The 46,027-nt window shown below is 54.9% G+C and carries 39 protein-coding genes, 2 tRNA genes and 1 rRNA gene; 14 read left to right on the plus strand and 28 right to left on the minus strand.

Annotated elements, in window-relative coordinates; all coding sequences use genetic code 11:
* Window positions 1–527 (minus strand): 16S ribosomal RNA (locus tag RDQ42_RS08205); the annotation flags it as partial.
* A 664-nt stretch (window positions 528–1,191) separates the two neighbouring features.
* Between RDQ42_RS08205 and sleB the strand changes: the two genes are divergently transcribed.
* Window positions 1,192–1,890 carry a spore cortex-lytic enzyme gene (sleB, locus tag RDQ42_RS08210; RefSeq protein ID WP_054331947.1) on the plus strand — a complete coding sequence of 233 codons (699 nt, stop codon included), beginning with the start codon at window positions 1,192–1,194 and terminating at the stop codon, window positions 1,888–1,890.
* A gap of 65 nt (window positions 1,891–1,955) precedes the next feature.
* Here sleB and RDQ42_RS08215 read toward each other — a convergent pair whose 3' ends face one another.
* The 5 genes from RDQ42_RS08215 to RDQ42_RS08235 form a co-directional block, all read right to left on the minus strand.
* A complete protein-coding gene (locus RDQ42_RS08215; RefSeq protein WP_231357906.1) occupies window positions 1,956–3,215 on the minus strand; it encodes an MFS transporter in 1,260 nt (419 codons plus the stop codon).
* Window positions 3,216–3,363: 148 nt separating this feature from the next.
* The gene (locus RDQ42_RS08220; protein ID WP_231357907.1) at window positions 3,364–4,608 is read right to left on the minus strand and encodes an MFS transporter; all 1,245 of its coding nucleotides are present in this window, start codon (window positions 4,606–4,608) and stop codon (window positions 3,364–3,366) included.
* Window positions 4,609–4,771: 163 nt separating this feature from the next.
* Entirely contained in the window at window positions 4,772–6,019 is a 1,248-nt protein-coding gene (locus tag RDQ42_RS08225) for an MFS transporter (protein WP_231357908.1), read from the minus strand.
* 300 nt (window positions 6,020–6,319) lie between these two features.
* Entirely contained in the window at window positions 6,320–7,507 is a 1,188-nt protein-coding gene (locus RDQ42_RS08230; RefSeq protein WP_162273114.1) for an MFS transporter, read from the minus strand.
* A gap of 188 nt (window positions 7,508–7,695) precedes the next feature.
* The gene (locus RDQ42_RS08235; RefSeq protein ID WP_231357909.1) at window positions 7,696–8,550 is read right to left on the minus strand and encodes an HAD family hydrolase; all 855 of its coding nucleotides are present in this window, start codon (window positions 8,548–8,550) and stop codon (window positions 7,696–7,698) included.
* Between the two features lie 273 nt (window positions 8,551–8,823).
* Between RDQ42_RS08235 and RDQ42_RS08240 the strand changes: the two genes are divergently transcribed.
* Entirely contained in the window at window positions 8,824–10,980 is a 2,157-nt protein-coding gene (locus tag RDQ42_RS08240) for a Tex family protein (RefSeq protein WP_308588539.1), read from the plus strand.
* Between the two features lie 69 nt (window positions 10,981–11,049).
* Here RDQ42_RS08240 and RDQ42_RS08245 read toward each other — a convergent pair whose 3' ends face one another.
* Window positions 11,050–12,213: an iron-containing alcohol dehydrogenase gene (locus RDQ42_RS08245; protein ID WP_054331939.1), complete on the minus strand. Its 1,164-nt coding sequence runs from the start codon at window positions 12,211–12,213 to the stop codon at window positions 11,050–11,052.
* Window positions 12,214–12,771: 558 nt separating this feature from the next.
* On the opposite strand from RDQ42_RS08245, the gene RDQ42_RS08250 reads away from it, so the two are divergent.
* The gene (locus RDQ42_RS08250) at window positions 12,772–13,215 is read left to right on the plus strand and encodes a PH domain-containing protein (protein ID WP_054331938.1); all 444 of its coding nucleotides are present in this window, start codon (window positions 12,772–12,774) and stop codon (window positions 13,213–13,215) included.
* A 37-nt stretch (window positions 13,216–13,252) separates the two neighbouring features.
* Window positions 13,253–14,692 carry a PH domain-containing protein gene (locus RDQ42_RS08255; RefSeq protein ID WP_071427490.1) on the plus strand — a complete coding sequence of 480 codons (1,440 nt, stop codon included), beginning with the start codon at window positions 13,253–13,255 and terminating at the stop codon, window positions 14,690–14,692.
* Window positions 14,693–14,742: 50 nt separating this feature from the next.
* On the opposite strand, the gene RDQ42_RS08260 is transcribed toward RDQ42_RS08255, so the two are convergent.
* The 7 genes from RDQ42_RS08260 to RDQ42_RS08290 all read right to left on the minus strand — a co-directional run bounded on the left by RDQ42_RS08260 (window position 14,743) and on the right by RDQ42_RS08290 (window position 19,375).
* Window positions 14,743–15,729, minus strand: coding sequence for a hypothetical protein (locus RDQ42_RS08260; RefSeq protein WP_054331936.1), 987 nt, complete (start codon window positions 15,727–15,729; stop codon window positions 14,743–14,745).
* Window positions 15,730–15,748: 19 nt separating this feature from the next.
* Window positions 15,749–15,961, minus strand: a complete 213-nt coding sequence (locus RDQ42_RS08265) for a hypothetical protein (RefSeq protein WP_054331935.1) — start codon at window positions 15,959–15,961, stop codon at window positions 15,749–15,751.
* Window positions 15,962–15,964: 3 nt separating this feature from the next.
* Window positions 15,965–16,606, minus strand: coding sequence for a DUF1700 domain-containing protein (locus RDQ42_RS08270; RefSeq protein ID WP_231357912.1), 642 nt, complete (start codon window positions 16,604–16,606; stop codon window positions 15,965–15,967).
* Window positions 16,607–16,610: 4 nt separating this feature from the next.
* Complete coding sequence (locus tag RDQ42_RS08275) at window positions 16,611–16,922, minus strand: PadR family transcriptional regulator (RefSeq protein ID WP_054331933.1); 312 nt, start codon at window positions 16,920–16,922, stop codon at window positions 16,611–16,613.
* A gap of 392 nt (window positions 16,923–17,314) precedes the next feature.
* Window positions 17,315–18,730, minus strand: coding sequence for a potassium/proton antiporter (locus tag RDQ42_RS08280; protein WP_231357913.1), 1,416 nt, complete (start codon window positions 18,728–18,730; stop codon window positions 17,315–17,317).
* A 453-nt stretch (window positions 18,731–19,183) separates the two neighbouring features.
* Window positions 19,184–19,258 (minus strand) — tRNA-Glu (locus RDQ42_RS08285).
* A 40-nt stretch (window positions 19,259–19,298) separates the two neighbouring features.
* Window positions 19,299–19,375, minus strand: a tRNA-Met gene (locus RDQ42_RS08290).
* A gap of 314 nt (window positions 19,376–19,689) precedes the next feature.
* On the opposite strand from RDQ42_RS08290, the gene RDQ42_RS08295 reads away from it, so the two are divergent.
* The gene (locus RDQ42_RS08295) at window positions 19,690–20,622 is read left to right on the plus strand and encodes a M28 family peptidase (protein WP_231357914.1); all 933 of its coding nucleotides are present in this window, start codon (window positions 19,690–19,692) and stop codon (window positions 20,620–20,622) included.
* 164 nt (window positions 20,623–20,786) lie between these two features.
* Here RDQ42_RS08295 and guaB read toward each other — a convergent pair whose 3' ends face one another.
* The 14 genes from guaB to RDQ42_RS08365 form a co-directional block, all read right to left on the minus strand.
* Window positions 20,787–22,262 carry an IMP dehydrogenase gene (gene guaB, locus RDQ42_RS08300; RefSeq protein ID WP_195254481.1) on the minus strand — a complete coding sequence of 492 codons (1,476 nt, stop codon included), beginning with the start codon at window positions 22,260–22,262 and terminating at the stop codon, window positions 20,787–20,789.
* A 178-nt stretch (window positions 22,263–22,440) separates the two neighbouring features.
* On the minus strand, window positions 22,441–23,223 hold the full coding sequence (locus RDQ42_RS08305; RefSeq protein WP_054331930.1) for an acyl-[acyl-carrier-protein] thioesterase: 783 nt from the start codon (window positions 23,221–23,223) through the stop codon (window positions 22,441–22,443).
* 68 nt (window positions 23,224–23,291) lie between these two features.
* Window positions 23,292–24,188, minus strand: a complete 897-nt coding sequence (locus RDQ42_RS08310; RefSeq protein WP_231357915.1) for a ParB/RepB/Spo0J family partition protein — start codon at window positions 24,186–24,188, stop codon at window positions 23,292–23,294.
* 13 nt (window positions 24,189–24,201) lie between these two features.
* A complete protein-coding gene (locus tag RDQ42_RS08315) occupies window positions 24,202–24,966 on the minus strand; it encodes a ParA family protein (RefSeq protein WP_054331928.1) in 765 nt (254 codons plus the stop codon).
* A 217-nt stretch (window positions 24,967–25,183) separates the two neighbouring features.
* The gene (locus RDQ42_RS08320; RefSeq protein ID WP_071427495.1) at window positions 25,184–26,017 is read right to left on the minus strand and encodes a ParB/RepB/Spo0J family partition protein; all 834 of its coding nucleotides are present in this window, start codon (window positions 26,015–26,017) and stop codon (window positions 25,184–25,186) included.
* A gap of 155 nt (window positions 26,018–26,172) precedes the next feature.
* Window positions 26,173–26,886, minus strand: coding sequence for a 16S rRNA (guanine(527)-N(7))-methyltransferase RsmG (gene rsmG, locus RDQ42_RS08325; protein ID WP_071427496.1), 714 nt, complete (start codon window positions 26,884–26,886; stop codon window positions 26,173–26,175).
* The gene (gene mnmG, locus RDQ42_RS08330) at window positions 26,870–28,771 is read right to left on the minus strand and encodes a tRNA uridine-5-carboxymethylaminomethyl(34) synthesis enzyme MnmG (protein ID WP_231357916.1); all 1,902 of its coding nucleotides are present in this window, start codon (window positions 28,769–28,771) and stop codon (window positions 26,870–26,872) included. Before mnmG ends, rsmG begins: the two co-directional genes overlap by 17 nt.
* A 412-nt stretch (window positions 28,772–29,183) precedes the next feature.
* Window positions 29,184–30,545 (minus strand): tRNA uridine-5-carboxymethylaminomethyl(34) synthesis GTPase MnmE, encoded by a 1,362-nt coding sequence (gene mnmE, locus RDQ42_RS08335; protein WP_054331926.1) that lies wholly within the window; start codon window positions 30,543–30,545, stop codon window positions 29,184–29,186.
* Window positions 30,546–30,620: 75 nt separating this feature from the next.
* A complete protein-coding gene (gene jag, locus RDQ42_RS08340) occupies window positions 30,621–31,496 on the minus strand; it encodes an RNA-binding cell elongation regulator Jag/EloR (RefSeq protein ID WP_071427498.1) in 876 nt (291 codons plus the stop codon).
* 29 nt (window positions 31,497–31,525) lie between these two features.
* A complete protein-coding gene (gene yidC, locus RDQ42_RS08345) occupies window positions 31,526–32,593 on the minus strand; it encodes a YidC/Oxa1 family membrane protein insertase (protein ID WP_054331925.1) in 1,068 nt (355 codons plus the stop codon).
* Window positions 32,594–32,655: 62 nt separating this feature from the next.
* Window positions 32,656–32,877 carry a membrane protein insertion efficiency factor YidD gene (gene yidD, locus RDQ42_RS08350; RefSeq protein ID WP_074026315.1) on the minus strand — a complete coding sequence of 74 codons (222 nt, stop codon included), beginning with the start codon at window positions 32,875–32,877 and terminating at the stop codon, window positions 32,656–32,658.
* A 46-nt stretch (window positions 32,878–32,923) separates the two neighbouring features.
* Window positions 32,924–33,301 (minus strand): ribonuclease P protein component, encoded by a 378-nt coding sequence (rnpA, locus tag RDQ42_RS08355; RefSeq protein ID WP_054331924.1) that lies wholly within the window; start codon window positions 33,299–33,301, stop codon window positions 32,924–32,926.
* 121 nt (window positions 33,302–33,422) lie between these two features.
* Window positions 33,423–33,557 (minus strand): 50S ribosomal protein L34, encoded by a 135-nt coding sequence (gene rpmH, locus RDQ42_RS08360; protein ID WP_054331923.1) that lies wholly within the window; start codon window positions 33,555–33,557, stop codon window positions 33,423–33,425.
* Window positions 33,550–33,777 (minus strand): hypothetical protein, encoded by a 228-nt coding sequence (locus RDQ42_RS08365; protein WP_054331922.1) that lies wholly within the window; start codon window positions 33,775–33,777, stop codon window positions 33,550–33,552. Before RDQ42_RS08365 ends, rpmH begins: the two co-directional genes overlap by 8 nt.
* Before the next feature lie 286 nt (window positions 33,778–34,063).
* Between RDQ42_RS08365 and dnaA the strand changes: the two genes are divergently transcribed.
* The 9 genes from dnaA to RDQ42_RS08410 all read left to right on the plus strand — a co-directional run bounded on the left by dnaA (window position 34,064) and on the right by RDQ42_RS08410 (window position 45,850).
* Window positions 34,064–35,410: a chromosomal replication initiator protein DnaA gene (gene dnaA / locus RDQ42_RS08370; RefSeq protein ID WP_054331921.1), complete on the plus strand. Its 1,347-nt coding sequence runs from the start codon at window positions 34,064–34,066 to the stop codon at window positions 35,408–35,410.
* A 655-nt stretch (window positions 35,411–36,065) separates the two neighbouring features.
* On the plus strand, window positions 36,066–37,169 hold the full coding sequence (dnaN, locus tag RDQ42_RS08375) for a DNA polymerase III subunit beta (protein WP_308588540.1): 1,104 nt from the start codon (window positions 36,066–36,068) through the stop codon (window positions 37,167–37,169).
* 22 nt (window positions 37,170–37,191) lie between these two features.
* On the plus strand, window positions 37,192–37,434 hold the full coding sequence (locus RDQ42_RS08380) for an RNA-binding S4 domain-containing protein (protein ID WP_054331918.1): 243 nt from the start codon (window positions 37,192–37,194) through the stop codon (window positions 37,432–37,434).
* Complete coding sequence (recF, locus tag RDQ42_RS08385) at window positions 37,424–38,575, plus strand: DNA replication/repair protein RecF (protein ID WP_308588541.1); 1,152 nt, start codon at window positions 37,424–37,426, stop codon at window positions 38,573–38,575. Before RDQ42_RS08380 ends, recF begins: the two co-directional genes overlap by 11 nt.
* Window positions 38,560–38,829, plus strand: coding sequence for an extracellular matrix regulator RemB (remB, locus tag RDQ42_RS08390; RefSeq protein WP_071427501.1), 270 nt, complete (start codon window positions 38,560–38,562; stop codon window positions 38,827–38,829). The genes recF and remB overlap by 16 nt, the downstream gene beginning before the upstream one ends.
* A complete protein-coding gene (gene gyrB / locus RDQ42_RS08395) occupies window positions 38,822–40,801 on the plus strand; it encodes a DNA topoisomerase (ATP-hydrolyzing) subunit B (RefSeq protein WP_071427502.1) in 1,980 nt (659 codons plus the stop codon). The genes remB and gyrB overlap by 8 nt, the downstream gene beginning before the upstream one ends.
* A gap of 15 nt (window positions 40,802–40,816) precedes the next feature.
* On the plus strand, window positions 40,817–41,389 hold the full coding sequence (locus RDQ42_RS08400) for a YcxB family protein (RefSeq protein ID WP_054331915.1): 573 nt from the start codon (window positions 40,817–40,819) through the stop codon (window positions 41,387–41,389).
* A 61-nt stretch (window positions 41,390–41,450) separates the two neighbouring features.
* The gene (gene gyrA / locus RDQ42_RS08405) at window positions 41,451–43,949 is read left to right on the plus strand and encodes a DNA gyrase subunit A (RefSeq protein ID WP_054331914.1); all 2,499 of its coding nucleotides are present in this window, start codon (window positions 41,451–41,453) and stop codon (window positions 43,947–43,949) included.
* 185 nt (window positions 43,950–44,134) lie between these two features.
* The gene (locus RDQ42_RS08410; RefSeq protein ID WP_231357921.1) at window positions 44,135–45,850 is read left to right on the plus strand and encodes a M14 family metallopeptidase; all 1,716 of its coding nucleotides are present in this window, start codon (window positions 44,135–44,137) and stop codon (window positions 45,848–45,850) included.
* Window positions 45,851–46,027 lie beyond the last annotated feature (177 nt).

Below are 46,027 nucleotides of genomic sequence, written 5' to 3' on the forward strand. Positions count from 1 at the left end.
ACGCTCGCTCCCTACGTATTACCGCGGCTGCTGGCACGTAGTTAGCCGGAGCTTCCTCCTTGGGTACCGTCATTATCGTCCCCAAAGACAGAGGTTTACAATCCGAAGACCGTCTTCCCTCACGCGGCGTCGCTGCATCAGAGTTTCCTCCATTGTGCAATATCCCCCACTGCTGCCTCCCGTAGGAGTCTGGGCCGTGTCTCAGTCCCAATGTGGCCGATCAACCTCTCAGTCCGGCTACCGATCGTCGCCTTGGTGGGCCGTTACCCCGCCAACTAGCTAATCGGACGCGAGCCCATCTTTCAGCGGATTGCTCCTTTGATACCAGAATCATGCGGTCCCGGTATGTTATGCGGTATTAGCGTTCGTTTCCAAACGTTATCCCCCTCTGAAAGGCAGGTTGCTCACGTGTTACTCACCCGTCCGCCACTAGCTCTGGGGAGCAAGCTCCCCTCGGCTCGTTCGACTTGCATGTGTTAGGCGCGCCGCCAGCGTTCGTCCTGAGCCAGGATCAAACTCTTAGATAAATGGTATTAAAAACCCTTCCGGGCTTATAATCATTTAACCAAGCTTTGTTAGCTCAATTATCACGCTAGCGAATTTCTTCGCTTCGCAAAGTTTCTTTCGAAACTTCAAATTCATTTCAAGGGCTTATCTTGTAAGCTAAATGTTGTTCAATTTTCAAGGTCCGTTTGCTGTTCCCACAGCAGGTCTTTATTATATCACACTGCTTCGCTCTTGTCAACACTTTTTTCAAAACTTTTTTCAGGCCGCCAGGCCCGAATCCTTGTTTTGCTTTTTCCGTGCCGCCCTCACGAGACAGCTTAGTTATAATACCACACCCTTTTCCCTCTGTCAACTCTTTTTTCAACTTTTTTCGCTTTTTTTTGCATTTCTTTTTTCCCACCTATATATAGTGTTCCTGTGAAATGGCATCTACCAATTATCGGCCCTCTTTCTTTTGCCTGCGCACATCAAACCGGCGCTGTAGATAACCGCTGACTACAAAAGCGGTGACTAAACAGAAAATCATCCAGATAAAGTCTTCATCCATTGTGCGATTAAACCTCCTTATTCCTATTGTATCCACTCACCCGTTCCATTGTCCCGTAAGAAAATACCGGACAGGTTGGCATAATCTAGCGCAATTCGGAAAAACTGGTGGTAAACAAGGTTATGGAGGTTTTTCATATGAATTCAAAGAAACTTGTTTTAGTTCGCACATTGGTGCTTCTCACTCTGTGCCTTTCCATGATCGGGCTGGTGGGGTACACCATCCAGGTGGACCGCGCTGTTTCCACACTTCCCACTCTCTCCCGCAATGGCTCCCGAGGGGAGGAGGTCCGCAAGATCCAGCAGCGTCTCTCCGAACTGGGCCTTTACAACGGCTCCGTAGACGGGATCTATGGCTCCGGCACCGAGAAAGCGGTACGCGCTTTCCAGAAACAGAAGGGTCTGACAGTGGATGGCATAGCCGGTCCTGCCACCTTAAAAGCCTTGGGCATCTCTGAGACCGTCTCCGCCGGAGGCAACGTCTCAGACAGCGACTATCAGCTGCTGGCCCGCATCATCTCCGCGGAAGCCCGGGGTGAGCCCTATATTGGCCAGGTTGCAGTGGGCGCCGTAGTGCTCAACCGGGTAGAGCATCCCTCCTTCCCCGACACCATCGCCGGTGTCGTCTACCAGCCCGGGGCCTTCACCGCCATCACCGATGGCCAGATCAACGAGGAAGTCTACGAGTCCTCCAAGCGAGCCGCCAAGGAAGCCCTCAACGGCTCCGACCCCTCCGGCGGCGCCATCTACTATTTTAACCCGGATAAGACCAGCAATAAGTGGATCCGCACCCGTCCTGTGATCAAACGCATCGGCAACCACCTCTTTTGCAGCTGACTCCACACAAAAACCGCCCGGCAACCAGCTGCCGGGCGGTTTCCTTCTTATATATATAATAGGTATTATGCCTGAACCTCTTGGGCTTTCTTTTCATTGGGGAGGAGGCGGACAAAAATCGTGGTTGCGACAACCGCCGCGACGATCATCACATAGTAAGCATACCGGTAGCTGCCCATGTTGTCGTAGAACCAAGTGGCGATGATGGGACTGATGGCCACGCCCAAGCTGTTGGCAAAGGATACCACCCCGTAAATAGAGGTGTAATCCTTCTCCCCAAAGAGGGCGCGAGTCAGGATGGGGTAGGCCACCGAACCAAAGGCACAAGCGAAGCCAGTGCCCACAAGATAGGGCGCCAAGGCTATTTTATTCTGGGCGAAGACCATGCTCGCCAAGCCCAAAACCGCAGCCACGCCAGCAAGCGCAGTAGCTTTGCGGTTGCCCACCCGGTCGTAAATTTGGCCGAGGGCGGTTTTGCCAACCGCCAAAGCGCCCATGGATAGGGAGGCCATCATGGCGGCAAAAGAATAATCATACCCTAAATCGGTGAGATAGGGGGACAAGGTGTTCATCAGAGGGCCTGCGCTGGCGCTCATCACAACGCTAACCCCCAGAATCAGCCAAAACTTGGCAGTGCCTTTGGCCTCGGAAAGGGTAACACCGTCCCCGATCTCCTGGATGTTGGTGATCTCCCGGCCCTCGCCTAAGGGGCGGAGGCCCTTGTCCTTGGGGCTGTTCTTAATAAACAAAGCCAAGGGGAGGAGTGTCACTGCCATGACACCGGCCAGCACAAGGAAGGCCGCCCGCCATCCGCTCTGGACAATGACCTTGCCTACAATGGGGCTGAAGATCATACCGCCCACACCGCTGCCAGTAAAGCAGATACCGATGGCAGTGCCCCGCTTCTGATGGAACCAGTTGCTGATGATCAGCGACAAAGGGACAGTGGTTATACCGCCCATGGAAAGCCCCACCAGGATGGCGGAGAGATAAAACATGGGCAGGTTGGTGGCAAACGAATAAGAAACTGTGGCCGCCGTCATCACCACTGCACTGGCGATCATGACAGTGCGGGGCTTGAACCGCTTAAAAATTTTCCCGGAGAAGAGGGCCACCGTCATCTGGCCACAGGAGTGGAGCGACGCATTGAGGGCAATCTGTTGACGGGCATATCCCAAATCCTCACAGATTGGCTTGACGAAAAGGCTGTAGCAATTGAGGATGGTCCCCATGGCAAAACACATGATGAAAAATCCGGCCGCCACCATAAACCATCCGTAAAATAGTCCGGGCTGATCCAGCCCCTGCCTGTTTTCCTGATCCATTCTTTCTGTTCCTCCGATTTGGCAAGGGGCTTCCCCACACCATCTTCCGGGGTCTCCCCTTCTCATTCCTTTTTGTATATTGGGGGGATCCCCTCCCCCGGGGTTGGCTCTCTCATTTTACATCAATCCAGCAGCGGATACAATGGCCTTACTGGATTTCCTGAGGCTCCTTTTTCTCCTTAGGGCAGATTCTCCCATAAACCACGTTGATTGCCACCAGCGCCACTGCCATGGCCAAAAAGGCGCCCTTATAGCTTCCTGTGGCGTCATAGACTGATGCGGCAAACACCGGAGCCAGCGCCCCGCCCAAGCTGCCCATGGCGGAGATAATACCATAGATGGTGCTGTAATCCTTGAGGCCGAAAATCGCCTGGGTGATAATGGGGTGTGCCACCGTGCCAAAGGCACAGCCCAAACCCTGGCAGAGGACAATGGGAATCAGCGCTGGGGAGAAGGAAGCCACCAGCATGGTGCAAAGTCCAAGGGCGGTGGCCCCGTTGGAGATAAATGTCGCCCGCCGGGTTCCCACCTTATCATAGAGCTGTCCCAGCAGCATCTTCCCCGCTGCCAAGGAGCCCTGGCACACTGCGGTAAAGGTAGCTGCCACCGCCAGCGAATAGCCGATGTCGGTCAAATAGGGGGCGTTGTTCTGCATCAGTACTGAACCGGCCATAGAGGCTACCACCGTGCACAGGCAAAGCAGGTAAAACCGCGCCGTCTTTTTGGCGTCCCGGAACAACATGCCATCCCCCACCGGCCCCTCGGAGAGGACCCGTCCGTTGCCAAGGGGGGTTAAGCCCATCTCCTCCGGGTCCTGCCGGATCACAAAGAAGGTCATCGGCGCTACCAGCAGCCCCACAGCCAGCGCCATCACCTGGTAGGTAACCCGCCAACCCATATTCTGCAAAAGGCTGCTGACGATGGGATTAAATACCATGCCACCTACCCCGCTGCCCATAAACGCCACGCCGATGGCAAGGCCCCGGCGCTCGTGGAACCAGTTGCTGATCAAAAGGGACAGGGGCACCGATGTCACCCCGCCTAAGGACAGGCCCACCACCACTGAACACCCATAGAACATGGGCAGGCTGGTGCACAGAGAATAAGCGCCATAGGCAAGCACCAGCGTCACAGTGCATAGGCGCATCACCGTCTTGACGTTAAAGCGGCCGAAAATTTTGCCGGACAACAGGGGAATCGCCATCATGGCGAAGGAGACCAGTGTCTGATTCATCGAAAATGCCTGACGGGTAAAGCCCATGTTCTCGGTGACCGGCTTGACAAACAGCCCCACACAGTTGGTCACGATACCGTATGCCGCCCCCATGATCAGGAATCCCGCGGCGACAATCCACCACCCGTAAAAAACCTTGCCCTGGTATTTGGAAGACATGGTTCCAATCCTCATTTCTCTTTGTTTTTTCAGCCGTGCCGTCTCTCTGGGAGGCCACCTGCGTCGGCGCCGGGCTAAAATGTCCCCACTTGGAAGGAAGTCTTTGATGCCAAAAGAGGCGCACATCCCGGTGTGCGCCAAATTTTGTTGATACCTTCTGCCGTTATGCAGTAGCGTTGCTGTTTTTCTCCTGCTTTGGGGTAACCGATAGAAACACCACACAGGAAACAGCGGCGATAGCAATGCAAATAATATACGCAGGGGAATAACTTCCCTTCATATCATAAACTGTATTCACCATAAAGGGGCTGATTGCCTGTCCTAGGCTGGTCATCACCGAAATAATGCCGTAAATATTGCTGTAGTCCTTACTTCCAAACATGCTGGTAGTCAGGATGGGGTATGCGACGGTGCCAAAGGCACAGCCCAAACCGGAACCAACAACAACCAGCAGGATTGCAGGGGCAAATTTAACTGCCACCAGCCCAAAGAGACCCAACATGATGCAGCCGCAGGCGATGACAATAGCGGACCGAGTGCCCATTTTGTCGAAGATCTGACCCAGAAGCATTTTGCCCACGGCCAAAGCGCCCATGCAGCAGGAGGTAATGGTTGCCGCTACCGCCACCGAATACCCGCTGTCGGTCAGATGGGGATTGATATTCTGCATCAAGCCGGAAGTAGCCATTGCAGTACCCATGGCGCAGATCGCAAAGACCCAGAACCGGGGGGTGGTAATGATCTCACTGAGCATTTTGCCCTCCCCAACGCCGCCTGTTTTAATCTCCACGCCGTCGCCCAGGGGTTTGAGGCCTACATCGGCAGGGGAACGCTTCAGCACAAAGAAGGAGCAAGGAACAATGGTGCAGAACATCAGCACACCCAGGCATTGATAAGCGGTGCGCCAGCCCATGGCCTGCACAATACTGGCAGTGATAGGCTGCAGCACCATGCCGCCCACGCCGCTGCCCATAAAGGCAATGCCGATGGCAAGGCCGCGTTTCTCATGAAACCAGTTGCTGACGATCAGCGATAGAGGGATCATGGTCATGCCGCCGATGCTGAATCCAACCACGGCAGAGAGCACATAGAACATGGGCAGGCTGGTGCACAGGGAATACCCGGTGTAGCCGGCCACCAGCGCGATAGAGAAAACGCACATAGTTTTCTGGACATTGAACTTGTTGTAGATTTTGCCGGAGATCAAAGCCATTACCATCGTGGCACAGGACAATATCGTCTGATTGATAGAAAACTGCTGCCGGGAATACCCCATGTCTTCACAAACCGGCTTGATAAACTGACCGTTGCAGTTGAAGACGATGCCATGGGCAAACGCCATAACTATAAAGGCAGCTGCAACAATCCACCAGCCATAGAATATTTTGCTGTCGCTGTTGTTTTTGCTCATACTTTATGCCATCCTTCTTTCCTTACAATAGGCCATTCTGGCCAATGGTCAAGGCAGAGCTGTCTTGGCCTCACTCATCAAAGTTTACCACACTGCCCCGCATATTTCAACAATTTTAACAAATGGATTTTACAGATTCTTCATTTCTGCGCGAAAAGAATCTCCACCTCTGTCCTGACTTAGGAAATTTGTATATTTCCATTCTATTTTTTTGTAAAATTCGTTCACAAGATAATAAAAACCCAGCCGGGCCCTCGATATCGGGGAGCCCGGCTGGGCTGCGGTTAATCCCAAAGGTTTTTAAGCCGCCTGGGTTTTAGAGGATTTCCGTTCGCTCAGAAGGGCAAAGAAAGCGCAGGCTGCGCAGACTGAAAGCCCGCAGAACAGCGAAAATCCTGTTTTATAAGTACCTGTGACATCAAACAGCCGGCCGATGATCAACGGGCTGAGGGCACCGCCCAGGTTGCTTGCAAAGTTGCTGATACCGTAAATGCTGCTGTAGTCCTTGTTGCCAAAGACCATCCGCACCAGGATGGGGATACCCGTAGAACCAAAGGCACATCCAAGGCCGGAACAGAGAAGCATCAAGCCAAAAGAGGGCATAAACAAGCTGGCAAGGATCATCGAACCCATAGCGAGGGCCGAGCAGGTACAGGAACAAACGGTGCTGAAACGGGCCCCTTTGCGGTCATACAGGTTGCCCAACAGGAACTTGCCCGCCGCCAGAGAAGCCATGTTCAGCGATGCCATGATGGCGCCAAAGCTGTAAGAGTACCCCAGCTCACTGATATAAGGAACGAGGTTCTGTACAACGCCACCGGTTGCAATGGCGTTGACAACCAAAATCCCGATAAAAATCCAAAACTTCTTGGTCTTGGCGGCCTCCGACAAGGTGAGCCCGTCCTCCTGGGCATTGGTGACAATCCGGCCAACACCGCCAAAGGGTTCCAGGCCGATCTCCGCCGGGTCTTTTTTAATGATGAAGAATACACAGGGCAGAATCACAATGCACATCAGCCCCGCCAACATCAAATAGGACTGTCTCCAGCCCACAGCGGGGATCAATTTGCCTGCCACCTGGTTGAGGACCATGCCGCCAATACCGCTGCCGGTGGAAGCGATGCCCATGGCGGTACCCCGCTTCAGGTTAAACCAGCTGTTGATGATGATGGAGATGGGCAGTGTGGAAGTACAAGCCAGACCCAGGCCCACCAGCACAGAACTGGCATAAAACATGTAGAGGGATTGTGCCAATGAATAGCTGGCGTATCCCGCAATCAAACAGATCGCGCCCACCCGCATAACCATTTTTACATTGAAGCGTTTAAAAATTTTACCGGCAAACAGCGAGACAATCATCATCATCGAAGAGATGATGGTGGAGTTCATTCCCATCTGCTGGCGGGTAAAGCCCATGTCCTCGGTGACCGGCACGATAAACATCCCGTTGCAGTTGTAAACAATGCCGAAGGTGCAAAACATAGTCATAAAGCATGCAGCTACAATCCACCAACCATAGAAAACTTTTCCGTCCGCTCCTCGATCCATTTCCATCCGACCTTTCTTGTTGTACTGTGACTTTTCTTGTTGCAATTGTTTGTAAATTTTTATACATATGATGCAAAAAGTATTTTACCACAAAAACCATTTAGAAACAATCTTTTTGCAATTCCCCCCTACTGGGCCTTCGCGGCGGCTAGTTCCAATCCGCACCGCTCCTCCAAGAACTGGGCCACCCCATCCTCTTGGTTGGAGCCGATAATCCGCTTGGCCATCTCTTTGACTTGAAGGGCTGCGTTGGCCACTGCCACTGGCTCGTCGGCTAGGGCCAGCATAGAAAGGTCATTGAGGTTGTCCCCAAAGGCGGTGATATGCCGTGCCCCAGTGAGCTCCATCAACCGGCGCACTCCACCCGCTTTGCTGGCCCCACTGCTGGTGATCTCCAAATAATAGGCGCCTGGGCAATAGATGTCCTCATAAAATGAGGCGTGGAGTTCTGGCATAGCTGCAACTTCTTCATAAATTGGCTGCAGTTGACCGTAGCTGTCAATCATCACAAAACTGACCACCGGGTACTGATGTACCGCTGCACCAAAATCTTCGGTATAGACAAACCTCTTAAAGGGCTTGTCCTCCCGCTCATGGAAAAAGACTTCCTGGGCGCCTGGGTCGATCCCCTTGTGGTGAACCACCACCATCTTCCCATCAAAACCGTAGACAAATGCCTTCTGCCCCCGCCCCTCGATGCTGTCCAGCATCCGCTGGGCCGCCTCCAGCGGGATGGTCTGCACGTCCAGGTAGCGGTCGGCCGCAATGTCGTACAAAAACACCCCGTTCATCAGAACCACCGGCAGGTTCAGCTGAATCCCCTGCAAAATCTCCACCACCGTAGATGCGGAACGGGCAGTGGCTACCGAGAACCCTTCCCCCGCCGCGATAGCCCGGTTGACCGCCTCCCGGGTTCGGGGGGAGATGGTTTTTTCTGGGGTGAGAAGGGTGCCATCTAGATCAGATATATACAATCGTTCCATAATTTCCTCCAAATTCGTTGTTCTTCTATTATGCCTGCTGTGAAGCAGGGCTGTCAACAGCCACATTCTGTGGCTGCGGGAGAATCCCTGTCGACACAATGGTTCCAGTTTGCGGGAATTTTATGCTATAATAGCCACAAGCAAAGCCTGTGCCATTGGAAGAATTGCTTGCAGGGCGAGGTCCTTTGCGGCAACAGCCGCACCGCAATTCTTACCGTTTGTGTGGACTCTATGGTATAATAGGAGTCATATCACCAAAAAGGATGTTTTTATATGGATTTGATCAAACAACTCGCCCAGGAGCTTTCCCTTCGGGAGAGTCAAGTTGCCGCCGCAGTCAAATTGATCGACGAGGGCAACACCATCCCTTTTATCGCCCGCTACCGCAAGGAAGCTACCGGCTCCCTGGACGACACCCAGCTGCGGGATCTGTTCGATCGCCTTGCCTACCTGCGTTCCCTGGAAAAACGCAAGGAGGAAGTCCGTTCCGCCATCGAAACGGCTGGGGCCCTGACCCCAGAACTGGAGAAAGCCCTGGAAACCGCCTCCACCTTAGCCCAGGTGGAAGACATTTACCGCCCCTACAAACCCAAGCGGCGCACTCGGGGCTCTATGGCCCGGGAACGGGGACTGGAGCCCCTGGCCCAGCTTCTGCTGCGCCAGAACCCCCAGGATGACCCCCTTGCCCTGGCGGCGCCCTTTGCCGACCCGGAAAAAGAGCTTCCCACCCCGGAGGATGCCTTGGCCGGCGCCCGGGACATTGTTGCAGAGGATCTCTCCGACTCTGCGGCGGTGCGGGCAGATCTGCGGGAGTACTTATGGAAAAACGCCCTGCTACAATCCAAGGGCAAAACCGAGGAGGACTCCACCTACAGCATGTACTACGACTTCACCTCCCCGGTGAAAAAGCTGGCCGGCTACCAGGTTTTGGCCCTGGACCGGGGGGAGCGGGAAGAATTCCTCAAGGTCACCCTCTCAGCGGATGAAAATTACCTGCTGGCCCTCACCCTACGCCATATCTTAAAACGGCAGCCTTCCCCCTGTGGGGAGGAATTGAAAGCCGCGGCAGCCGACTCCCTCTCCCGGCTCATCCTCCCCTCCCTGGAGCGGGAGATCCGCAGCCAGCTGACCGAGACCGCCGCCAACCAGGCCATCGACGTCTTTGCCCTCAACCTGCGCCACCTGCTGATGCAGCCGCCGGTCAAGGGAAAGGTTGCCTTGGGCCTGGACCCCGCCTACCGCACCGGCTGCAAAATCGCAGTGGTGGATGCCACCGGCCGGGTGCTGGAGACCGCTGTGGTCTACCCCACCCCGCCCCAAAACAAAAAGGAGGAGGCCAAGCAAAAGCTGAAGCAGATGATCCAGCGCCATGGGGTATCGGTCATCGCCATCGGCAATGGCACCGCCTCCAAGGAGTCGGAGATCTTTGTGGCCGAACTGATCAAGGAGCTGCCTTTCCCTGTATCCTACCTGGTGGTCAGTGAGGCCGGGGCCTCGGTTTACTCCGCCAGCCAGCTGGCCGCGGAAGAGTTCCCCCAATACGATGTCTCTCTGCGCAGCGCCGTCTCCATTGCCCGGCGGCTCCAAGACCCCTTGGCCGAGCTGGTCAAGATCGACCCCAAGGCCATCGGGGTGGGCCAGTACCAGCACGACATGCCCAAAAAGCAGCTGGACAACGCTCTCACCGGTGTGGTGGAGGACTGTGTCAACGCAGTAGGGGTGGACGCCAACACCGCTTCCCACTCCCTTCTATCCTATGTGGCAGGGATCGGCGGGGCCTTGGCCAAAAACATCGTCGCCTATCGGGAAGAAAACGGCGCCTTCACCTCCCGCAAAGAGCTTCTCAAAGTCCCCAAACTGGGCAAAAAAGCCTATGAGCAGTGCGCCGGCTTCCTGCGGGTGCCGGAGAGTGACAACCTTCTGGACCGCACCGCCGTCCACCCGGAGAGCTATGATGCCGCCCAAAAGCTGCTGGCCCAGTGCGGCTACCAAAAAGGGGAGGAGGATTTCTCCGGCCTGCGCCAGCGGGTGAACGCCATCGGGCTGGAGACCTTGGCCCAGCAGCTGGGCATCGGCGTGCCCACCCTTTCGGATATTGTAGAGGAGCTGCTGAAGCCCGGCCGGGACCCCCGGGATACCCTGCCCCCGCCCCTCCTGCGCTCCGACCTTCTGGACATCAAGGATCTAAAGCCCGGCATGGTGCTGCAGGGGACGGTGCGCAATGTCATCGACTTCGGCGCCTTTGTGGATATCGGCGTCCACCAGGACGGCTTAGTCCACATTTCCCGCATCACCGACCGGTTTATCAAGCACCCCTCCCAAGTGGTGAAGGTCGGGGATATTGTCAAAGTCAAGGTTTTGGAGGTGGACCTTACCCGCAAGCGGATCTCCCTGACCATGCGGGATGTAGATAGTCCCAGTAGCCTGTAAAACCTTTTCCCAGTAAATAAAACTCCGCCCACTCCCCATAGGGAGTGGGCGGAGTTTTATTCTATAGCCTTAAAAGCAGGCTCTGTAGATGTTCATAACATCCTCTTTGGTGAGAGGCTTATAAGTGCTGCCCAAGGTAACAGCGGATTTCTCCGCCATGATTTCCAGCTTGTCCTCGGTGATGCCCACCTCGTGGAGGGTGGCGGGGATGTGGAGTTCCTGGGTGAAGAAGGCCTGGGTCTTGTCGATAGCCGCGTTGGCCATGGCGTATTTGTCCTCGCTCATGGGGATGTTCCAGACATTGAAGGCGTACTCGGCGAATTTATCCACAGTGGAATCATCCAGCACATACCGCATCCAAGCGGGGGTCAGGATGGCAAGTCCCACACCGTGGGTAATGTCGAAAAAGGCGCTGAGCTGGTGCTCCATGCTGTGTACGCTCCAGGGAGTGCCTTTGCCGTAGGAGAGCAGGCCGTTGATGGCCAGGCTGGAGGTCCACATCAGGTTGGCCCGGGCCTCATAGTTGGTGGGGTCGTTGTAGGCGATGGGGCCATACTGGATGCAGGTTTTCAGCATAGCTTCGGCCATCCGGTCCAGGAGGCCGGCGGTTTTGACGGTGCTGAAATAAATTTCAAAGATGTGGGACATAATATCCGCCGTGCCTGCTGCTGTCTGGTACTGGGAGACGGTGTAGGTATAGGTGGGATCCAGGATGGAGGCCTTGGGCCGGGCATCGGGATGGGCCACACTCATCTTGTCGTTAGTATCCAGGTTGGAGATGACCGCGCCGCAGTCCATCTCCGAGCCGGTGGCCGACAGGGTCAGCACCGAGAACACCGGCAGGACTTTAGTGACGGGGGCCTTCTTGGTAACCAGGTCCCAGGCATCCCCATCATAGAAGGTGGCTTCCGCAATGACCTTGGAGCAGTCGATGGTGCTGCCGCCGCCCACAGCGACTACCGCTTCCAGACCGAACTCCTTGCAGAGCTTGGCCCCTGCGTTAACCGAAGACACCCGGGGGTTGGGCTCCACGCCGGAGAGTTCCTTCCACTCGATGCCATTTTCCCGGAACAATTGGGTGATGGTGTCATAAAGGCCGCTCTTTTTGATGCTCCCGCCGCCGTAGACCAGCAGCACCTTGCTGGCATAGGGTTTGATGGCCTCGGGCAGATGAACGATCTGGCCTTCGCCAAAGTAAATTTTCGTGCCGATGTCATAGAGGAAATTCTGCATATCTGTCATCTTCCTTTCGTCTTGGGGCGGGAATTCCTTCCCTTGGTCCATATCCAATCTCCGCCGCGATGGAGGCCCAAAGCGCCCGGCAGGTGGGCTCTTTATCCTTATCTGCGGCCCCGCCCCTCCACCCTTCCCGGCGAGGGGCTTTTCTTTTAAGATGCCACAAAATCTGCACATACGGTTAGAATTGCGGTGCGGCTTGCCGCAAAGGGCTTCGCCCTGCAAGCAATTCTTCGGATGGTACAGCTTTGCTGTGACTATTATACCATAGATTTCTTGTCGTGTCAGAAAAATTTTAGTGCTGTTGCCTAGGAAGACCGGTTCTATCCCCCTCGGGATGCCCCCCAATGGGGAACCACATCTGCGGCACCTGATGATGATTTCCCGGAAACCTCCTTCGAGTGGGAATCCTTATGTCAACTTGGTGCATCGGGGCATTCCCTTTCCCAAATGGAGACAAATTCTCGCTTCCAAACAAAATACTTGTTCCTTTTCATAGATTTGGTATATACTATAAGTAAAATTTGGGAGCTCCTTCCCTAGGAGGAATCATTTTTGGTTGATTTTTACCCCCATCGCCGGATTTTGACCATCTGGCGGATGGTGGCCGCCGCTTTCGCATTAGCTGCCGCATTTGCCGTCGCCTTGCTGTTTGGGCAACACCCCCTGCTGTTCCGGCTGACCACCGGGTTGTGGGTGGTTGTTTTCCTCGGCTTTTTTGTAATATACTGCCCCATAAAATACAATCGGTTGAAATATTCGGTGGGAAATGGACAAGTCCTCCTGCGCGGAGGGGTGCTGTACCGCCGGGTCAAAGCCATTCCCCTGTCCAACATCCAATTCACTGCGGCTTTTGCCTCCCCCCTGCACCGGCTGTTTGGCCTGTGCACTGTGGCGCTGGCCGCCGCCGGCGGGAGCCTTTTCCTCACCGGCCTCACCCGGGAGGATGCCGCCCGGCTGGAGAAGCTGCTCTGTGTCCCCACATCGCCCCAAGACTGACCGCTGCCCCATATCCGGTTGAAAGGAGAGTCCATCCATGGAATTGCGCCGCCCACACCCACTCTATGCAGTGGTCTCCCTTTCCCGCTACCTCTACCTGCTTTTGCTGCCTCTGGCCCGCGGCTTTATCTCCGCTTGGGGTGGCGGGGTGGCCGCTTGGCTGGAGGGCGCTTGGTTCGACCTGTGCATTTTGGGGCTGCTCTTCGGTTTAGGCGGGCTTTTGTGGCTCTGCACCCAATACCGGGCGGACAAGGAGGGCATCTTTCTGACCACCGGCATCTTCCGCCGGCGGGAGGTGCTGCTCCCCGCGGGGAAGATCACCTGCCTCTCCGCGGTGCAGCCTTTTTATCTGCGTCCATTCCGGGCGGTATTCCTCCGGGCGGACACCCCAGCTGGAAGTTACAAACGGGCGGACTTCTCCCTCCTCCTGCCCCAGCGGGAGGCAGACCGGATTCTCGCCCTGGCCAAAGGGGAGGGGCCACAGAGCGTCAAACAGTATGAGCCCCGGGGAGTGGCCATTGTAGCCCTCTCCCTGGCCACCTCCAACTCCTTTGCGGGGATTCTCCTCCTTTCCACCCTGATCTCCCAAACGGGCCAGCTGCTGGGGGAGGAATTTGCCGACCGGGTCTACGGCGCCTTTGCCCAGGTTTCCCGGCTGATGGCCTTTGGCATCCCTCCGGCGGCCGCCTTTCTCGCCTATTTGATCCTGGCGGGGTGGGCCCTTGCCTTTCTTGGGAACTTGATCAAATACTACCGTTTTGTCATCGGGCGGCGGGAAAGCTCCCTGGCCATCCAAGGGGGGCTGTTCACCCGGCGGGAATATGCCCTCTCCCTATCCGGGGTCAGTTACCTGGACATCCGCCAGACAGTGTTTACCTCCGTCCTGCACCTGCATACCGTATTTATCCACGCCATCGGGTACGGCAAGCACAAGGGGGATGTCTCCATCCTGATGCCCGCCTGCACCAGCCGCACCCTGCGTCAAGGGCTGCGTTTGCTCCTTCCGGAGCTGGCCCCCAGCCCTCGGCAGCTGAAGCCTAACCTGGGGGCACTGTTCCGGTTTTTGATCGCCCCTTTTTGGCCCTGCTTCCTCTTTCCAGCGGGGACGGTGCTGCTGTGCTGGCTCTTCCCCACCTGGCGGGAGATCTTAGGCTTCCTTGGGTTTATGGCCAGTGTTCCCGCCTATTGGTTTCTAACGGTGCGGGTTCTGGATTTTTGTTCTACCGGGGTTTCCAAAGAGGGGAATGTCTATACTCTTCGTTATTCAAGCGGATATTATTTACACACAGTTGTTATTCCCCGGGAAAAGATCGCCTCGGTCACCGTAGAGCAAAACCCCTTCCAATGGCGGGACGACCGGTGTGATCTGATCATCGCCACCTATGGGGAGGGGCGCAAATGGCATCGGGTCAAAAACCTGGACCGCAGAGAACTCCTCCCCCTTTTTCAGTTGGAAGACCCCACCCGGAAGATGTAAACGCAGCAGGGCCGCAGGCAAATTGCCTGCGGCCCTGTTTTTTTGTCCGGTTAATCGATGGAATAATCGTATCCGTACATATTTTCCAACAGGTCGAGAAGGTCTTCGGCCTCAAGGTATTGCTCCTGGAAACCTTCCACCTCCGTTTTCTGGCGCTCCAGCTCCAGGTCCTGCTCATAATACTGCTCCTTGGTTAAATTCCCATTGCGGAAATCCCGTTCCAGACGCTCCTGGGTGGCCTCAATGTAATCCTCCTCCAGGTCGTATTGGGTCTTCTCCAGGATGGAAGCATAGTCCTCCCCCTCCAGGCTCAGGGTGCCCATGAACAGGCCGCTGAGCACATCGGCGTAACTGTCCAGCAGAAGGGTCCGCTCCTCCAAATACTCATTCTCGCTGATCTGGCCCAGCTTATATTGGTTCACCAGGGTTTCCAGCTCTCTATCAACAGAGGCGGCCTTGTTGTAATACTCCCGCGCCTGCTGATTGGTCAGACGCTCTGGGCGGCTTTCCTCCGGTTGGGGAAGCTCCTCCGGTTCCGGTTGATAGAGGGAGACGTCCAGCTCCTGGGGATTGGTGAGGCGGTAATAGTTGGTCACCTTTACCGGCAGGTCCTTGGGCACCTCCAGCCGGAAACTGTAGCTGCTGTTGCTCATGGAAGCGAGCACCCGGTCCACCATATACTCCCGGCTGAAGTTGTTGCCGCTCAGGCCGTTGTACCGCCGTTCCAAAGTCAGCTGGCCATCGGGTTCCAGCATTTCTGCATAGGAAACGCTGTAGGGGATGCTCTCCCGGGCATAGGCGCGGATGACGCCGTCGGGGGACTCCACAATCTCCAGGTCCTCATAGTAATCGCTGAGATACAAGGAGGAGATCCCCTCGGTATCCTTCTCATAAAACAATGTGTATCCACTGTGGGCGGTTTCATATTGGGACACCATCTTGCCAAAGTCGTCGATGGCAAAAGGCAAAAGAGCGATAGAGACCAGGATGCAAACCAACAGTAAAATCGCCGAAGCGACGGAGATCTTTTTCAGCATTGTTCTTCCCTCCCTGCTTTTAATAACGGCGGGGGCACAGGATGCCGCCCATCAGCCGCAATGCGGTGCGCACCATCCAAAAGAGGAACCCCAGTGCGCCAAACACCGCTGTGAACAACGCGAGCCCCACCAGCCATGCCATGCCGGAAAGAACCGCGGGCACAAGCCCCACCACCAGCAGGATAACCCCCGCCAAAATGAGGGACAGTGCGGAAAATAAAAGCTTCAACATCGTTTATTCCTCCTCTGATTCTTCCTCAATATGGGGGTTGATCGGCTTATACCGGGGCCGGGGTCGAAGGAGGTTTTTCAGCAAACGCCACAGGCTGCGGATGGCCATACACGCCAAACAGATGCCCAGTACCGAGCCGGCCAGCATCCCCACTGCAACAATCAGGGATAGAGCCACGATGGAAGGGGACATCAGCCCGATGCCCATCACCCCGCAGACCGCCACCGCGAAGGAAGCCAGCAGCGCACCGAACAATGCGGCCACAACACCGGCAAGCGCGCCCACCACGATTCCCAGGGCGGCCAGGATCAATCCGCCTCCGGCCAGGATAAAGGGGGACAGGGCCAAAATCAAAATCACCAGGAATACTTTGTTCCAAATGCTGCTGGTGCGGACCTTCTTCCAAGTGTTCTTCACCTTGGCGTTGATGGCGCTCTGGGTGTTGCCCATCCCCTCGGAGACGATCTGTTCCGCTACCTCTTGGGGGGTTCCCAGGCCGCGGGCGGTTTCAAATTCGCTTTTTCCTTGGCGCTGGCCTTCGGCAAAATATTCGGCATAATCCCGGATAATGTCGTCAATATCCTTTCGGCTCATCCGGTTTTTCAAGGCATCTTCCAACTGCTTTAAATATTCCAGCTTGGTCATCACACTACTCACCTCTCAAAATTTTGTTGACAATGTCGGTCATCTCAAACCATTCCCGTTTCAGCTCGGCCAAGTGGTTGACGCCCATGGCGGTCAACCGGTAATATTTGCGCGCCGGTCCGCCGCTGCTTTCCACCAGGTAGGTGCTAAAATGGCCGTCCACCGTCAATCGCCGCAGGATGGGGTAGACCGTCCCTTCGTTGATGTCGGTGTGCCGGGCGATGGATTGTACAATTTCATACCCATACATATCTTTGCGCTCGATCAGTGCCAAAATACACATTTCAATGACGCCCTTTCGAAGCTGAGTGTTCAAAGTAACACCTCCCTTGGATTCGTTGACCTCATTATAGCACACTACCTTGTAATACACAATACTAAATTTTGAAAAATACTGTGCTTCATAAAATATTAATTTTTTGATAGTTCTATGCTTTTTTCAAGTGGATCCTCCCCTGTTTCCCCTTAGAAGCGGCGGTTCTCCCATAGACCCGGATATAGTGGCCTTCCTCCCCGGTTCTCCAGCATTACCGCCATCTGAGGGTGCACCTATTCTATGAGAGAAAGCCTCCGTCCCCCGATATGGGGCCGCCGATCCGATTTACAGAAGCCCCTCTCTTGAAGTGTGCGCCCCCCTTCGCATAATAAGGCCAGGCCGCCGGGGGTATCCCCAGCGGCCTGGCCTTATTTTCCAATTTACAATTCCTGTTAAGAGAGAGGCAGCTGGTCAAACTCCATCCCGCTGAGGACTAGGATATCCCCAGGGAGGATTTCCGTATCCCCTTTGGGGACAATGGCTTTCCCCTGCCGTTTGATCATCACCACCAAAATGTCTTTGGGGATGCCCGCCTGGCTCAAAGTTTGGTGCACCCAAGGGTTCTCTTTCTCCATGGGGAATTCGATAAGCTGGGCGCTTAAATCCTCCTGGTAATCGGTAAAGGTCTTGCGCACCGAGGTCTCGTTGTCCACCAAATCCAACCGTTTCGCCACCCAGGGCAACAGGGTTCCCTGAAAGCTAACCGACAACAAGGCCACCAAAAATACGATGTGGAAGATATCGGTGTTTAGGTATGCTTTGTTGGTGACCGCAAAGATGGCGAACACGATAGAAGCCGCCCCTCGCAGCCCTACCCAGGAGACCAACAGCTTCTGCCAGAAGGTAAAGGGGAAAAAATGGAGAATGCCAAATACCGCAGCAGGCCGGGCAATCAAAAATAGGAACACCGCCACCCCAACCCCCATGGGAAGGACCTGTAAAAACTGAGAAGGGAAAGCCAATAGGCCCAGCACAAAGAACAGGAGAATCTGCATCAACCAGGAGATGCCGTCAAAAAAGTGGACCAACATCTTTTTGTGGGGCAGTTTGGCATTGCCCAGGGCGATGCCCACCAGATAGACGCTCAAATACCCATTGCCGCCCAAAAATTCGCTGGCGGAATAGGAGAACAATGCTATGGCGATGACCAAGATAGAATACAGGCCGCTGACATCCAAGTTGATCCGCCGCAACACATACACAGAAGCTTCGGCCACCAAAAATCCAATGAGCAGGCCAAACCCAATCTGTTTCACTAAGAAGGGTAGCACGGCGATCTCATCCCCCGACATCAGGGAAAGCACCACCATGGTCAGCATATAGGCCATGGGGTCGTTGCTCCCGCTCTCAATCTCCAGAAGAGGGGCCAGGCCGCCGGAGAGGTTCAAATCCTGGGAACGGAGGATGGCAAACACCGAAGCGGCATCGGTGGAGGCAATCACTGAGCCGATGAGCAACCCCTCCAGCAGGGAAGTATGCAACACAAAATGGCAGAACAACCCGGTGAGCCCCGCTGTAACCGCCACCCCTAGGGTGGAGAGCAGCACCGCTGGCACAGCGATGGGGACAGCCGTTTTCCAGCTTGTGCCAAAACCGCCGTAAAACATAATAAAAATCAACCCAAAAGAACATACTTGCTGTGCGAGAACGTAGTTGTCAAAATAGATGCCTACCGGGCCGTCTGACCCAAACAACATGCCGAGCAGCAAAAAGATCAAAAGGGTTGGTACTCCATAACGGTAAAGCAGCTTGCTGGATGTGACACACAACAGCAGTACCACCGCGATGGCAAACACCATTGGAACCATGGAATACACTCCTTTTCGTTAAATTACTATATAATTATACTATATGGATGTGTCATAAAATCCCCTATAAATATTAATACAATCTTAATATTGATGAAAAATGGCCTTTTTCTCTAAGCCTCCTCTCCCTTTAAGGAGGCCGGGGTGCATCTAAATTAGAATGGCAAGGGGGATCTTTTTTCTATAATAGGGAAAAGAGAGATGTCCTTTGGAACGCAACAGAAAACCCACAGGGACTGAAAATCCCTGTGGGTTTCTATGGAATAAAAAAATAGCTCTTCGTGCAATTTTTTACGCGCATCCGGCGCTCCTGTGGTCGGGCGCGTTTATTACCGTTGGCCCTGTGCCGTTGCGGCCCGGATGGTATTTGCCGCTTTCCCCTTCGGGGTGCCAAGAGGACACGGCGCCCCTATGAAAAAAACCTGTTTAAGCAATTTGCTTAAACAGGTTTTTTGGTGACCCGTGCGGGAATCGAACCCGCGTTACTGCCGTGAAAGGGCGGTGTCTTAACCTCTTGACCAACGGGCCGGAATCGCAATGAACCCTCCATAGAGAGCATCCATTGCGCTGGTAGCGGCAATAGGATTTGAACCTACGACACTTCGGGTATGAACCGAATGCTCTAGCCAACTGAGCTATGCCGCCATATCCTTCTTTGCTGATCACCATAAAGCAATCAAGCAAAAACTATTATACCCGATCAGGCTGGGTCTGTCAACCAGTTTTTTGAAGAAAATCCATTGATTTTTACACAAACCGGCTGTTTCTTGCCACAGGGTGGAAATTGGCGGCAATCTCCCCTCTTTCCCCGTTTTTCATGGTCAAAAATTTCCCAAACGGGGATTTTTCCTTTACCCCGAAGGGCAAAGGAAGTATAATAGTAGCAGCGGCAGGGCCTTCTTGGGGGAGGGCCTGCCCCCATTTGTTGTAAAAAGCAAAAAAGAGAGGAAAGAAACCAAATGACATCCGTTTCTAAAACCATTTTAACCAATTGGCAGCTCCGCCATACCCGCAAACAGAAAAAAGCTTTTGCGGAATATGCTGTCAAAATTTTTAGCGATCTGGGCTACTACACCCGAGTGGAAACAAAAAAGGGGTTTACCCCCTCCAACAACATCATTATCGGGGATTTAAGCAACGCCAAAACCATTGTCACCGCCCATTACGACACCCCCAGCCGCCGTTTTATCCCCTTCTTTGTCACCTTGGACAGCACCTTCCAAACCTTTTTGACCCAGTTCAGCACCATGATCGCTGTCTTTGCGGTCTGTATGTACCTGGCCAAGTACACCAACTTTTTCATCGGCTTTGTACTGTTTGACCTTTTGCTGTGGCTTCTGGTGTTCGGCCCTGCCAAAAAGAACAACGCCAACAACAACACTTCTGGGCTAATGGCCCTGTATGAGGTGGCCAGCCGACTGCCCCGGGACCGGAAAGAGGAAGTGGCTTTTGTCCTCTTTGACAACAAAGAGCTAGCCCACGCTGGTTCCAATGCCTTTGTAAAACAGCATGAGGTGGAGTTCTTCTACAACAAGTTGGTTATCAACCTGGATTGCGTCGGCGTGGGAGACGCCATCATTTTCCTGGCCAGTAAACACTCTATCCCCTTTGCAAAAAAAGCGGCCACCTTTGCCCCCAAGGACTGCGGCAAGGAGTTTTCGGCCCGGGTCAATCGGAACTTTGTCTATATCTCGGACAGCAACAGCTTCCCTGTTGCCTTTAATGTCTCTGCCTTTACCATGGATGGCGGCCCCATCCTCAAGGATCTGTACAACGAAAAGGACACGGTGCTGGACGAAAGTAACATTGACGCCTTGGCTTCCGCTCTGGTGGCCTATCTCTCCCAGGACTGCCGGTATGACAAGCACCCCAAGGAGGAGGATGAGGATTAGCTCCATCCATTTTTATAAATCCAATCCCCTAGGGCTAAGGAAAGCCCTGGGGGATTTTTTTGCGGAATTCCTGCTTTTTCCCCCTTCATCTTCGAATCATCTTCACAAAAAGCCCCCGGAACAAGGATGGATTCCCTGTTCCGAGGGCTCTTTCTATTTGTCCATTACTGAGGCCCCATAGAGTAGTTGGGCGCCTCTTTGGTGATATAAATATCGTGAGGATGGCTCTCCCGCAGCCCTGCGCCGGTGATCCGGACAAACTGGGCCTTCTCATGAAGGTCGGGGATGGTGTGGCAGCCGCAGTATCCCATGCCGGCCCGGATGCCGCCCAGCAACTGGAAGATGGTGTCCGCCACCGGCCCTTTGTAGGGCACCCGGCCCTCTACCCCTTCGGGAACCAGTTTTTTATTGTCCTCCTGGAAATAACGGTCTTTGCTGCCGTTAGCCATAGCTCCCAAAGAGCCCATGCCGCGATAGACTTTGAAGCTTCTGCCCTGGTAGATCTCCTGCTCACCGGGGGCTTCTTCGCAGCCCGCCAGCAGGGAGCCCAGCATTACCACATTGGCGCCCGCTGCCAGGGCTTTGACAATGTCGCCGGAATATTTGATGCCGCCGTCGGCAATGACGGGGATATTGTATTTGGCTGCACAGCAACAAGCGTCATACACCGCGGTGATCTGGGGAACACCGATGCCCGCTACTACCCGGGTGGTGCAGATGGAGCCAGGGCCGATGCCCACTTTCACCGCATCCGCACCGGCTTTGATCAAATCTTCGGTGGCCTCATAGGTTGCCACATTGCCGGCGATGAGAGCAATGTCTGGGAACGCCTCTTTCACCTTGCGCACACAGTTCAAAATGCCTTCGCTGTGGCCGTGGGCGGAATCCAGCACCAATACGTCCACCTGGGCTTCTACCAGTGCAGCGGCCCGCTCCAAGACATTGGCGGTGACGCCGATGGCAGCGCCACAGAGCAAGCGGCCGTTTTTATCCCGGGCGGAGTTGGGGTACTGCACCGCTTTCTCAATATCCTTGATGGTGATGAGGCCTTTGAGCATGCCGTCCTCATCCACCAAGGGAAGCTTTTCAATCTTGTGCTTGCGCAGGATCTCCTGTGCCTGGGCCAACGTGGTCCCCACCGGGGCGGTGACCAGGTTTTCCCGGGTCATCACCTCTTTGATCTTGCAGTTGTAATCGGAGAGGAAACGCAGGTCCCGGTTGGTGATGATACCCACCAGCTTGCCTTTTTCACAGATCGGAACGCCGGAGATTTTGTATTTGCCCATCAGCTCATCGGCATCAAAGACAAAATGCTCCGGGGAGAGATGAAACGGGTTGACAATTACCCCATTCTCCGACCGCTTGACCATATCCACCTCATCGGCCTGCTCCTCGATGCTCATATTTTTATGGATGACGCCGATACCCCCTTCCCGGGCAATGGCAATCGCCATCTGGGAGGTGGTTACGGTGTCCATAGCGGCGGTCATCACCGGGATATTGAGCATGATGTCCCGGGCCAGGCGGGTGGAAACCTTTACCTGGTTGGGCAGGATATCCGACTTGGCAGGAATCAGCAGCACATCGTCAAAGGTGAGCCCTTCTTTGGTGAATTTCTCCTGGAAATTGGTGTTCAGCATTCCGTTTCCTCCTTGTGTTTTCGGCCTTTCTGATATTTTAACCATTCTATCATCATTCCCCGATAGATACAAGAGATAAATCCGTTGAAATTGTAGCTTTTTACAAGTTTTTTTAGGCAGATAGACGAAAAACCAGTTTTCTTTTACTGATTTAACACATCAAATTGCTACAAAATCGCTAAAACCGTTTCTTGGCTTCTTTGGAACCCCCCAGAAGAATGGAAGCTTCAAAACAGCTGGTTTCCCCCTTCTGCCCCTGGATGAAATACCGGCTTTCTCCCTGCTGAAACAGTGCCAAGGATATGGTATCTTCAATTACTGCCTCTTTGCGGTAATAAATGGCAAACTCCCTCCAGCGCTTTTCCTCCATCTCTTCATAGGGCAGCAGGTCGCAGACCATATCTGCATACACGGTGTTGTTGAGGTGGCGGTTGCAATCCAAATCGCTGTATTGAACAACCTTTGCCCCTTGGGCGGCAACTGCCAAATCCTTTGGGCGCTTGGTCTTCATCTCATCCAAGGAGGAATCGTAGTTGCTGGAGTCGGTGGGGATTTCAAAGGGAAAGGCCGAAGGCCGAAGGATTTTCCGAGTAATAGGATTGACCATCAGCCAAGAGGATTGGGCTTCTACCAGCAATTCCCCCTCCTGGGACCAAAATTCAATCCGGCGCAGGAGCTGGGCCCCCTTGCTCATCTGGGGGTTGGTTTTCATCTTTACCCGTTCCTCATTCCGGGGGCTGCGGTGACAACGCAAGGCCATCCGTGCCAGCAGGATGACAATCTGCGCTTCCCACAAATCCCGATAAGAAAACCCCATCTCTTCAAAATGCTGGTTGCTAATCCTCTGGATCTGTTTGAGCACCCCGGAGAGTTTCATCTCCCCATGAATATCGCACTGATAATCGGGAATTACAATCTGTTTCTCATAGTGGGCGGATGCATTTGGATGTAATTGCAGCAAACTTTTTTACCTCCCTAAGCCAAAATTGACGACGGGAGTTGTTTCATGTGAAACAACTCCCGTTTGTGTTACCAAGAACGGCTGGGATGGGCCAGGCGCGCCGCCAAGTCCCCCAATTCCGATTTGGAATAAAACTCAATTTCCAATGTTCCTTTGTCTTTGCTGACCTGAATTTTCACCTTACGGCCCAACTCAGCGGCGAGGGCAAGCTCCATTTCCTGGTAATAATGGTCCCCCCAGGCCTGTTTGTCCCCTTGGGTGGGCTCCAGTTCCGGGCTGAGTGCCTGCCCTTTGGGTTTCCGCTGTTTTTTCGGGGCAGAAAGCCTCTCCACTTCCCGAACGGAAAGCCCCTGGGAAAGAATCCGGCCAGCGGTCTCCTCTATGACCTTTGGATCGTCTAAGGAGAGCAGCGCCCGGGCATGTCCCGCAGAGATCTGCCCATCCCGCACCATTTTTTCCACCTTGGGCGGAAGGCTGAGGAGCCGCAGGGCATTGGCAATCACCGGCCGGGATTTCCCCACCCGCTGGGCCACCTTTTCTTGGGTAAAGCCATAGGTTTCCATCAAAGTTTTATATCCTAAGGCTTCTTCGATGATATTCAGATCCTTGCGCTGCAAATTTTCAATCAGTGCCAGTTCCATTGCCTCGGTGTCGGTCATCTCCCGGATCACCACTGGAACCTCTGCCAACCCCACCATACGGGATGCCCGCCAGCGGCGTTCCCCCGCGACAATCTGGTACCGTCCGTTAACCATTGGCCGCACCAAGAGAGGCTGGAGCACCCCATGTTCCCGGATGGAGTCAGCCAGTTCTGCCAAGGCGGCATCGTCGAAGTCCTTTCTCGGCTGTTCTTTGTTTGGCTCAATCTCGGTGAGTTTTAACGATGTAGTGGGTATATCGCTGGTGTTGTTGTCCACAAACAAAGCTTCCAGGCCCTTGCCCAATCCACCTTTTGCGCGTGCCATGGCAGTTCCCTCCTCATTGGTTGTTCTCTAAAAATTCATCAGCCAAATCTTCGTACGCTTTCGATCCACGGGATGTACGGTCATAATAGAGCACTGGCTGGCCAAAGCTGGGCGCCTCGGACAGGCGGACATTCCGTGGAATTACGGTGCGGTACACCTTTTTTGGGAAAAACTTCTTCACTTCCTCCACCACCTGCAACGTCAGGTTCAAACGGCCGTCAAACATGGTGAGGAGTACCCCCTCAATCTCAATCTGAGGGTTATACAAACGCTTCACCTGCCGCACCGTCCCCATCAGCTGAGAAAGGCCCTCTAAGGCATAGTACTCGCACTGGATCGGGATCAGCAGGGTATCGCAGCAGTTTAGGGCGTTTAAAGTGATCAACCCCAGAGAAGGTGGACAGTCGATGAGGATATAATCGTATTGTTCTTTGATGGGAGCCAGAGCTTGTTTCAGCTTCATCACCCGGTTTTCTGCCTCCACCAGTTCAATTTCTGCTGCGGCTAAGTCCATGCTGGCCGGCAATAGATCAATATTCTCAAAACTGGTCCGTTGGAGAACGTCCTCTGCCTTGGCGTCGGCGATTAAGATGTCATAGGTGGACAGCTGGATATCCCGCTTGTTGACCCCCAATCCGCTGGAGGCATTGCCTTGGGGATCAATATCAATGAGCAGCATCTTTTTCCCTTTGCGCCCCAGCGACGCGGTCAAATTCACGGCAGAGGTAGTTTTCCCAACGCCGCCTTTCTGATTGGCAATTGCTATTACTTTCCCCATCTCTATCCTCCTAGCTCCATAAATTGGTCAAATCACCGCCTGCAACAGGCTCACTGTTTTTGATTATAGCACATCTCCATGGAATTGGGAAGGAAAATCAAAGGAGCCACGGCAACGCCGCGGCTCCTCTGACGAATCAGTAAGGGAAACACATATACCTTAACCTCAAAAGAGGAATGGCATCTTGTAGGCAAAATCTGCAAGCTTTCAGGGGGGATTATTTTTTGTATCCCGGCAATACAGGCGATTTGTAAGCTGCCTCTTTTGGGATCTTCACCCGATACTCGATAAAGTTTTGATCCTCTGTGCGATCTGTCACCGCAGGGATCCCCGCCTCCTTCATGGTGCTGACCGCCTTTTCCACTGTGTTGATAAAGATCCGCAGATCCTTCACCACCCATAGCCGGCTTTTGGCTGGAGTTGGCTCCAGCCGTTTCTCCACATATTCTTCGGTTTGGGAGACATTAAGGCGGTTTCCAATGACATATTTTACCGCATTGATAAAGCACGGCTGATCCAACAGCTTTAGCAAGGCCCGTGCATGGCGCTCAGTCAAATTGCCTTTGAGAAATACATCCCGAATATCCGGCGGGAAGCGGAGCAGCCGCAGCTTATTGGCTACAGCCGACTGGGATTTCCCCAGCTGTTCCGCCAATTGCTGCTGGGTGAGGTTCCACCGCTCCATTAAAGTGGCATATGCTTGCGCCTCTTCAAAATAAGAGAGGTTCTTCCGCTGCAAATTTTCAATCACCGCTAACACTGCGGATTTTTGATCATCCATCTCACTGACAATGGCGGGGATATCCTGCCATTCCAGCATTTTTGTAGCACGCAAGCGGCATTCCCCTGCCACCAGTTCAAATCGGCCATCCTTCTTTTTTCGGACGGTGATTGGCTGGAGCAAACCGTTTTCATCAATGCTGCGGGAAAGCTCCTCAATATATTCCTCATCAAAGGTTTTGCGGGGCTGCATGGGGTTGGGGTCAATTACATGCAGCGGCAGCAGCAGCACCTTGCCGATCGCTTCGTATTTGGAAAACAATTGGCGCATAAAAATCCCCCCATGGAAGAAAAGCCTGTCCACATTCTGTCTTTGGCCTTTGTTGTACCCCAATAATCGTTCTACGAGTATTGTAGCATAAGGGAATTTGGTATTCCAGAATTTTCCATCGCAGAATTTTACCTTTTCTTACGCCTTTCCCCTGCTTACAAGGGGGATTTTGCTATTTTTGCAGAGGGCCTTGGATATTTTGCCGGAGTTTGCGATATTTTTTGAATCACAACGACACTTCGCTTATTCTCCTTCGGCAGCACATAACGATCCACCTTTTCCAGCTTGCCCCCCAGCAGCTGGATGGCTTTTTGCGCCCCGGCCACTTCCTCTTCACAGTCGTATCCTTTTAAGGCGATGAACAAGCCTCCCACCTTGACAAAGGGGAGACAGTACTCTGCCAGGACAGCCAAATCTGCAACTGCCCGGGCGGTGGCAATATCAAACCGCTCCCGATACTCAGGTTTGCGGCCCGCTTCCTCCGCTCGGAAATGGATGGCGGTATTCTCCTGTCCCAAAGCTTGAGACAATGCCTGTAAAAAAGTCACCCGCTTGTTGAGGCTGTCCAAAAGGGTGAGGTCTACATCTGGCCGGGCAATCTTCACCGGCACCGAAGGGAAACCTGCCCCAGTGCCCACATCGATCATAGACGAACCTTCCTGGAGAGGCACACTTTTGAGCAGCATCAAGCTGTCGAGGAAATGTTTGATGACAATATCATCCGGCTGGGTGATGGCAGTCAAGTTCATTTTCTGGTTCCACTCCAGCAAGGTGTCGGCATAGGTGCCAAACTGCTCTACCATCCTGTCCGTCAGGGAAAACCCATACTCCTCCCCATAGGTCTTCAACTGTTCATTCGAGATTGTCATGGCCTTTTCCCTCCTGTTTTTTCTGCTCTAAATAGATGATCAATACCGAAATATCCGCTGGGCTCACCCCAGAGATGCGGGAAGCCTGCCCCAAATTGATGGGCCGCACCAAATCCAGCTTTTCCCGCGCTTCCAACCGAAGACCTTGAATGGTGGAATAAACCATGTCCTCTGGCAGAGGGGTTCCCTCCAAACGGCGCATTTCTTCCACTTGGGCCAATTGTTTTTTGATATACCCTTCGTATTTGATAGAGACTTCTACCTCCTCCGCCACCGCCCGGGGAAGCTCCGGCCGCTTGGGATCAAAGGGAGCTAGATCCTCATACCCAATTTGTGGCCGCCGGATCAGCTCCACCGCCTTCATCCCTGTGGTGAGCGGGACTGTTTCACGTGAAACCAACATGGCGTTCAATGCATCCGAAGGGACGATGGTCAACCCTTGAAGACGCTTGATCTCCCCTTCCACCTGGGCTTGCTTCTCCAAAAACTTCTGCCACCTCTCCTCATCGATCAGCCCCAATTCATGGCCAATAGGGGTAAGCCGGACATCCGCATTGTCCTGCCGCAAGATCAGCCGGTACTCCGACCGGGAGGTCATCATCCGGTAGGGGTCGGAACATCCCTTGGTCACCAGGTCATCAATCAAAGTGCCGATATAAGAGGATGCCCGATCCAAAATCAGCGGGTCTTTTCCCTGCAAAGACCGCACTGCATTAATCCCAGCGATCAACCCTTGGGCTGCCGCCTCCTCATACCCGGAGGTGCCATTGAACTGTCCCGCGCCATACAAACCAGGCACTGTTTTAAACTCTAAGGAAGGCTTTAAGGCCAGAGGGTCCACACAATCGTATTCAATGGCATAGGCATTTCGCATGATCTGCACATTCTCAAATCCCTTGATGGTGCGGTAAAAGGCCAACTGGACATCCTCCGGCAGGCTGGTGGAGAGCCCCTGGAGATAGATTTCGTCGGTATCCATCCCCATCGGCTCCACAAACACCTGATGGCGGGGCTTGTCGGCAAACCGCATAATTTTATCCTCAATACTGGGGCAATACCGAGGGCCGATCCCCTCAATCTGGCCGCCGTACATGGCAGACCGGCCAATGTTCTCCTGGATGACCCGGTGGGTCTCCTCATTGGTATAGGCGATGTGGCAAATTGCCTGATTTTTCAGCTCCCCTTCGGTCGAAAAGGAAAACGGGGTGATGGGGTCATCCCCCTCCTGCTCCTCCAGTTGAGAAAAGTCAATGGAACTTCGCTCCACCCGGGCAGGGGTCCCGGTTTTAAACCGACGCAGGGGAAGGCCGATCTGCACTAGGGAATCGCTGAGCCGTTTGGCGGCGTGCATCCCATCTGGGCCGCTGGAAAAAACCTGATCCCCCACAAAAATCTTCCCGTTGAGGAAAGTCCCAGAACATATGATCGCAACTTTTACTGGATGGACAGCCCCCAACCGGGTGACCACCGACTCTACCTGGCCCTCCTCATCGGTGCGGATCTCCACCACCTCTGCCTGTTTCACATGGAGGTTTTGCTGCCGCTCCACCGCCCGCTTCATATAGATATGGTACTGAGCCCGGTCCGCCTGGACCCGCAGGCTGTGGACCGCTGGCCCCTTCCCCCGGTTTAGCATCCTGCTCTGAATAAAGGTGGCGTCTGCGGCCTTGCCCATCTCCCCTCCCAAGGCGTCAATCTCCCGGACCAAATGCCCCTTGGCCGTCCCGCCGATGGAGGGATTGCAAGGCATGTTGGCGATGGCGTCCAAACTCATGGTAAACAGCACGGTGGATGCCCCCAGCCGGGCGGCGGCCAAAGCGGCCTCCACCCCAGCATGTCCCGCGCCGATCACTGCAATGTCAAAGGGTTGTGCTTGATATTCCATGGATAACTCCCCCTCTCCCCGGTGTGGGGAAAGACTATAACCAATCTATTTTCCACAGCGTTTTCCCCTGGGGGAAAACGCTGGTTTGCTTCTGCACTATTATAACAAACTCAGTGCTTTTCCACCAGAGGAAAATTCCGTGGAAAACCTTGACTCCCCAGTTTTCCTTCTTGGCTCATCTTTTTTCCACAGCGGATTTCTTCCTTTCCACCGGGAAAAACCTCTTCTGCCCTCCCCTCTGACAGATAAAAAATAGGGACCGGCTGCCCCACGAGAAGGGGGACAGCCCGGCCCCGGTTTTCCTTCTATTTTACCATAAAGTCTGCACAAACCATAAGAATTGCAAAGCGGCTGCTGCCGCAAAGGGCTTCGCCCTGCAAGCAATTCTTCGAATGGCACAGCTTCGCTGTGGCTATTTTCCCACACAGAACTGGGCGAACACCTGGCCCACCACTGCATCGGTGGCCCGCTCACCAGTCAACTCTAAAAGGGCGTTCAGCCCTTCATCGATGCACACGGTGGCAGCATCCAAGGTGAGGGCGGAGCCAACCGCTTCGATGGCGTCATCCAAAGCGGATTTGGCCCGCAGGATGCACCCTCTCTGGCGCTCATTGGCCAAGATGGGGGCGGAACCATCGATCTGGTGAAGGGACAGCACCTCCCGGATGGCGGCAGAAAGGGCATCCATCCCTTCCCCATTGGCCGCAGAGACCTCCACCACCTGGGGAATCCACTGGGCGATTTCCTCCCGCTGAATCTTGCGGGGAAGGTCGGTTTTGTTGAGAACCGCCACTGCCGGACGGCCTTGCAACGCCTCCAACAGCTCCCTGTCCTCCCTGGTCAAGGAATCGGAGCTGTCAAACACCGCCAACACCAGCCCGCTGTCCTCCATACGGCGGCGTGCCAAATCCACCCCCACCGATTCCACCGGGTCGTCGGTAGCCCGGATGCCCGCTGTGTCCGCCAGGTTGAGCACCACATCCTCCAGCCGGATCACATCCTCCACCACATCCCGAGTGGTGCCGGGAATGTCGGTGACAATGCTGCGCTGGGCCCCGGCCAGCAAATTCATCAAGGTGGACTTGCCCACGTTGGGCCGGCCGATGATAGCGGTATCCACTCCTTCCCGCAGGATACGCCCTAAGTCATATGTGGAGAGGAGCTGCTCCAACTGATCCCGACAGCCGCTCAGAGAATGAAGGAGGGAACCCGTCTCCACTTCCTCGATGTCCTCCTCTGGGTAGTCCACCCAGGCTGCAAGGTGTCCAGCCAGGCCGAGAAGAATCTTCTCAATCCCCTGTACCCTTTGAGATAAAGCCCCATCCCGGGCCGACAGGGCCGCTCTGGTGGCATTCTTATTTTGGGAGGAGATCAGATCCATCACCGCCTCCGCCTGGGTCAGATTCACCTTCCCGTTTAAAAAAGCCCGCTTGGTGAATTCCCCTGGGCCGGCTAAAACCGCCCCTTGGTCCAAGACCGCCCGCAGCACCCGCTGGAGCACATACACCCCGCCGTGGCAGGAAAGTTCTGCCACATCTTCGCCGGTGTAGCTCTTTGGGGCCCGGTAGACCGACAGAATGGCTTCATCCACCTGGCCATCCTGGTCGAAAACACGGCCATAGGCGCTAGTAAACCCTTTCATGGAGGAAATATCCCGTTCTCCAGCTGGGCGGAATACCCGGGCGGCAATGGCCAGAGCCTCTGGGCCAGAGACCCGAACAATGCCGATCCCTCCCACTGCCAAGGGTGTGGAGATCGCCGCAATGGTGCTCATCACATACCATCCTTTCAATAAGAATGGCACCCCCGCGGGCCTCTGCGGGCCTTTGAGAGTGCCATTGTATCTTCTCTAATCGTCGATTTCGATTTTGCCGAACAGGGGCAGGTCGGCGGCCTCAGAAGGCGGGGCAGAACGGAGAATCCGCTCCTCCTCGGAGATGGGTGCTCTCGGTGCCTCCGGCTCTTTCAACTCCTCCCGCTCCCGGTAGGGTCTGCGCTCCCGGCTGCTCTTCCCCTCACCGCGGCTTTCCCCAGAGGGCCTGCCGCCCCGGCGGGAGCCGCCTTTGCCTTTGCCTCGTCCATCGGTACGGGGCTTCTTCGGATTGGCAGAGCTGATCACTACCCGGCGGTTGGGCTCTTCCCCCACCGAAGTGGACAGCGCCCCTTCCACCTGGGATACAGCGGCGTGGATTATCCGGCGCTCATAGGGGTTCATAGGCTCCAAAGTGGAGCTCCGGCCGGTTTTGACCGCATTGTTGGCCAATTTCTTCGCCAAGGTTTCCAAGGTTTTTTCCCGTTTTTCCCGGTAGTTGCCGCTGTCGATGGTCACACGCATATAATCGCCGTCCGCCCGGTTGGCCACCAGGCCGGTCAGATACTGGAGGGCATCCAAAGTCTCGCCGCGACGGCCGATGATGACGCCCAACCCCTCGCCGCTGAGGGTGATGACCGCATTGTTGTTCTCCTCCACCTTGGCGGTTACCTCCACATGGGGCAAGCCGATCTCGGTGAGAATGTCTTTGATATAGGCAACTGCGATCTCCGCCTTGTCGCTGGATTCTTGGTAGACACGAACCTTGGCAGGCTGGGCGCCGATGCCGAAAAAGCCTTTTTTGGGCAGGTCGATGATCTCAATTTCCACTTCTTCCCGGGGCAGGCCAATCCGGTCGCAGGCGAGTTCAATAGCCTCTTCCACGGTTTTCGCTGTCATGGTACATTCTTTCATAAAAGGGCACCTCCTCAGGTTGCGTCCTGTTATTTCAGGTCGTCGTCGGTGACTTCCACATATTCCTCACCGTATTTTTCCGCATCCCGCTTGCGGGCGGCAGCCAATTTCATCCGGTTGATTTCCTTTTGAGTCAGGGCTTTTTCCGCCGCCGCGGCATCCCCCTGCTTCATCCGTTTCTTTGCTTCAATCTTCTCTTTGCGCTCCTGCTCCTTGCGGGCAGCGGCCTCTTCCTTCGCTTTTTTGACCATCTCCACCGGGTCATAGATCTTGTTGAGGATGTAGGACTGAGCCGCAGAGAACACGTTGGAAAGCAGCCAGTACACGCCGACGCCGGCGGGCACCTGGAAGGCGATAAATACACTCATCAAAGGCATCATCAGCAGCATGCTTTTGTTCATGCTGGCCGCCGCGCCGTCTTCGCCGGTGGTGGCGCTGCTGAGCTTCATGCTGATCAGGCTCATGCCCAGGGCGGAAAGGCCGGACAGGATGGGAATCAACAGGTAAATATTGACCGCCATTGTGGGGACAACTCCCAGATCCATGCCGAAGAAGGTGAAATCAAAATTCGAAATTTTATCCACCACATCGGCGCCCAGGGAAGAGAAAGCCCCCGCATTCTGATGCACCGCATTGATGATGCTCATCTCCACGCTGTGCATATTCATGCCGCCTTCCCCCAGCACCTGCTTGGCGATTTCGGTCGCCGCATTGATGGTGTCGGCCGGCAGCCGCAGGATGTGCTTCAAGGGGTAATAAATGACATCAATCAAGCCAAAGAGGATGGGAAACTGGATGAGGACAGGAAGGCAACCGCTCATAGGGTTGTAATTTTCCTTCTCATAAAGCTTCAGAAGCTCCTCATTGAGCTTTTCCTTGTTATTTGCATATTTTTTCTGGATCTCTTCCATTTTTGGCCGGAAAGCGGCCATTTTGACCATGGACTTCTGCTGTTTCACAGCAAACGGCACCAACACCAATTTGGTGAGGATGGTAAACAGGATCAGCGCCAGGCCGTAGTTGTTTACCAGGTGGTAGCACAGAAACATGATCCACCCCAAGGGGTAACCAAGGATGGCGTAAATGGTTCTCATCATAACAATAGGTCCTCCAGATCGGATGGTGTACTAGGCGGATGGAGTCTGCCAAATATCGCCCTTTACTCCAAGTGGTCGGGCACGGGGTCATATCCGCCTTTGCAAAAGGGGTGGCATCTCAGAATCCGTTTAACGGCAAGTAGCCCGCCCCGATACGCTCCATATTTGGATATGGCCTGGTACGCGTATGTGGAACAGGTTGGATAAAACCTGCAGCAAGCAGGCCTATAGGGCGAAATCGCCTTTTGATAAAAACGGATGACTGCCAAAAACAGTTTTTTCATATTGCATATTGCCCCAAAAGGACGGCCGACTGCCGCTTGGAGCGTTTTATTCCGCCGGAGCGGTCTGCTGGGGTTTGGATGGCTCTGGCTTCTGCAGCAAGCCCAGCTTCTGCAGCTGCTTGTCCATCACGCGCTGCACCTCCTGCATCTTCACTTGGGTGGTGCGTCCCCGGGCGACAAAAACGATATCCCAGCCTTTGACCACAGTGGGCTCCATCTGGCGGTATGCCTCCCGGATAATTCTCCTTGCACGGTTTCGTTTACAAGCTTTTCCAATTTTCTTGGTGGCGGTGATGCCCACCCTGGCCCGGCCTTTTCGGTTCTTGACAGCATAGGTGACCAGAAGGGGGTGCACAGCGCTTTTCCCAGCGCGGTAGACCTTTTTAAAGTCTCGGTTTTGATTGAGTGTGACTGTATGAAGCATGGAAAGTGCCTTTCATGCCGGTTTTGCAGATTTTCCTTTTTATGATCCGGCAGACAGCCCGCCGGTTTCGGCGGGCGCCGGGTCATAAAAAGAAAGACCACAAAAAGGTTGTGGCCGGCAATTAGTGAGTTAAACGGGCTCTGCCTTTCGCTCTTCTGCGAGCAAGCACTTTTCTTCCGTTTTTCGTGCTCATTCTCTTGCGGAAACCATGCTCTTTCTTTCTGTGGATCTTCTTAGGCTGATAGGTTCTAAGCATCAAAATACCCTCCTTTCGGGGCGAAACCTTGCAAGATAACAGTATAGCCTACACGGGGCAAAATTGTCAATAGAAAAAATGGTTTTTTCCCGGTTCCAAAGCCATTTTTCCCTGTTTTGGAGGCGATTTTTTCCATCTTCCCCCTGAGGGCGGCCGTTTTTGCCGGAAAAATTCCCCTTGCTTCTGTTTTTGCTGGGTTGCCGGCGCCTTTGTTTGCCACGCCGCCCTCCAGCTTCCCCCTCCTGGATAAACCCAGGGATTTCCACCTGTTTCCATCCTTTGGTTTCCCTTTTCCATTCCATCTTCCCCAACCGGGATTTTTTGCTGTTTATACTATTATATAATATATTCACACAGGGCTGTTGAAAAGCTTGAAATAAACATTCCACTTATGCTACAATAACTCTGTTGAAGATCGGTGGAAAAAGTTTTTTCAACACACCTTTCCCAGTTGATCAACCCCTTTTCCACCGACCCGGAAATTTAATCGGAAGGACGATCAAACCATGGAATCCTTTAAAGAAGTGTTTTCGCTGGTCAGCGATTACTGCAAAGGACCCGATGGCGTTACCGAAGTAGCCCATTCCCTTTGGATTAAGGATATCGAGCCGGTCAAGTTTGAGAACTCCACCGCCTACCTGCGGGTCAGTTCCCAATTTAAAAAGGAGATCATCGAGGAGAAATACCTCCCCCTCCTGTCCCGTGCCTTCGAGCATATCCTAGGCTTTAGTGTAAACATCAAAATCCTCTGCGACTCCGCCCCCAAACAGGAGCCGCCCGAGTCCGGCATGCTGTCCGGATATTCCCAAGAAGAGCTGGAGAAGAGCAGCCAAGGCGGCGATTATGAATACACCTTCTCCACCTTTATCGTGGGCCCCTCCAACAAATTTGCCCACGCGGCATCCCTGGCGGTGGCTGCAAACCCTGCCAATGCCTACAACCCCCTGTTCATCTACGGCGGGTCCGGGCTGGGCAAAACCCATCTACTGCTGGCCATCTGCGCAGAGATCAAAAAGAACAAGCCGGAAACCAACATCATCTACGCCAAGGGCGAGGAGTTCACCAACGAGCTGATCTACGCCATCACCACCGAGACCACCCGGGAATTCCATGACAAATACCGCCTGGCTGATGTCTTGTTGGTGGACGACATCCAGTTTATCGGCGGCAAGGAGAGCACCCAGGAGGAGTTCTTCCACACCTTTGAGGCCCTCCACCAGGCAGGCAAACAGATTGTCCTGACCAGTGACCGCCCTCCCAAGGAGATTAAAACCCTAGAGGACCGGCTGCGCACCCGGTTTGAATGGGGCCTGCTGGCCGACATTCAGCCCCCGGATTTTGAAACCCGCATCGCCATCATCCGCCGCAAGGCCGAACTGATGGACATCCAAATCCCCGACGAGGTGGCCGAGTACATTGCCAACCGGCTGAAAAACAACATCCGCCAGCTGGAAGGCGCAGTGAAAAAGCTCAAGGCCTTTAAACTGCTGGCTGGCACCCCGCCGTCCATCCTCATTGCCCAAAACGCCATCCGGGATATTTTAAATGACAACCAGCCGGTGCCGGTCACCGTGGAGCGGATCATCTCGGAGGTGGGCCGCACTTATGGGGTATCCTCGGCAGACATCCGCTCCACCAAGCGGTCGGCCCAGATCTCCCAGGCCCGGCAGATCTCCATTTACATCGTCCGGGACATCACCCAGATGTCCATGTCCTCTATCGGGGAGGAGTTCGGCGGCCGGGACCATTCCACCATCGTCTACGCCATCCAGCAGGTAGAAAAGAACATGAAACAGGATTCCCGCTACAAGGAGACAGTGGAGGACATCATCAAGAACATCCGCGACTCCTAACCTTCTCTTTCTTTTCCCAAAGAAAGAGAAGGCAGAAAGACCCCCCCTTACCGGAAATAGAGATCAATCTGTTTCACTGGGGGAAAGCAATCCCTCCTTTCACTACAGGCGTGCAGATTCGGTTTAGACGAGGACTCTATTCCCGCCAAAGCAGCCTTTTCACCCCCGGAATTATACAGTCTGTATTGGTTTTACTGTCTCTTGCAAGATTTCCATCGCAAGTTGCAAAACCTGTTTAACCCTATTGAATTTTCGGCGCCGCGAACCTTTCTTTTTTGCGTATGATTATGCGTTTCTCACTTTCCACTTTTCCCCGTTTCCACGGCCCTATTTTCACCTTTTGGGAAGGTTGTGGTTCTCCACGGAATTCTCTACTTGTTTTCCACACTTTAAACAGAGTTTTCCACAACCCAGTGAAAAAGCGATGGCTGTTTCCACCTCTCCACAAATTCACCACCGCAGCCACTGGAAAGAGAACGCCTCTTTTTTCCTTTGATAAAGCAGGTTTGCGCGGTTGTCCACATCCCAACCGCCCCTACTACTACGACTAAAAATAGAGTTCTATCCTGATCTTGTTATGGGAGGGAAAGAACCGTTGTGAAAAACCAGCCGGGCAAAACCGGCAAAACAAATTGCAATTGAGGTGAATGAATCCATGAACATTCTCTGTGATAAGGCCCTCCTAGTACAGGCTGTCTCCAATGTATCCCGCGCAGTATCGGGCAAAACAACCCTCCCGGCCTTGGAGGGCATTTTGATGGTGGCCAAGGGCGGCCAGGTCCAGCTGACTGGCTACGACCTAGAACTGGGCATTTCCACCCATCTGGAAGCCCAGGTCTTGGAGGAAGGAGAGATCGTCCTCTCCGCCAAGCTGCTGCTGGATATGATCCGCCGGATGCCTGGTGACCAGGTGGCCATTGAAAGCGATGCCAAACTGCTGACCCAGCTGAAAAGCGGGGTCACCGAATACACCATTTTGGGCATGCCTGCCACCGACTACCCGGAGCTTCCTTCGGTGACCGAAGGGTCCGCCATCCAGCTGCCCCAGACCACCTTGAAGTCGATGATTGACCAAACCTTGTTTGCGGTGGCAACCACCGATTCTAAACCAGTTCACACCGGTTCTATGTTCGACGTGGACGAAGAGGGGATCACCCTTGTTTCGGTGGATGGATACCGCCTGGCCCTGCGCCGGGAAAAGGTGAAAATCGGCCAGCCGATGAAGTTCATCGTCCCCGGCAAGACTTTGTCTGAGGTCTCCAAGCTTCTGGGGGATGAGGACACCCCCACCGAGCTGTTTATCTCCCGCAAACACATTGTGTTCAACATCAACGGATATAGCGTCATCTCCCGCTTGTTGGAGGGGGAATTTTTGGATTACCACGCCGCCATCCCTCAAAACAGCACCACTACTGTAAAAATCTCCACCCGCAGCTTTATGGACTCCATTGAGCGCACCAGCCTGCTCATCTCCGACCGGCTCAAGAGCCCCTTGCGGGTCAAATTTACCCAGGATCTGATCAAAGTTTCCTGCTCCACTGCCATCGGCAAAGCCTATGATGAAATCCCCTGCTCCATCGACGGCGGGGAAGTGGAGATGGGCTTTAACAACAAATACATCCTAGACGCCCTCAAGGCCTCCGGCTGTGATGAGGTCAAGCTGGAGATCAGCGGCCCCCTCTCCCCCATGAAGGTAGTTCCCCCCGAAGGGGATCAGTTCCTCTTCCTGGTGTTACCGGTGCGGCTGAAGGCGGAATAATCGACCATACAAGGAGGGCGCCATGAGCGAACACAAGGAAATTATTCGGGAAACCATTGAGATCTCCACCGAGTTCATCAAACTGGATTCCTTTTTAAAATTTGCCGGCATGCTGGAGACGGGGGGCCAGGCCAAAGAGGTAGTCCAGGCCGGCCTAGTCTCGGTCAATGGGGAAGTCTGCACCATGCGGGGCAAAAAGATCCGCCCCGGAGACATCGTAGAGGTGGAGAATTACCGGCTGGAGGTTGTCGGGCGTGCGGATTGATCGCCTCACCCTCACTGGATTTCGCAACATCGGGGAGATGGAACTCTCCCCCTGCCCCGGCGTCAATGTAATCTACGGCGACAATGCCCAGGGCAAGACCAATTTGATGGAGGCCATCTATCTGTTCACCGGGGCCAAAAGCTTCCGGGGGGCGAAGGACCGGGAGATGGTGGGCTTGGGGGAGGTGAAAACCCTGCTCCAGCTGGAGTTTTTCGGCGAAGGCCGCGCCCAGACCGCCCAGATTTCCCTGGCCCCCAAAAAGGCGGTTCTCCTCAATGAGATTCTGCTGGACAGCAGCACCAAACTGGCCGGCCAGTTTACCGCTGTGGTTTTTTCCCCCAGCCATCTGTCCCTCATCCAGGACGGCCCCCAGGAGAGGCGGCGGTTTTTGGACACCACCATCTGTCAGTTGAAGCCCAAATACATCCGGGTGCTCAATGACTACAGCCGGGTATTGGCCCAGCGAAACAGCCTTCTCAAAGACGTGGCTTTCAGCTCCTACCTGCTGGATACCCTGGACATCTGGGACCAGCACTTAGTAAGGCTGTCGGCCACCATCACCCGGACGCGGTACACCTATCTGGAGAAGCTTAAACAGCTGGCCGGGGAGGTGTATAAGGGTATTTCCCGGGAAAAAGAGGAATTCAGCCTGCGGTACCTGTCCAAAGCCTGCCCAGATCTTGCCGACCTCTCTGCCCCCGGGCTGGAAGAGGCTATCGCCGAGGCGGTGCGCAAAGCCCGCCGGGAGGACCTGAAGGCGGGCAGCACCACAGTGGGGGCCCACCGGGACGACCTGGAAATCTCCATCAATGGGATGAACGTCCGCACCTACGGCTCCCAGGGGCAGCAGCGAAGCGCCGTATTGGCCCTCAAGCTGTCCGAGTGCGGGATGATCCGCCAGCTCACTGGGGAGGAGCCTGTGGTCCTCCTGGACGATGTGATGAGCGAGCTGGATGAGAGCCGGCGGGAATACCTGCTCAACCATATGGGCGACCGGCAGATCTTCATCACCTGCTGCGACCCCAACTACTTCCGCCACCTGGAAGATGGGAAAAGCTTTCATATACAGGGGGGCGCCATCTATAAGGTGGAAGAATACGGCCGCCCCCAGAAGGAGGAAAATCCATGTATCTCCATTTAGGACAGGATACGGTAGTGCGCACCAGTGACATCATCGCCATATTTGACCTGGAAAACGCCTCCATCGCCAAATCCACAAAAGGGTACCTGGCCTCCGCCCAAAAAAACGGGATGGTGGTCAACGTGTCCACTGAACTTCCAAAATCCTTTGTTGTCTGCACCGAAAACGGCAGGACAAAGGTTTACATTTCCCAGATATCGTCGTCTACTTTAAAAAAACGCACCGGCTTTATCGCGGATATTGCCAATGTGTAGCCATAGGGGCACACAGACTTTAACGCAAGGAGAGTTTACCGTGCAGAACACACCACAAACCGAAACATATGATGAAAACCAAATCCAGGTGCTGGAAGGGCTGGAGGCTGTCCGCAAACGGCCCGGCATGTACATCGGCTCCACCAGCACCCGGGGCCTGCATCATCTGGTCTATGAAATTGTAGACAACTCTATAGACGAGGCGCTTGCTGGCTACTGCACCGACATCAAGGTGGAAATCCTCCCGGGGGAGGTCATCCGGGTCACCGACAACGGCCGCGGCATCCCGGTGGGCATCCAGCACCAGCAGGGCATCCCTGCGGTGACGGTGGTATTCACCATCCTCCACGCAGGCGGCAAGTTCGGCGGTGGCGGATACAAGGTCGCCGGCGGCCTCCACGGCGTGGGCGCTTCGGTGGTCAACGCCCTGTCGGAGTGGCTGGAAGTCCGGGTGTTCGACGGGTCCCACATCCACTACCAGCGCTTTGAGCGGGGCAAGATCATCTGCGACCTGAAGGTCGTCGGGGAGACCGACAAAACCGGCACTGAGGTCACCTTCAAGCCGGACGCTCAGATCTTTGACGACACCGTCTTTGACCGTGAGACCTTGGAGACCCGGCTGCGGGAGCAGGCGTTCCTCAACGCCGGCCTCAACATCATCCTGGAGGACAGCCGCAGCGGGGAGCCGGTAGTGCAGAAGATGCACTACGAAGGCGGCATCCGCAGCTTTGTGGAGCATATCCACCAGCGCAAAGGGCTGGAGGTCCTCCATGACGGGGTCATCTACATCAGCGGCCAGAGCGGCGACAGCCTGGCGGAAGTCGCTATGCAGTACAACGACAGCTACAACGAGCTGATCCTGTCTTTTGCTAACAACATCAACACCACCGAGGGCGGTACCCATGAGGTGGGCTTTAAAAACGCCCTCACCCGGGTGATGAACGACTACGCCCGCAAGTTTGGTATCCTCAAAGAGGCGGACAAAAACCTGACCGGCGACGATGTTCGGGAGGGCTTGACCGCCATTATCTCGGTCAAATTGACCGACGCCCAATTTGAAGGACAGACCAAAACCAAGCTGGGCAACAGTGAGATCCGCCCCTTGGTGGACAACATGGTCTATGAAAAGCTGACCACTTATTTTGAAGAAAACCCAGCTGTGGCGCGGGCTATTTTGGATAAATCCCTCAATGCGGCCAAAGCCCGGGAAGCCGCCCGCCGCGCCCGGGAGCTGACCCGCCGCAAATCCGCCCTGGAGACCGCCTCTCTGCCCGGCAAGCTGGCGGATTGCTCTGAGCGGGACATTGAACAGACGGAAATTTACATCGTAGAGGGCGACTCGGCAGGCGGTTCGGCCAAATCCGGCCGGGACCGCCGGTTCCAGGCCATCCTTCCCCTGTGGGGCAAGATGCTCAACGTGGAGAAAGCCCGTCTGGACCGGGTGTACGGAAACGACAAGCTGATGCCGGTGGTCACCGCTTTGGGATGCGGCATCGGGGATGAATTTGACATCTCCAAGCTGCGGTATGGCAAGGTAATCATCATGGCCGATGCCGATGTGGACGGTTCCCACATCCGCACTTTGTTGCTCACCTTCTTCTTCCGGTTCATGCGTCCCCTCATTGAAGAGGGCCATGTGTACATTGCCCAGCCCCCCCTGTTCAAAGTTTCCCGGGGCAAGCAGGTGCGCTATGCCTACGATGAAAAACAGCGGGATCAATACATCGCGGAGCTTTACCCCGATGGCACCACCAAGTCCGACGTGCAGCGGTACAAGGGCCTTGGTGAGATGGACCCGGAACAGCTGTGGGAGACCACCATGAACCCGGAGAACCGCACCATGCTCCGGGTGGAGATGGCCGACGCCATGAAGGCGGACGAGATTTTCACCATCCTTATGGGTGAAAAGGTCGCCCCCCGGCGGGAGTTTATCGAAACCAATGCCAAATATGTGCAGAACCTGGATATTTAGCGGGGCGGTGACAGAATGGACGAACAAAAAAAGCCTATTTTAACCCTGGAATATACCATACAGCCGGAGGAGTACCTCCACTTCAACCAGTATTTTGCCAAGGAGAATTTCCAGGCGAAGAAGAACAAAACCACTTTGGTGGGCGCCATTGAAACGGTGGTGGCTCTGATCCTTCTGTATGCCACCGCCACTGGGGAGGGCCAGTACCGCTTGATGCTGATCCTCCTCTCGGCGGCGCTAGTGGCCTTTGGCCTGTACAGCATGCTGTTTTACACCGTCATTTTTCCCTGGTCCTTGAAAAACGCTGCCCGGAAGAACTATGAAAAAAGCGACTATCTCAAAAACCCCATCCGGCAGGATTTTTACCCCGATTCGCTGGTGGAGACCAGCCAAGGGGTGGAAAACCGCTTTTACTGGAACGAGGTCTCGGAGATCCGGGAGACCCCTATTCTCTTCATGCTGATTTTGGAAGAGAAGCGGACCATTTTGATCCCAAAATCCGGCCTGGGCGACCAGATCTACGAGCTGGATGAATGTCTCAAACTGATTGAGCAGAAATATGGCAAACAACGGATTGTCAGCCAATAAACCGGGCCTCCTACCGCAACGGCAAGCAAGGCCAATTGGAAATAAAGGGTGAAAAGAAACAATGTTTAGTGACGCATCAACTGTAATCAATGTGGACATCGAGAACGAGATGAAAAAAAGTTTTCTCGATTATTCCATGTCGGTCATCGTCAGCCGTGCGCTGCCCGATGTCCGGGATGGCTTGAAGCCGGTCCACCGCCGCATCCTCTACACGCTGTATGAAAATGGCCTGGGGCCGGATAAGGCCTACCGCAAATGCGCCGACACCGTCGGTTCGGTGCTGGGCCGGTACCATCCCCACGGCGATGCATCGGTCTATGACGCTATGGTCCGCCTGGCCCAGGATTTTTCCATGCGCTACCCCCTGGTGGACGGCCATGGAAACTTCGGTTCGGTGGACGGCGACCCGGCAGCTGCCTACCGGTATACCGAATCCCGGATGAGCCGGATCTCCACCTCCATGCTCACCGATATTGACAAAGACACTGTCGATTTTACCTCCAACTACGATGACCGCCTGAAGGAGCCGGTGGTCCTCCCTTCCCGCTACCCCAACCTTCTGGTCAACGGCTCCACCGGCATCGCTGTGGGCATGGCCACCAACATCCCCCCACACAACCTGGGGGAGGTCATTGACGGGGTCTGCTGCCTCATCGACAACCCGGACGCCACCCTGGAAGAGCTGATGGAGCACATCAAAGGCCCGGATTTCCCCACCGGCGGCGTCATCATGGGCCGCAGCGGCATCCGGGCGGCTTATGCCACCGGTCGGGGCAAGATCACCCTGCGGGCAAAAACCGAGATTGAGGAGCACAAAAACGGCCGGGAGCGGATTGTGGTTCACGAGATCCCTTACATGGTCAACAAAGCCCGCCTCATCGAAAACATCGCCGACCTGGTCAAGGATAAACGGGTGGATCAGATCAGCGACCTGCGGGATGAATCCGACCGGGACGGCATGCGGATCGTCATTGAGCTGAAGAAGGACGCCAACGCCCAGGTGGTGCTGAACCAATTGTTCAGCTACACCCAGCTCCAGGATACGGTTGGTGTCATCATGCTGGCGCTGGTGGACGGCCAGCCCAAGGTCATGGGCCTCAAGGAGATCCTCTCCCACTATATCCAATTCCAGGAGCAGGTCATCGCCCGCCGCACCCAGTTTGACCTGCGCAAAGCAGAGGAGCGTTCCCACATCCTGGAGGGCATGAAGCTGGTCTGCGACCACACCGATGAGGTCATCGAAATCATCCGCCACTCCAAGGATCAGCCCGATGCCAAGGTCAATTTGATGGAGCGGTTCGGCATCACCGATGTCCAGGCCACCGCCATCGTCTCCATGCGCCTTGGGCAGCTGTCCGGTATGGAGCGGATCAAGATTGAGACCGAATTGGACGGCCTTTATGCCAAGATCGCGGAACTGCAGGCCATTTTGGCCGACGAAGGCAAGCTGCTTGCCATTGTCAAAGAGGAGATCCAGGTGATCCGGCAGAAATACGCCGACCCCCGCCGCACCGAGATCCAGATGGTAAGCGGCGAGGTGGATATTGAGGACCTGATCCCAGTGGAAGACTGCGTGGTCACCCTGACCCACTTCGGCTACATCAAGCGCCAGCCAGTGGACACCTACAAGACCCAGCGCCGCGGCGGCCGGGGCATCTCCGGCATGGCCCGCCGGGAGGAGGACTTTGTGGAGGAGCTGTTCATCTGCTCCACCCACGACTACATCATGTTCTTCAGCAACCGGGGACGGGTCTACCGCCTCAAGGGGTATGAAATTGCAGAAAGCTCCCGCGCCTCCAAAGGCATCAATATGATCAACCTCCTCCCCTTGGAGAAGGATGAGAAGATCACCTCCATGATCCGCATGTCCGAATTTGAGGAGGACAGCTTCCTGGTGATGGTCACCAAGCAAGGCGTCATCAAGCGGACCGAGACAAGCAGTTACCGCAACGTCCGCAAAGGCGGCCTCATCGCCATCAACCTGGACGAAGGGGATGAACTGGCCTGGGTCCGCCAGACCGACGGCCAGAGCCAGCTGATCGTGGCCACCAAGAACGGCATGGCCATCCGCTTTGAGGAGCAGGATGCCCGCGCCTTGGGCCGCACTGCCCGCGGTGTGAAGGCCATCACCTTGGAAGAAGGGGATGAAGTGGTAGGCATGGCAGTGGTCAACGAAGGGGAATACCTGCTCACTGTCAGCGAAAACGGCCAGGGAAGAAAGACCTTCCCCGATGAATACCGCATCCAAAGCCGTGGAGGCAAGGGAATCCGCAATTACTACACCGACAAAAACGGCCCTGTGGCCGGGGTGCTCATGGTCAACGATGAGGATGACATCTTTGTCATCAGCGAAGACGGCGTCATCATCCGGACCAATGTGGCGGAGATCGCCCAGCAGTCCCGGTATGGCGGCGGCGTGCGGGTGATGCGCATCCAGGAGGACAACAAGGTTGTCGCCTTGGCCCGTGCCCCCAAAGAGGTGGACTCCGCCGAGGAGGCTGAACCCCAGGAGGCCGAAGGGGAATCCCCCGCTGCCCAAGAACCTTCCACAGAGGAATAACCAAAGCAAAACAGCGCCGTCTAAGAGGATGGCGCTGTTTTTGACTGCTGCATTTGTGAAAACTGCGGGGTTGGGGGCAGCTCTCCCCTTCTATTTTTGTACAGCATGAGACGGGAAGATTTGCAAACAGTCATTGCATATTCATTCAAAAAGATGTATAATAATTCCCATAAAGGAGGGAGAATATGAAACAATATTCCTTTGATCATTACTATATTTACAGCGAAATGACCACGGTGTTACAGGAGTTGGCAGCGGAATATCCTGGACTTATAAAAATGCACTCCATCTGCACCACAGCCGATGGGCATGAAGTCTGGGCCACCGAGATCACCAACTACGCCACCGGCGGCGCCCTGGAAAAACCGGCTTACTATGTGGACGGCAGCCACCACGCCGGCGAGGTGACAGGTTCCATGGCGGCGATCCATCTGATCGTCACCTTGGTGCAGGGCTACGGCAAAAAAGACAACATCACAAATCTGCTGGACAATTTCACTGTCTATGTCATCCCCCGCATCAGCCCCGACGGCGCGGAGAAGGTGTTGACCACCCCGGAACAGCTCCGCTCGGTCAACCGCCCCTATCCCTTTGAGGAGTGGATGCCCGGCCTCCACCCCGAGGATTTGGACGGCGACGGCGTCATCCGCATGATGCGGGTCCCCGACCCCACCGGTGTCTGGAAAGCCATGGACAAAGATCCCCGCATCCTGGTGAAGCGCTCTCCCTCCGACTTCGGCGGAACCTATTACCACCTCTACCCCGAAGGGATCATCGAAGGGTACGACGGCGTCCATGTCCAGCCGGCAGAGGGAAAATGGAACTTGGATTTCAACCGGAACTACCCATTGGGCTGGTTCCCGGAGAACCGCCAGCCCGGCGCAGGCAAATACCCTTTGAGCAACCCGGAAAACAAAGCAGTGGTGGATTTTGTCCTCTCCCACCCCAACATCTGCGGCGGCGTGACCTACCACACCTCTGGCGGCTGCTACATCTATCCTCCGGGGACCAAACCGGAGAAACAGGCCGACTCCCGGGATATGCGGATGTTCAAGGAGATTGGCGCCATGGCCACCGAGGAGACCGGCTACGGCTGCTTCAACATCTTTGACGCCTTCCTCACCGACACGGTAAACTACTCCTCCGGCGCCTTTGACGACTGGATGTACAGCACCCAGGGCATCCCCACCTATACCGCAGAGCTGTGGGATCTGGCCATCCGCGCCGGGGTGCCCAATGTCTACCCCCGCACCACCCCCAAGACCGACCGGGAGAAAGCGGAGGCCCTTTCCCTCTGCTACCAGTGGATCGATGAGAACGCCAAGCAAAACAAGGCGGTCCCCATCTTGGGTTGGACCCCCTACGACCACCCCCAGCTGGGCAAGGTGGAGATCGGCGGCCCGGATTTTAAATTTACCTGGCAGAACTGCCCCATCGGCTTCCTGGAGCAGGAGGTGGAGAAAAACACCAACTTCTGTTTGCGGATGGCCGCTGCCCTTCCCCGGGTGCAGATTGACAAGCTGGCCGCAGAACAGCAGGCCCAGGGGATCTACAAGGTCACTGCCCTGGTGCGCAACGCCGGATACCTGCCCACCTTTGTCTGCAACGAGGCCAAAACCCTCGGGGTGGACGATCCGTTGACCGCTAAACTGGAGACCGCCGGGGTTCTCCTCTCCGGCGAGGCCGAAGGGAAAATCGGTCATCTGGAAGGATTCAGCGGGGTGAAAGCCCTGGAACTGGACAGCAGCTCCTACAAATACGGCAACGCCAAGGCATTCCACCAGGAGGAGTTTGTCAAGGAACTCACCTGGGTGGTTAAAGCTCCAGCCGGAACAGAGGTCTCCCTCACTGTGTCCGGCAAAAAATGCGGAAGCAAAACAGCGTCCATCACCTTGTTGTAAGGGCCCTCGTGCCGGCCCTTTGAACCCCCGGCCAGGAGGGCTTTATCAAGATTCCATCTTGCAGTGGCTTTGCAGGCGCTCCGCCCTGCACCCGGCCCCATTTTCTGGCGAAAGAAAATGGGGGAAAAGTTCGCCGGGGAGACCCCGGTCCCCCTATCTGTGCGCCACAATGGGTAC

The sequence above is a fragment of the uncultured Merdimmobilis sp. genome, from assembly GCF_902471145.1.
Classification (GTDB): domain Bacteria; phylum Bacillota; class Clostridia; order Oscillospirales; family Ruminococcaceae; genus Merdimmobilis; species Merdimmobilis hominis.

Coding starts and splice junctions, on each gene's coding strand:
- sleB (WP_054331947.1), top strand. CDS start 1,192: ATGAATTCAAAGAAACTTGTTTTAGTTCGCACATTGGTGCTTCTCACT.
- RDQ42_RS08215 (WP_231357906.1), bottom strand. CDS start 3,215: ATGGATCAGGAAAACAGGCAGGGGCTGGATCAGCCCGGACTATTTTAC.
- RDQ42_RS08220 (WP_231357907.1), bottom strand. CDS start 4,608: ATGTCTTCCAAATACCAGGGCAAGGTTTTTTACGGGTGGTGGATTGTC.
- RDQ42_RS08225 (WP_231357908.1), bottom strand. CDS start 6,019: ATGAGCAAAAACAACAGCGACAGCAAAATATTCTATGGCTGGTGGATT.
- RDQ42_RS08230 (WP_162273114.1), bottom strand. CDS start 7,507: ATGACTATGTTTTGCACCTTCGGCATTGTTTACAACTGCAACGGGATG.
- RDQ42_RS08235 (WP_231357909.1), bottom strand. CDS start 8,550: ATGGAACGATTGTATATATCTGATCTAGATGGCACCCTTCTCACCCCA.
- RDQ42_RS08240 (WP_308588539.1), top strand. CDS start 8,824: ATGGATTTGATCAAACAACTCGCCCAGGAGCTTTCCCTTCGGGAGAGT.
- RDQ42_RS08245 (WP_054331939.1), bottom strand. CDS start 12,213: ATGCAGAATTTCCTCTATGACATCGGCACGAAAATTTACTTTGGCGAA.
- RDQ42_RS08255 (WP_071427490.1), top strand. CDS start 13,253: ATGGAATTGCGCCGCCCACACCCACTCTATGCAGTGGTCTCCCTTTCC.
- RDQ42_RS08260 (WP_054331936.1), bottom strand. CDS start 15,729: ATGCTGAAAAAGATCTCCGTCGCTTCGGCGATTTTACTGTTGGTTTGC.
- RDQ42_RS08265 (WP_054331935.1), bottom strand. CDS start 15,961: ATGTTGAAGCTTTTATTTTCCGCACTGTCCCTCATTTTGGCGGGGGTT.
- RDQ42_RS08270 (WP_231357912.1), bottom strand. CDS start 16,606: ATGACCAAGCTGGAATATTTAAAGCAGTTGGAAGATGCCTTGAAAAAC.
- RDQ42_RS08280 (WP_231357913.1), bottom strand. CDS start 18,730: ATGGTTCCAATGGTGTTTGCCATCGCGGTGGTACTGCTGTTGTGTGTC.
- RDQ42_RS08295 (WP_231357914.1), top strand. CDS start 19,690: ATGACATCCGTTTCTAAAACCATTTTAACCAATTGGCAGCTCCGCCAT.
- guaB (WP_195254481.1), bottom strand. CDS start 22,262: ATGCTGAACACCAATTTCCAGGAGAAATTCACCAAAGAAGGGCTCACC.
- RDQ42_RS08310 (WP_231357915.1), bottom strand. CDS start 24,188: ATGGCACGCGCAAAAGGTGGATTGGGCAAGGGCCTGGAAGCTTTGTTT.
- RDQ42_RS08315 (WP_054331928.1), bottom strand. CDS start 24,966: ATGGGGAAAGTAATAGCAATTGCCAATCAGAAAGGCGGCGTTGGGAAA.
- RDQ42_RS08320 (WP_071427495.1), bottom strand. CDS start 26,017: ATGCGCCAATTGTTTTCCAAATACGAAGCGATCGGCAAGGTGCTGCTG.
- rsmG (WP_071427496.1), bottom strand. CDS start 26,886: ATGACAATCTCGAATGAACAGTTGAAGACCTATGGGGAGGAGTATGGG.
- mnmG (WP_231357916.1), bottom strand. CDS start 28,771: ATGGAATATCAAGCACAACCCTTTGACATTGCAGTGATCGGCGCGGGA.
- mnmE (WP_054331926.1), bottom strand. CDS start 30,545: ATGAGCACCATTGCGGCGATCTCCACACCCTTGGCAGTGGGAGGGATC.
- jag (WP_071427498.1), bottom strand. CDS start 31,496: ATGAAAGAATGTACCATGACAGCGAAAACCGTGGAAGAGGCTATTGAA.
- yidC (WP_054331925.1), bottom strand. CDS start 32,593: ATGATGAGAACCATTTACGCCATCCTTGGTTACCCCTTGGGGTGGATC.
- yidD (WP_074026315.1), bottom strand. CDS start 32,877: ATGAAAAAACTGTTTTTGGCAGTCATCCGTTTTTATCAAAAGGCGATT.
- rnpA (WP_054331924.1), bottom strand. CDS start 33,301: ATGCTTCATACAGTCACACTCAATCAAAACCGAGACTTTAAAAAGGTC.
- rpmH (WP_054331923.1), bottom strand. CDS start 33,557: ATGCTTAGAACCTATCAGCCTAAGAAGATCCACAGAAAGAAAGAGCAT.
- dnaA (WP_054331921.1), top strand. CDS start 34,064: ATGGAATCCTTTAAAGAAGTGTTTTCGCTGGTCAGCGATTACTGCAAA.
- dnaN (WP_308588540.1), top strand. CDS start 36,066: ATGAACATTCTCTGTGATAAGGCCCTCCTAGTACAGGCTGTCTCCAAT.
- RDQ42_RS08380 (WP_054331918.1), top strand. CDS start 37,192: ATGAGCGAACACAAGGAAATTATTCGGGAAACCATTGAGATCTCCACC.
- remB (WP_071427501.1), top strand. CDS start 38,560: ATGTATCTCCATTTAGGACAGGATACGGTAGTGCGCACCAGTGACATC.
- gyrB (WP_071427502.1), top strand. CDS start 38,822: ATGTGTAGCCATAGGGGCACACAGACTTTAACGCAAGGAGAGTTTACC.
- RDQ42_RS08400 (WP_054331915.1), top strand. CDS start 40,817: ATGGACGAACAAAAAAAGCCTATTTTAACCCTGGAATATACCATACAG.
- gyrA (WP_054331914.1), top strand. CDS start 41,451: ATGTTTAGTGACGCATCAACTGTAATCAATGTGGACATCGAGAACGAG.
- RDQ42_RS08410 (WP_231357921.1), top strand. CDS start 44,135: ATGAAACAATATTCCTTTGATCATTACTATATTTACAGCGAAATGACC.